This is a genomic window from Prauserella rugosa (assembly GCF_000719975.1).
GTDB lineage: Bacteria > Actinomycetota > Actinomycetes > Mycobacteriales > Pseudonocardiaceae > Prauserella > Prauserella rugosa.
This window is the reverse complement of the sequence record NZ_JOIJ01000021.1, coordinates 1-55,248: the sequence shown is the minus strand read 5'-3', so window position 1 is coordinate 55,248 and position 55,248 is coordinate 1. Positions and strand designations below refer to the sequence as shown.

Annotated in this window: 50 protein-coding genes and 3 pseudogenes; 38 read left to right on the top strand and 15 right to left on the bottom strand. The window is 72.4% G+C overall.

The features are described from left to right. From IF64_RS27995 to IF64_RS0121745, 4 genes and pseudogenes are all read left to right on the top strand, one after another. Nucleotides 1-128 (top strand): annotated as a pseudogene (locus IF64_RS27995) (methionine adenosyltransferase); the annotation flags it as partial. A 279-nt stretch (nt 129-407) separates the two neighbouring features. Further along, nucleotides 408-1,472 (top strand): acyltransferase family protein, encoded by a 1,065-nt coding sequence (locus IF64_RS0121755; protein ID WP_036877506.1) that lies wholly within the window; start codon nt 408-410, stop codon nt 1,470-1,472. Nucleotides 1,473-1,497: 25 nt separating this feature from the next. After that, nucleotides 1,498-3,645 carry a primosomal protein N' gene (locus tag IF64_RS0121750; RefSeq protein ID WP_030534020.1) on the top strand — a complete coding sequence of 716 codons (2,148 nt, stop codon included), beginning with the start codon at nt 1,498-1,500 and terminating at the stop codon, nt 3,643-3,645. 78 nt (nt 3,646-3,723) lie between these two features. Next, nucleotides 3,724-4,938 (top strand): winged helix-turn-helix domain-containing protein, encoded by a 1,215-nt coding sequence (locus IF64_RS0121745; protein ID WP_030534019.1) that lies wholly within the window; start codon nt 3,724-3,726, stop codon nt 4,936-4,938. Here the strand turns inward: IF64_RS0121745 and IF64_RS0121740 are convergent. Continuing rightward, entirely contained in the window at nt 4,919-5,842 is a 924-nt protein-coding gene (locus tag IF64_RS0121740) for a DUF4097 family beta strand repeat-containing protein (protein ID WP_030534018.1), read from the bottom strand. The genes IF64_RS0121745 and IF64_RS0121740 overlap by 20 nt on opposite strands. Further along, nucleotides 5,842-6,561, bottom strand: coding sequence for a toxin-antitoxin system HicB family antitoxin (locus IF64_RS0121735; protein WP_084706025.1), 720 nt, complete (start codon nt 6,559-6,561; stop codon nt 5,842-5,844). The genes IF64_RS0121740 and IF64_RS0121735 overlap by 1 nt, the downstream gene beginning before the upstream one ends. A 226-nt stretch (nt 6,562-6,787) precedes the next feature. Between IF64_RS0121735 and thyX the strand changes: the two genes are divergently transcribed. The 5 genes from thyX (at nt 6,788) to IF64_RS0121710 (ending at nt 12,484) form a co-directional block, all read left to right on the top strand. Further along, nucleotides 6,788-7,540, top strand: coding sequence for an FAD-dependent thymidylate synthase (thyX, locus tag IF64_RS0121730; RefSeq protein ID WP_030534016.1), 753 nt, complete (start codon nt 6,788-6,790; stop codon nt 7,538-7,540). A 5-nt stretch (nt 7,541-7,545) separates the two neighbouring features. Continuing rightward, nucleotides 7,546-7,947, top strand: a complete 402-nt coding sequence (locus tag IF64_RS0121725; protein WP_030534015.1) for an ACT domain-containing protein — start codon at nt 7,546-7,548, stop codon at nt 7,945-7,947. Between the two features lie 52 nt (nt 7,948-7,999). Beyond that, nucleotides 8,000-9,571, top strand: coding sequence for a serine/threonine-protein kinase (locus tag IF64_RS0121720; protein WP_030534014.1), 1,572 nt, complete (start codon nt 8,000-8,002; stop codon nt 9,569-9,571). A gap of 193 nt (nt 9,572-9,764) precedes the next feature. Next, on the top strand, nt 9,765-10,790 hold the full coding sequence (gene dapA, locus IF64_RS0121715) for a 4-hydroxy-tetrahydrodipicolinate synthase (protein ID WP_036877473.1): 1,026 nt from the start codon (nt 9,765-9,767) through the stop codon (nt 10,788-10,790). Further along, nucleotides 10,787-12,484 carry a ribonuclease J gene (locus IF64_RS0121710; RefSeq protein WP_030534012.1) on the top strand — a complete coding sequence of 566 codons (1,698 nt, stop codon included), beginning with the start codon at nt 10,787-10,789 and terminating at the stop codon, nt 12,482-12,484. The genes dapA and IF64_RS0121710 overlap by 4 nt, the downstream gene beginning before the upstream one ends. 91 nt (nt 12,485-12,575) lie before the next feature. On the opposite strand, the gene IF64_RS0121705 is transcribed toward IF64_RS0121710, so the two are convergent. Continuing rightward, nucleotides 12,576-13,571 (bottom strand): EamA family transporter, encoded by a 996-nt coding sequence (locus IF64_RS0121705; RefSeq protein WP_030534011.1) that lies wholly within the window; start codon nt 13,569-13,571, stop codon nt 12,576-12,578. A gap of 179 nt (nt 13,572-13,750) precedes the next feature. Here IF64_RS0121705 and IF64_RS0121700 point away from each other — a divergent pair, with 179 nt between their 5' ends. Next, complete coding sequence (locus IF64_RS0121700; protein WP_246134696.1) at nt 13,751-14,227, top strand: Lrp/AsnC family transcriptional regulator; 477 nt, start codon at nt 13,751-13,753, stop codon at nt 14,225-14,227. Nucleotides 14,228-14,230: 3 nt separating this feature from the next. Here the strand turns inward: IF64_RS0121700 and IF64_RS0121695 are convergent, their stop codons facing one another. After that, entirely contained in the window at nt 14,231-14,974 is a 744-nt protein-coding gene (locus IF64_RS0121695; protein WP_030534009.1) for a lysophospholipid acyltransferase family protein, read from the bottom strand. A 296-nt stretch (nt 14,975-15,270) separates the two neighbouring features. Between IF64_RS0121695 and IF64_RS0121690 the strand changes: the two genes are divergently transcribed. Beyond that, nucleotides 15,271-18,018, top strand: coding sequence for a DNA translocase FtsK (locus IF64_RS0121690; protein WP_036877469.1), 2,748 nt, complete (start codon nt 15,271-15,273; stop codon nt 18,016-18,018). Between the two features lie 146 nt (nt 18,019-18,164). Here IF64_RS0121690 and IF64_RS0121685 read toward each other — a convergent pair whose 3' ends face one another. After that, on the bottom strand, nt 18,165-18,662 hold the full coding sequence (locus tag IF64_RS0121685; RefSeq protein ID WP_030534007.1) for an amino-acid N-acetyltransferase: 498 nt from the start codon (nt 18,660-18,662) through the stop codon (nt 18,165-18,167). 64 nt (nt 18,663-18,726) lie between these two features. Between IF64_RS0121685 and rimO the strand changes: the two genes are divergently transcribed. The 7 genes from rimO to IF64_RS0121650 all read left to right on the top strand — a co-directional run bounded on the left by rimO (nt 18,727) and on the right by IF64_RS0121650 (nt 25,729). Next, nucleotides 18,727-20,220, top strand: a complete 1,494-nt coding sequence (gene rimO / locus IF64_RS0121680) for a 30S ribosomal protein S12 methylthiotransferase RimO (RefSeq protein ID WP_030534006.1) — start codon at nt 18,727-18,729, stop codon at nt 20,218-20,220. Between the two features lie 56 nt (nt 20,221-20,276). Continuing rightward, on the top strand, nt 20,277-20,906 hold the full coding sequence (pgsA, locus tag IF64_RS0121675; protein WP_030534005.1) for a CDP-diacylglycerol--glycerol-3-phosphate 3-phosphatidyltransferase: 630 nt from the start codon (nt 20,277-20,279) through the stop codon (nt 20,904-20,906). Next, nucleotides 20,903-21,379, top strand: a complete 477-nt coding sequence (locus IF64_RS0121670) for a CinA family protein (RefSeq protein WP_030534004.1) — start codon at nt 20,903-20,905, stop codon at nt 21,377-21,379. The genes pgsA and IF64_RS0121670 overlap by 4 nt, the downstream gene beginning before the upstream one ends. A gap of 138 nt (nt 21,380-21,517) precedes the next feature. After that, the gene (locus tag IF64_RS0121665; RefSeq protein WP_030534003.1) at nt 21,518-21,982 is read left to right on the top strand and encodes a helix-turn-helix domain-containing protein; all 465 of its coding nucleotides are present in this window, start codon (nt 21,518-21,520) and stop codon (nt 21,980-21,982) included. Between the two features lie 249 nt (nt 21,983-22,231). Next, nucleotides 22,232-23,095 carry a PspA/IM30 family protein gene (locus IF64_RS0121660; protein WP_030534002.1) on the top strand — a complete coding sequence of 288 codons (864 nt, stop codon included), beginning with the start codon at nt 22,232-22,234 and terminating at the stop codon, nt 23,093-23,095. A 44-nt stretch (nt 23,096-23,139) separates the two neighbouring features. Beyond that, entirely contained in the window at nt 23,140-24,177 is a 1,038-nt protein-coding gene (pspM, locus tag IF64_RS0121655; RefSeq protein WP_030534001.1) for a phage shock envelope stress response protein PspM, read from the top strand. Between the two features lie 202 nt (nt 24,178-24,379). Beyond that, nucleotides 24,380-25,729 (top strand): allophanate hydrolase-related protein, encoded by a 1,350-nt coding sequence (locus IF64_RS0121650; RefSeq protein WP_051758053.1) that lies wholly within the window; start codon nt 24,380-24,382, stop codon nt 25,727-25,729. Here IF64_RS0121650 and IF64_RS0121645 read toward each other — a convergent pair. From IF64_RS0121645 to IF64_RS0121635, 3 genes are all read right to left on the bottom strand, one after another. Beyond that, nucleotides 25,680-26,729 carry a quinone-dependent dihydroorotate dehydrogenase gene (locus tag IF64_RS0121645; protein ID WP_030533999.1) on the bottom strand — a complete coding sequence of 350 codons (1,050 nt, stop codon included), beginning with the start codon at nt 26,727-26,729 and terminating at the stop codon, nt 25,680-25,682. The two genes, IF64_RS0121650 and IF64_RS0121645, sit on opposite strands and share 50 nt — an antisense overlap. Before the next feature lie 436 nt (nt 26,730-27,165). Further along, entirely contained in the window at nt 27,166-27,999 is an 834-nt protein-coding gene (locus IF64_RS0121640; protein ID WP_030533998.1) for a DNA-formamidopyrimidine glycosylase family protein, read from the bottom strand. A gap of 3 nt (nt 28,000-28,002) precedes the next feature. Then, nucleotides 28,003-28,851, bottom strand: a complete 849-nt coding sequence (locus tag IF64_RS0121635) for a ParA family protein (RefSeq protein WP_030533997.1) — start codon at nt 28,849-28,851, stop codon at nt 28,003-28,005. Between the two features lie 158 nt (nt 28,852-29,009). Here IF64_RS0121635 and IF64_RS0121630 point away from each other — a divergent pair, with 158 nt between their 5' ends. From IF64_RS0121630 to IF64_RS0121620, 3 genes are all read left to right on the top strand, one after another. Beyond that, complete coding sequence (locus tag IF64_RS0121630; RefSeq protein ID WP_030533996.1) at nt 29,010-29,771, top strand: methyltransferase domain-containing protein; 762 nt, start codon at nt 29,010-29,012, stop codon at nt 29,769-29,771. Nucleotides 29,772-29,899: 128 nt separating this feature from the next. Continuing rightward, complete coding sequence (locus IF64_RS0121625; protein ID WP_030533995.1) at nt 29,900-31,174, top strand: DNA polymerase IV; 1,275 nt, start codon at nt 29,900-29,902, stop codon at nt 31,172-31,174. Nucleotides 31,175-31,380: 206 nt separating this feature from the next. Continuing rightward, a complete protein-coding gene (locus IF64_RS0121620; protein WP_030533994.1) occupies nt 31,381-31,794 on the top strand; it encodes a DUF3040 domain-containing protein in 414 nt (137 codons plus the stop codon). 170 nt (nt 31,795-31,964) lie between these two features. On the opposite strand, the gene IF64_RS0121615 is transcribed toward IF64_RS0121620, so the two are convergent. The 3 genes and pseudogenes from IF64_RS0121615 to IF64_RS0121605 all read right to left on the bottom strand — a co-directional run. Then, complete coding sequence (locus IF64_RS0121615) at nt 31,965-34,550, bottom strand: transglutaminase TgpA family protein (RefSeq protein ID WP_084706022.1); 2,586 nt, start codon at nt 34,548-34,550, stop codon at nt 31,965-31,967. After that, nucleotides 34,547-35,860: a DUF58 domain-containing protein gene (locus tag IF64_RS0121610; RefSeq protein ID WP_051758052.1), complete on the bottom strand. Its 1,314-nt coding sequence runs from the start codon at nt 35,858-35,860 to the stop codon at nt 34,547-34,549. The genes IF64_RS0121615 and IF64_RS0121610 overlap by 4 nt, the downstream gene beginning before the upstream one ends. A gap of 142 nt (nt 35,861-36,002) precedes the next feature. Then, nucleotides 36,003-36,968 (bottom strand): annotated as a pseudogene (locus tag IF64_RS0121605) (AAA family ATPase); the annotation flags it as partial. A 418-nt stretch (nt 36,969-37,386) separates the two neighbouring features. Here IF64_RS0121605 and IF64_RS0121600 point away from each other — a divergent pair. The 8 genes from IF64_RS0121600 to IF64_RS0121565 all read left to right on the top strand — a co-directional run bounded on the left by IF64_RS0121600 (nt 37,387) and on the right by IF64_RS0121565 (nt 44,853). After that, nucleotides 37,387-37,839, top strand: a complete 453-nt coding sequence (locus IF64_RS0121600) for a hypothetical protein (RefSeq protein WP_048807085.1) — start codon at nt 37,387-37,389, stop codon at nt 37,837-37,839. After that, nucleotides 37,836-38,477, top strand: coding sequence for a DUF3558 family protein (locus IF64_RS0121595; RefSeq protein ID WP_246134697.1), 642 nt, complete (start codon nt 37,836-37,838; stop codon nt 38,475-38,477). Before IF64_RS0121600 ends, IF64_RS0121595 begins: the two co-directional genes overlap by 4 nt. Further along, on the top strand, nt 38,467-39,036 hold the full coding sequence (locus IF64_RS0121590) for a PPE domain-containing protein (RefSeq protein ID WP_030533988.1): 570 nt from the start codon (nt 38,467-38,469) through the stop codon (nt 39,034-39,036). The genes IF64_RS0121595 and IF64_RS0121590 overlap by 11 nt, the downstream gene beginning before the upstream one ends. Then, nucleotides 39,033-39,932 carry an ESX secretion-associated protein EspG gene (locus IF64_RS0121585; RefSeq protein WP_084706020.1) on the top strand — a complete coding sequence of 300 codons (900 nt, stop codon included), beginning with the start codon at nt 39,033-39,035 and terminating at the stop codon, nt 39,930-39,932. The genes IF64_RS0121590 and IF64_RS0121585 overlap by 4 nt, the downstream gene beginning before the upstream one ends. 451 nt (nt 39,933-40,383) lie before the next feature. Continuing rightward, nucleotides 40,384-40,815 (top strand): division/cell wall cluster transcriptional repressor MraZ, encoded by a 432-nt coding sequence (mraZ, locus tag IF64_RS0121580; RefSeq protein WP_030533986.1) that lies wholly within the window; start codon nt 40,384-40,386, stop codon nt 40,813-40,815. Nucleotides 40,816-41,020: 205 nt separating this feature from the next. Next, entirely contained in the window at nt 41,021-41,980 is a 960-nt protein-coding gene (gene rsmH, locus IF64_RS0121575; RefSeq protein ID WP_030533985.1) for a 16S rRNA (cytosine(1402)-N(4))-methyltransferase RsmH, read from the top strand. Beyond that, a complete protein-coding gene (gene ftsL / locus IF64_RS28280; protein WP_048807082.1) occupies nt 41,977-42,849 on the top strand; it encodes a cell division protein FtsL in 873 nt (290 codons plus the stop codon). The genes rsmH and ftsL overlap by 4 nt, the downstream gene beginning before the upstream one ends. 54 nt (nt 42,850-42,903) lie before the next feature. After that, a complete protein-coding gene (locus IF64_RS0121565; protein ID WP_051758051.1) occupies nt 42,904-44,853 on the top strand; it encodes a peptidoglycan D,D-transpeptidase FtsI family protein in 1,950 nt (649 codons plus the stop codon). A gap of 336 nt (nt 44,854-45,189) precedes the next feature. Here IF64_RS0121565 and IF64_RS0121555 read toward each other — a convergent pair whose 3' ends face one another. Further along, nucleotides 45,190-46,983, bottom strand: a complete 1,794-nt coding sequence (locus IF64_RS0121555) for an AMP-dependent synthetase/ligase (RefSeq protein WP_030533981.1) — start codon at nt 46,981-46,983, stop codon at nt 45,190-45,192. 123 nt (nt 46,984-47,106) lie between these two features. On the opposite strand from IF64_RS0121555, the gene IF64_RS0121550 reads away from it, so the two are divergent. Genes IF64_RS0121550 through IF64_RS0121520 form a run of 7 tightly spaced genes read left to right on the top strand, consistent with a single transcriptional unit; the run spans nt 47,107 to nt 52,542 of the window. Next, nucleotides 47,107-47,514, top strand: coding sequence for a hypothetical protein (locus tag IF64_RS0121550; protein ID WP_030533980.1), 408 nt, complete (start codon nt 47,107-47,109; stop codon nt 47,512-47,514). A gap of 4 nt (nt 47,515-47,518) precedes the next feature. Further along, nucleotides 47,519-48,307, top strand: a complete 789-nt coding sequence (locus tag IF64_RS0121545) for a metallophosphoesterase family protein (RefSeq protein ID WP_030533979.1) — start codon at nt 47,519-47,521, stop codon at nt 48,305-48,307. A 27-nt stretch (nt 48,308-48,334) separates the two neighbouring features. After that, nucleotides 48,335-48,778 carry an SRPBCC family protein gene (locus IF64_RS0121540; protein ID WP_030533978.1) on the top strand — a complete coding sequence of 148 codons (444 nt, stop codon included), beginning with the start codon at nt 48,335-48,337 and terminating at the stop codon, nt 48,776-48,778. A 5-nt stretch (nt 48,779-48,783) separates the two neighbouring features. Continuing rightward, nucleotides 48,784-49,944, top strand: a complete 1,161-nt coding sequence (locus IF64_RS0121535) for an ArsA family ATPase (protein ID WP_030533977.1) — start codon at nt 48,784-48,786, stop codon at nt 49,942-49,944. Further along, nucleotides 49,941-50,564 carry a hypothetical protein gene (locus IF64_RS26735; protein ID WP_084706019.1) on the top strand — a complete coding sequence of 208 codons (624 nt, stop codon included), beginning with the start codon at nt 49,941-49,943 and terminating at the stop codon, nt 50,562-50,564. The genes IF64_RS0121535 and IF64_RS26735 overlap by 4 nt, the downstream gene beginning before the upstream one ends. A gap of 20 nt (nt 50,565-50,584) precedes the next feature. Next, on the top strand, nt 50,585-51,529 hold the full coding sequence (locus IF64_RS0121525; protein ID WP_030533975.1) for an ROK family protein: 945 nt from the start codon (nt 50,585-50,587) through the stop codon (nt 51,527-51,529). Nucleotides 51,530-51,576: 47 nt separating this feature from the next. Beyond that, the gene (locus tag IF64_RS0121520) at nt 51,577-52,542 is read left to right on the top strand and encodes an NUDIX hydrolase (protein ID WP_030533974.1); all 966 of its coding nucleotides are present in this window, start codon (nt 51,577-51,579) and stop codon (nt 52,540-52,542) included. 61 nt (nt 52,543-52,603) lie between these two features. Here IF64_RS0121520 and IF64_RS0121515 read toward each other — a convergent pair whose 3' ends face one another. After that, nucleotides 52,604-53,209 carry a hypothetical protein gene (locus IF64_RS0121515; protein WP_030533973.1) on the bottom strand — a complete coding sequence of 202 codons (606 nt, stop codon included), beginning with the start codon at nt 53,207-53,209 and terminating at the stop codon, nt 52,604-52,606. After that, complete coding sequence (locus IF64_RS28275) at nt 53,206-53,514, bottom strand: hypothetical protein (protein ID WP_030533972.1); 309 nt, start codon at nt 53,512-53,514, stop codon at nt 53,206-53,208. Before IF64_RS28275 ends, IF64_RS0121515 begins: the two co-directional genes overlap by 4 nt. Before the next feature lie 251 nt (nt 53,515-53,765). Between IF64_RS28275 and IF64_RS0121505 the strand changes: the two genes are divergently transcribed. Together IF64_RS0121505 and IF64_RS0121500 are read left to right on the top strand one after the other, a co-directional pair. Beyond that, nucleotides 53,766-54,521, top strand: coding sequence for a lysophospholipid acyltransferase family protein (locus tag IF64_RS0121505; protein ID WP_030533971.1), 756 nt, complete (start codon nt 53,766-53,768; stop codon nt 54,519-54,521). 58 nt (nt 54,522-54,579) lie between these two features. Next, a complete protein-coding gene (locus IF64_RS0121500) occupies nt 54,580-55,080 on the top strand; it encodes a polyadenylate-specific 3'-exoribonuclease AS (protein ID WP_030533970.1) in 501 nt (166 codons plus the stop codon). 34 nt (nt 55,081-55,114) lie between these two features. Here the strand turns inward: IF64_RS0121500 and IF64_RS27980 are convergent. Further along, a pseudogene (locus IF64_RS27980) lies at nt 55,115-55,248 on the bottom strand (3-deoxy-7-phosphoheptulonate synthase); the annotation flags it as partial.

The window sequence follows — 55,248 nt, the reverse complement described above, 5'->3', positions numbered from 1 at the left end:
ACATGGACCTGTTGCGGCCGATCTATGCCCAGACCGCGGCCTACGGGCACTTCGGTCGCCCGGACGCCAACCTGCCGTGGGAAAACACCAACCGCGCCGACGACCTCGTGCGCGCCACCGGCGCGTAGCGCCGCGCATCGCGCGCCGGCACGGCGGGCGTGACCGGAGAGTGCAAGGAGAACGGCCCCAGCACGGTCCCTGACCAGGGGCCGTTTTCCTTTCGGTGTGAATTCGAGACACACGGGTCACCTGCCGCCCGGACGGGTGATGCGGTGTCATACGCTTCGGAACTTGTGGTGGACACTCAGGGAACCGGCAGCCGCCCCGGCGGCGCGGACAGCGGTACGGGCGGTGTGACCGCGGCGGCGACAGGCTCGACGGAGTCCGCGGGCGCGCCCGCGGCGCCGGTGCGCAGCCCCCGGCACATCAGCTGGGACGCGGTACGCGTACTCGGCATTCTCGCGGTCCTGGCCTTCCACACCACGTTCCTCACCCCGCACACGCTGCCCGGCTACGACCTGCCGCCGGGACCGCTGCAGATGGACTTCCCGTTCGGCGCGTCCCTGCTGATCGTCATCTCCGGCTACTTCGCCGCGATGACGATCGGCAAGAAGCCGCCGCTGCGCTGGTGGCTGCGCCGGTTGGCGCGCCTGCTGCCCGCGTTCTTCGTGGCCGTCGTGGTGATCTTCGCCGCCAGCATCGCGTTGCACCCGGAGGGCTTCTACCGGCCGTCCTACACCGACCTCGTCGGCAACCTGGCGCTGATGCCCAACCTGCTCGACAGCGTGCAGTACATCGACCGCGCCCACTGGACCGTGCCGATCCAGGTCTGCGGGTTCACGGCGATCGCGCTGCTGGCCTGGAAGGGCAGGGTGCGCGGACGCGCGGCCTCGCTCGTGATGTGGGGCGTGCTGCTGTTCCCGCTGGCCCTGCGCTACCTGTTCATGGGCCCGGGCATGGTGCCGCCGGAGTGGGTCAGCATGTTCATGGACGGCACCGGCCTCAACCGGGCCCACCTGCTGATCGCGGGCGTGGCGATCTTCCGGTGGTCCAAGCAGCGCATGACGTTCACCGAGCTGCTGCTGATGCTCGTCGTCGTCCTCGTGGCGCACACCAAGCACCCGCCGCCCGGCGACTCGGTCGTCGCGTTCGCCGTCGCGCTCGTGCTCATCTGCGTGGCGGCCTACCAGCCGGTGTGGGATGCGCGGTTCCTGACGAACTTCGCCCGGCCCATCCGCTGGCTCGCCGGGATCTCGTACGGCGTGTACCTCATGCACTACGTCATGGGCTCGCTCGTGGCGCGCCACCTGGCCGATCTCGGTGTGCCGTGGTTCGGCTGGATCCCCGCCTACCTGGCCACGGCGGTGCTGCTCGGCTGGGCGCTCACCCGGTGGGTGGAGCAACCCGCGTTCACCCTGCTGAACAAGGGGATCGACGCCCTGCCGAGACGGACGGCCCGCACCGGGACGTGAGCGCCGCTCTGGTAAAGAAGACGGCGTGACCGGCCCCGAACCGACCCCGCTGTGGGATCTGGACGACCTTCCCACGCCGACGACGGCGAACTCGGGGAAGGCAGGGGACGCAGCGGACGCACGGGGCGCGAAGGCAGGCCGGAAAACCGCCGGGCGGCCGCGCGGCGGCAAGCGCAGCGACAAGGGCCGTAAGCAGCCCGCCGACCGCGACCCCATCGCCAGGGTCGCGGTCGACGTGCCGCTGCCGCATCTGGACCGGACGTTCGACTACCAGGTGCCCCGCGAGCTCGACGAACGTGCCGTCGCCGGCTGCCGCGTGCGGGTGCGGTTCGCGGGACAGCTGGTCGACGGGTTCCTCGTCGAACGCGCGACCACGACCGACCACCGCGGCCGGTTGGCCTTCCTCGAGCGCGTGGTCTCCAGCGAGGTCGTCCTCACGCCGCGCCTCGCGGCACTGTGCCGGGCCGTGGCCGAGCGCTACGGCGGCACGTTCATGGACGTGGCTCGTCTGGCGATCCCGCCGCGCCATGCCGCCGTCGAGGCGGAGGACACGGATACGGCGTCCGGGGCCGACACCACGCCGCAGGCAGCCCCGGACGCCGCGGCGTGGGAGCGGTACCGGTGGGGAGGCTCCTACGTGGCCGCGCTGGCCGCGGGCCGCGTGGCGAACGCGGTGTGGCAGGCGCTGCCGGGGGAGGACTGGCCCGCCCGACTCGCCGAACTGGCCGCCACCGTGGCCGCCCAGGGCCGCGGGGCGGTCCTGGTCATGCCCGACCACCGGGACGTGGCGCGCGTGACGGCGGCGTGCGCCGCGCTCGCCGGGTCCGCAACGGTGACGGCGCTGTCGGCGGACCTGGGCCCGGCGGAGCGGTACCGCCGCTGGCTCGCCGTCAAACGCGGCACTGCGCGGATCGTCGTGGGCACCCGCGCCGCGATGTTCGCCCCGGTCGCCGATCCGGCGCTGTACGTGGTGTGGGACGACGGCGACGACCTGCACGTCGACCCCCACATGCCGTACCCGCAGGTCCGCGACGTGCTCATGGTGCGCGCGCACGCCGACCGGGCGTCGCTGCTCGTGGCCGGGTTCGCCAGGACGGCCGAGGCGCAGCTGCTGCTCGAGTCCGGGTGGGCCCAGCCGTTGACCGCCACCAGGGAGCAGGTGCGGGCCGCGGCGCCACGCGTGACGCCCACCGGCGAGGACTTCGACGTCGCGCGGGACGAGGCGGCACGGGCGGCGCGGCTGCCCGCGGTGGCGTTCGAGGCCGCGCGCGCGAGCCTCCGGGCGGGCGCTCCGGTGCTGGTGCAGGTGCCGCGGCGTGGCTACGTCCCTGGCCTGGCGTGTGCGCAGTGCCGCACACGTGCGCGGTGCCGCCACTGTGCGGGCCCGCTGTCGTTGCCGAGCGGGGGAGAGGCCGGATCACCCCGGTGCCGGTGGTGCGGGGTCACCGACGCGGCCTTCCGGTGCAGCGCGTGCGGGTCGACGCGCCTGCGTGCCGTCGTGATCGGGTCCAAACGGACCGCCGAGGAGCTGGGACGGGCGTTCGCCGGGGTCGCCGTGCGGACCTCGGGCGGCGGCGAGGTGCTCTCCGAGGTGGCCTCGGCCCCGGCGCTGGTCGTGGCCACGCCGGGTGCGGAACCGGTCGCCGACGGCGGATACGGCGCCGCCCTGCTGCTGGACGGATGGGCGCTGCTGGGCAGGCAGGACCTGCGTGCCTCGGAGGAGGCGTTGCGCCGCTGGATGGCGGCCGCGGCGCTCGTGCGCCCCGCTTCGGACGGCGGCCGGGTCGTCGTCGGCGCCGAGGCGGCGATCCCCGTGGTGCAGGCGCTGGTGCGGTGGGACCCGGGCTGGTTGGCCGAATCCGAACTGGCCGAACGGCGCGAGCTCGGCTTCCCTCCCGCGGTGCGCATGGCGAGTCTCGACGCCGCACCGGACGCCCTGGCGGAGGCGCTCGACGAGATCGACCTGCCCGACAGCGCCGAGATCCTGGGCCCGGTGCCGCTGGGCGAGGTCGACGAGGAGGGGCGGTCGGACCGCGAACGCGCGCTCGTGCGGGTGCCGCGCGGGGACGGACGTGCCCTGGCCGCGGCGGCCCACACCCTGGCCGCCGTGCGGGGCGCGCGTAAGGAGGACAGCCCGGTGCGGATCCGCCTCGACCCGCTCGACCTCATCTAGGCCCCGGCAGTAGCGGCAGTAGCGGCAGTAGCGGCGGAGTGTCGGTGGCGCCTGCCACCATGGCGAACCGTGAGAACGATGAGCCTGTCCGTGGCCCGACGTACGGCGCTGGCGGCCCAGGGGTTCACCGACCCCCGGCCTGCGGGCGAGCCGACCCGGCGGCATCTCAACCGCGCCCTCGGCCGCACGAAGCTGTTGCAGCTCGACTCGGTGAACGTCGCCATGCGGGCGCACTACGCGCCGCTGCTGGCCCGGCTGGGGCCGTACGACCCGGCGCTCGTCGACGACGCGGCCTGGACCGACACCGCACGCAGGCCGCGGCTGCTCGTCGAGTGCTGGGCGCACGAGGCGAGCCTGATCCCCGTCGAGGACTGGCCGTTGTTGATGTCGGGCGCGAAACGGCGAGGCTGGTGGCGTGGCTACGAACGGCTCGTCGACGAGTCCACCGGCCTGGTCGAGGACGTGCTGGCGGTCGTCAAGGAGCTCGGCCCGGTCGGTGCGGGCACGATCGAACGGGAGCTGACCGGCGGTGAGCGGCGCACGCCGGGATCGTGGTGGGAACGCTCGGACGTCAAGAAGGTGTGCGAGTGGCTGTTCGGCATCGGCGAGCTGACCACGGGCACGCGGCGCGGGTTCGAACGGTGTTACGACCTGACCGAGCGGGTGCTGCCCGCGGCGGTCCGTGCGCGCCGGGTCGAACCGGCCGAGGCCGCGCGGGCACTGGTGGCACGGTCGGCCGAGGCGCTCGGGGTGGGCACCGAGACCGATCTGCGGGACTACTACCGGCTCGGCCCCGAGATCACCCGTGCGGCGATCGGCGAGCTCGTTGACGACGGGACACTCGAACCGGTGCGGGTGCAGGGCTGGCGGCCGCAGGCGTACCGCCATGTGGCCGCGACGACCCCGCGTACGGTCACCGGACGGGCGTTGCTGTGCCCGTTCGACCCGCTGATCTGGGAACGCGCCCGCACCGAGCGACTGTTCGGCTTCCGCTACCGCATCGAGATCTACGTGCCCGCCGCCCGGCGCGAGTACGGCTACTACGTGTTCCCGTTCCTGCTCGACGGGCGACTCGTGGGCCGGGTCGACCTGAAGGCGGACCGGACCGCCTCGGTGCTGCGGGTGCCCGGTGCCTTCGCCGAGGCCGACGTCGACCGTGGCCACGTCGCCGCCGAACTCGCCGCCCAGCTGCGGGAGACGGCCGACTGGCTGGAACTCGACGACGTGGTGGTCGGCGAGGCCGGCGACCTGGCGACCGAGCTCGCCGGGGAGGTCAGCGCGCGGCCGCGGTGAGCGCCGAGGTGACGATCGCATCGCCCACCCCGGTGCGGGCGCGCACCGACACGGGCACGTCGCGGTCGGGTGCCATGTCGGAGACGTCGAGCTCGCTCACGGCCCGGCCCGAGCCCGACGACAGGTCGATCTCCGCGGCCACGCCCGAGCCGATGCCGACTCGGATCGTGCCCGATCCCGTCGTGGCGTCGATCGCCCCCGACGCGACGTTCTCGACGGTGACGTGCCCGCTGCTGGTGCGCACCAGGACGTCCCCGGAGACCTCGCCGATCCGCACGTCACCGTCGCTCGTTGACACCGCCGACGGCGCAGCCAGCCCACCGACGGCGACCTCGCCCGTGCCGCGTAGTTGCAGCCCGCCGCGCAGGGTCCCGGCCGTGACGTCCCCGCCGCCCGCGCGGACGGTCACCGCACCGTCGGCGTCGCCCAGCCGCACCGCACCGGATCCGGTGCTCAGATCCGCGCCTCCGCACGTGCCGTCCACGGTGATGGGGCCCGCCGCGGCACGCACTCGTACCGAGCTGCCCTCCGGCGCGTGCACCGTGACGCCGAGCGGTACCGCGTGCAACGGCAGCGAGCCCGGACCGCGCACCACGATGCGCCCGCCGCCGGCCTCGATGCGGCACTGCGCCACCGCCTCCGCGGGTGTACCGGCCAGTTCGGCCGCGCCGAAGCGCTCGCCCACCCAGTTCAGCAGGCTCGTCACGCTGTCGGTCCACGGCAGGTGCGCCTGGGGGTCGTGGCGGACGGTCACCGAGAACGGCCCGTCGCCGAGCAGGAGCGTCACCGACCCGAACGGGATGTCGACGTCGACCTCCGCGGGTTCGCCGCCTGTCTCCAGCTCGACGGTCTCGACCCGGATCGGGTCCTCCGGCTGTCCGCTCGTGCCCGCGTGCTCGTTCATCAGCCTTCCACCCATCCGTGCAGGTGCGACCGGTCGGTGCCCGGGCGCTGCTCGTGGTCCCCGCGAGTCCCGCCGGCCTCGCGGTCCCTGTCGTGCTCGGCGTTGTTTCTGCCGTTGTTTCTGTCGTCGTTGCCGGCGTGGCCGGGGCCGTCGTGGCCGCGGCGCTGCTGCGGACCACGGCGGGGGCGCTCGTGGGTGCGAGCCCGCCGGTGGCCGGGGTGGCCGTGCTGGCCCTGCGCGCTCGCCCGCAATGCCTGCTGCACGGCCTGTGCGACGAACGAGTTCAGCGACAGCCCTTGCGCGGCGGCGGCCTGCTCGGCCTGTTCCTTGATCTGCTCGACGATGCGCAGCGTGATCCGGCTGATGTCCCCGGACGAGCCGGCGATGTCGCCGAACGAGAAGCCCCGTGCCGCGGCGTCGCCGTGGGACGCACCGTCGGCGCCGGGTCCGGCACCGGCGGCCTCGCCGCCGCCGGTGACCCCGCCGTCGACCACGACCCGGACGTCGCGGCCGTCGAGGCGGACGTCGACGGTGGGCCCGTCCAGTCGGGAGGTCACCTCCTCGGCCATGTCGGCCAGGGCGTTCATGAGCGTGAGCCGCGCAGCCGGTTCGAGTGCCGCCGACAGCACCCCCGCGGCCCGCTGCATGTCCTCGTCCCCCGCGGAGGCGCTCGTGGTGAGGTCCTCGCGAAGTCGGTCCAGATACGGAGTGAGGTCCATGACTTCATGGTGACGTCACGCATGACATCATGCAAGGAGAATGACGTCATCGATGATGTCATGTGCCGTTGGTGGCGGTGTCGTCGAGCAGCCCGAGGGGACAGCCGTCGCGGCTGCCGGGCCGGACGAGCAGCGGTTCGGCCCAGTACGCTGCGCGGTGCAGCACGCAGCGGGCCCCGGCGGCCGTGGCCGGGCCCGCCGGCTGGTCAGGAGAGGGGAGCAGTACGTGGTCGAAACGGTGTCGCCGCAGGTGCGGTTGATCGCGAAGACGGAGTTCCTCCCGCCCGAGGACGTCCCGTGGAGCACCGACGCCGACGGCGGACAGGCGCTCGCGGAGTTCGCGGGCCGGGCGTGCTACCAGTCGTGGCAGAAACCCAACCCGAGGACCGCGACCAACGCCGGCTACCTCGACCACATCATCGAGGTCGGGCACCTGTCAGTCCTCGAACACGGCTCGGTCACCTTCTACATCACGGGCATCTCGCGATCGGTGACCCACGAGCTGATCCGCCACCGGCACTTCTCCTACTCACAGCTCTCACAGCGGTACGTGCCCGAGACCGACGCCGCGTTCGTCGAGCCCGACGTCATCGCCGAGGACCCCGAGCTGCACGAGCGGTTCCTCGCCGCGACCCGGGCCAGCGTCGAGGCCTACACCGAGTTGCTCGCCGGCCTCGAACGAAAGTTCGCCGACGCACCGAACGCGACGCTGCGCCGCAAGCAGGCCAGGCAGGCGGCCCGCGCGGTGTTGCCCAACGCCACCGAGACCCGCATCGTCGTCACCGGCAACTACCGCGCATGGCGGCATTTCATCGCCATGCGTGCGACCGAGCACGCCGACGTGGAGATCCGCGCGCTGGCGGTCGCGTGCCTGCGCGAGCTGCAGAAGGCGGCCGAGAACGTCTTCGCCGACTTCACGATCTCGACCCTGCCCGACGGCACCGAGATCGCCACCAGTCCCCGTGTGGCCGAGGGCTGATCGCCGTGCGCAGACTCGCCATCGACGTCCGGCCGGGGGAGTACGCGGTCGCCCGCCTCGGCGCCGCCGCACCCGTGCCTGCCGGCCTGCTCGACCGGAGTGACGGTGCGTTCGTGTCCGTCACCCGCACCGGAGACGAACTCTCGGTCGTGTGCCCCGCCGACGCCGTCCCCGAGTCGGCGCAGGCCGAACGCGGATGGCGGCTGCTGACGGTGCGCGGACCGCTGGCGTTCACGCTCACCGGCATCGTGGCGGCGCTGTCGAGCGAACTCGCCGCAGCGGGCGTGGCACTGTTCGGCATGTCCACGTTCGACACCGACCACCTGCTGGTGAAGGAGGCGGACGTGGAGCGCGCCGTCGGTGCACTGCGATCCGGAGGGCACGAGGTCCACGTTTCCGACGTCTGACCGGGTGTGTGCGCCTACGATCGGCGCAGCCCGGGAGACGAAGTGAGGCCGCGTGACCGAGAACGCCCAGTACGACCAGGATTCCACCACCCACGCACACCGCCCTGCGCGGACCGTGGCCGGCCGCTACAGCCTGCTGCAGGAACTGGGCCGCGGCGGCATGGGCGTGGTCTGGCGGGGCGAGGACACCGTGATCGGACGTCAGGTCGCGGTCAAGGAACTCCGGATGCCCGACGGCGAGAGCGCGACCGTGTTCTCCGAGCGGGTCCTGCGCGAGGTGCGCACCGGCGGCAGGCTCAACGACCCGGCCGTGGTGACCGTGTTCGACGTGGTGACCGAGGGCGACGCGACGTTCATCGTGATGGAGCTGGTCGAGGCGCCGACGCTGTCGGACCTCGTCGCCGCCCGCGGTCCGATGCCCGCGCACGAGGTCGCCCGGATCGGCGAGCAGGTGCTCTCGGCGCTCGAGGCCGCACACCGGGCCGGCATCGTCCATCGCGACGTCAAACCGGGCAACATCATGGTCGCCCCGAACGGGCGCACCAAGCTCACCGACTTCGGCATCGCACAGGCCGTCGACGACCCGCGGATCACCACCAGCGGCATGCTCATCGGCTCGCCCGCGTTCATGTCCCCCGAGCGCGTCGCGGGCCAGGAGGCCGTCGCCGCCTCGGATCTCTGGTCGCTGGGGGTGACGCTGTACTTCGCGGCCGAAGGCGTCCTGCCCTTCGAACGGGCGACCACCGCGGCCACCCTGCACGCGATCATGCACGAGGTTCCGCAGCTCACGCGCGCTCACGGGCCACTGGCCACCGCCATCATGGGCATGCTCACGTCCGCTCCCGAGGCTCGGATCCCCGCCGGGCAGGCACGCGGTCTGCTCACCGCGGCCGCCCAGCCCGCCCTCGGCACCCCGCCCGGAGGGCAGCCCACCGCCGTCCACCCCGGCGGTCCTCCGACCCTGGCGGCCGGGACATCGGGGGCTCCGGGATATGCGGGGGCTCCGGGGTACGCGGGGGAGCCGGCCACAGCCGCAGCGGCCGGGCAGGCACGCCGCAGGCGGACGCTGCTGACGGCAGCCGGCGCGGTCGGCGGCGTCGCGCTCCTGGTCGGCGGGCTGCTGCTGGGCAAGGCGATCTGGTCGCCCGCCGCGGACGAGGCCATGGCGGAGACGTTGACCTACGGCCGTGGGGGCGACATCGCGAACTACACGGTCGACGGCAGCTCGTACTACTGCGTCAACACCCCGCTGGCCTCCGGCACCGCACTGTCGAACAGCAACTGGGTGGACTGCGACGACGAACCCCACGACGCGCAGCTCTTCGACAGCGCAGCGGTCACCCCCGCGGCGAGCATCACCGGCGACGGCGTCCCCGCGACCTACCCGGGCGAGGAGCACGTGCGGGCCTTCGCCGAGGCGAAGTGCGCCGCGGCCTTCCACAGCAACCGCATCCGGGACGAGGCCCGCGAGGGGCTGCACCACCTGGCGCTCGTGCCCACCGAGGGCGAATGGTCCCGGCCCGTCACCGACGACGGAGACGACCCGGTTCGCGAGGTGTTCTGCTTCGCCGTGCCGGCGGAGGGCGGGCGGCTCGAGAACTCGGTGACCCGCGACGTGCTCTGAGTACCGCGCTCTGCATGGGGTGCCCTGGGCGCCGCGCTCCGGGTGGACGGCCGATGCGGGGCCACGCAAGAACTTCCGGCGCTCGCGCCCGGCGACCGGGGATCCTCCGGCGGATCGACCGGCTCCGGAGCAGGGGCGTTCGCGAGCGTGGTCGGCGCGCTGTGACGTGGCCGTAAGAGGTACCGTCAGCGGCATGTCGACCGCACTGCCTACCGCGCCCACGGCGGCACCGGGCCGCCCGTTCGGCCGCGTGCTGACCGCCATGATCACCCCGTTCGACGCCGAGGGGCGGCTCGACGTCGACAAGGCGCAGGAGATCGCCGAGCACCTGGTGGAACTGGGGAACGACGGCCTCGTCGTGAACGGCACGACCGGCGAGAGCCCGACCACCACCGACGAGGAGAAGGCCCGTCTGGTGCGCGCGGTGTCCGAGGCGGTCGGGGACCGCGCGGCCGTGGTCGCCGGTGCGGGCACCTACGACACGCGGCACAGCGTCGAACTCGCCCAGCAGGCCGCGAAGGCCGGTGCGCACGGGCTGCTCGTCGTCACGCCGTACTACTCCCGGCCCACCCAGGCCGGCGTGCAGGCACACTTCACGGCCGTCGCCGACGCGACCGAGCTGCCGGTGATGCTCTACGACATCCCGCCGCGCTCGATCGTGCCCATCGAGGTCGACACGCTGCGGCGCCTGGCCGAGCACCCGCGGATCGTCGCCGTCAAGGACGCCAAGGGTGACCTGCTCGCGGGCAGCGAGGTCATCGCCAACACGCATCTGGCCTACTACTCGGGCGACGACGCACTGAACCTGCCGTGGCTGTCGGTGGGCGCGACCGGCGTGGTCAGCGTGATCGGCCACGTCGTGGCCGGGCGGATCCGCGCCATGATCGAGGCCTACGAGGACGGCGACACGTCGACCGCCCGTACCAACCACCGCGGCATGCTCGCCGTGTATCGTGCGTTCTCCCGCGTCGGCGGGGTCGTGTTCTCGAAGACCGCCCTGCGCCTGCGTGGCTACGACGTCGGCGGTCCGCGACTGCCCATCGTCCCGGCCACCGACGAGCAGGTCGAGGCGATCGCCGCGGACCTGACCCAGGCCGGCGTGCCGCTCGACGACTATCGAGCGGAAGACTGGGCGGGTTCTCGGGTCGCGCGTGCGGACGAGGCCGCCGCCTACGTCACGCCCACCACCCACACCAGCGTTGGGACACTGCATCAGTGAGTGAACTCTCGGTCGGCCCGGGGCCGACCTCCGCACCACCCGCCCTGCCGGACGGCGCGCTGCGCACCGTCGCACTCGGCGGCATCAGCGAGGTCGGCCGCAACATGACGGTCTTCGAGTACGGCGGCAGGCTGCTGATCGTCGACTGCGGGGTGTTGTTCCCGGAGGACCCGCATCCGGGCGTGGATCTCATCCTGCCGGACTTCCGTGCCATCGAGGACCGGCTCGACGATATCGACGGGCTGGTGCTCACCCACGGCCACGAGGACCACATCGGTGCGGTCCCGTTCCTGCTGCGCCTGCGGCCCGATCTGCCGGTGTACGGATCGACGTTCACCCTGGCCCTGCTCGCCGCGAAATGCCGGGAGCACAAGCAGAAGCCGGTGCTGATCGAGGTCTCCGAGGGCGAGCGGCGTGACGTCGGTGCCTTCGACGTCGAGTTCTTCGCCGTGAACCACTCGATCCCCGATGCGCTCGCGGTCGCGATCCGCACCCCGGCCGGCGTCGTCCTGCACACCGGGGACATCAAACTCGACCAGCTGCCCCTCGACGGGCGGCTCACCGACCTGGCCGGGTTCTCGCGGCTCGGCGACGAGGGCGTCGACCTGCTGTGCGTGGATTCGACCAACGCCGAGGTCCCCGGGTTCGTGACCCCGGAACGGGAGATCGGTCCCGTCCTCGACGACGTCATCGGCAAGGTCAACCAGCGGGTGATCGTGGCCTGCTTCGCCAGCCACGTGCACCGCGTGCAGCAGGTACTGGACGCGGCGGTGAAGCACGGCAGGCGGGTCGCCCTGGTCGGCCGGTCGATGGTGCGCAACATGAACATCGCCGCCGAACTCGGGCTCCTCGACGTGCCCGAGGGGCTGCTCATCGACCTCGACGAGGCGGTGAACCTGCCCGAGACGAAGGTGCTGTTCGTCTCGACCGGCTCGCAGGGCGAACCGCTGTCGGCGCTGTCGCGCATGGCTCGCGGCGAGCACCGCCAGATCTCCATCCGGGCCGGCGACACGGTGGTGCTGGCCAGTTCGCTGATCCCCGGCAACGAGAACGCCGTCTTCGGCGTGATCAACGGTCTGGTGCGGCTCGGTGCCGAGGTGGTGCACCAGAGCAACGCCAAGGTCCACGTGTCCGGGCACGCCTCGGCGGGCGAACTGCTGTTCCTCTACAACGCGATCCGCCCGAGCAACGTCATGCCGGTGCACGGCGAGTGGCGGCACCTGCGCGCCAACGGCGAGCTCGCGGTGCGCACGGGCGTGGCGCCGGAGAACGTGGTGCTCGCGGAGAACGGCGTCGTGGTCGACCTCGTCGACGGCAAGGCATCGGCGACCGGGCGCATCGAGATCGGCGAGGTGTACGTCGACGGGTTGTCCGTCGGCGACGTGGGCGAGTCCACCCTGTCCGACCGGCTGATCCTGGGCGAGGGTGGCTTCATCGCGATCACCGTGGTGGTCGACTCGGCGACCGGCAGGGCGATGAGCCAGCCGACCGTGTCGGGACGTGGCTTCTCCGACGACCCGAAGGCCCTCGATGCCGCCGCGTCGCTCGTGGAGATGGAACTCTCCCGCACCGAGGCCGAGGGCATCACCGACACGCATCGCATCGCGCAGGCGGTGCGCCGCGCGGTCGGCCGGTGGGTCGCCGAGACCTACCGCCGCCGCCCGATGATCGTCCCGACGGTCATCCCCGTCTGACCCGGCGCCGAACGCCCGGCGCGAGCGAGAATCACCCCGTCACGCCGGGCGGACGACCCCTGGCCGCGGTGCCGGTCGCGGGAACGGCGGGTCAGTCGGTCACCGGCAGCGGTTCGCCGACCGGCTGCTTCCTGGGGGACGTCAGCTGCACCAGGAGCGCTCCTCCGAGCAGCACCCCGGCGCCGAGCACCTGCGACCACGTCAGCGCCTCGCCGAGCAGCAGCCATGCCGCACCGGTCGCGATGAGCGGTTCGACGAGGGCGAGCACGCTCGCCGCGGCCACCGGAAGATGGCGCAACGAGGCGGTTCCCGTCGCGTAGGCCAGCACCGTGGACAGCAGTGCCACGGCGATCAACAACGTCCACACGGGCGGATGCCACGGTCCGAGTTCCGCCGGCGCGGTCACCACTTCGGCAGGCCACGTCCACGGGGGCGCGACGACGCACATCGCGACGGCACCGACCGTCATGCCCCACGTGACCATGCCGAGGGGATGGTGGTCGGCCACGCCGCGTTCGCCGAGCAGGAAGTAGGCGGCCGAGCACACGGCGGCACCCGCCCCGGCGAGCAGTCCGATCACGTCCAGCGTCAGGCCGGTGCCCACCTGGGCGACCATCGCGAGTCCGGTCAGGGCCAACGCGATGCCCAGCCACATCGGCCACGGCAGTCGGACCCGGCGTACGAACCGCACCCACAGCGCCACCAGCACCGGGGACGTGAACTCCAGCAGGATCGCGACGCCGACGGGAATGCGGGACGCGGCCACGAAGTACAGCAACTGCACCCCCGCGACCCCGAGCAGGCCGTACGCGACCAGCAACCGCCACTGGCCCCTGCTCACCCGCAGCAGCCGGGGTGCGGTGAGGGACACGCACACCAGCAGCACCAGGGCGGCGAGGCCGATCCGGGCGGCGGCGACCTGCTCCGGGGAGAGCCCCGCGGTCATGGCGGGTTTGCCGATGACCCCGGAGCTGCCGAAGCACACCGACGCCACGAGCAACAGCAGCACACCACGTGCCGGGTGGGGGCGGAACGGGATGGGTGCGGACTCTCGGCCGGCAGGCGTCGTGGGCCGCGTGGTCGTCATGGGGCGTTCCTCGAGATCGAGAGGTGACAGGGCGAGCTGAGAGAGGGCGTTGAGAGAGGGCGCTGGCGGGGATCTGGCGGGGATCTGGCAGGGACGTGGCGGAAGGGCCGTCTGCGACGGTAGCGGTCCGCGCGGTGGGGCCGATTGAAAGTTGTCCCGCGCTGACGCAACATCATTGCGTGAGCGATCTGGTGCTGGACGACCTCGACCACGTGCTGCTCGACGCGCTGCAACGGGACGCCTCCCGCACGTTGCGGGACCTGGGCGAGGTGGTCGGGCTGTCGCCGAGCGCGGTGCTGCGGCGGGTGCAGCGTTACCGCGCGGGCGGACTGCTCAGCCACAACGTCGCGGTGCTGGACCCGCGCCACGTGCCGGAGGTCATCCTGGCCGTGTGTCTGGTGACCATCGAGGACGACACCCCCGAGGAGGGACGCCGGTACCGGGCCAGACTGCTCGACACCCCGGAGGTGCAGCAGGCCTACGAGGTCTCGGGCGACTACGACTACGTCGTCGTGCTGGCCTGCGTCGGCATGCGGCACAAGAACGAGGTCGCCAAACGCCTGTTCCAGGAGGATCCGAACGTCAAGCGGTACACGACGCTGTTCGTGCTCGACCCCGTGCGCACCGGCACGGTGCTGCCCACCCGGCGGCCGTGACCGTCAGGGGCGCCACGGGCTGACCGAGTCGGTCGGCCTGGTCGGATCGCGGAACCGCGGGACGTCGGGTTCGTCGCGGCGCAGCGGCACCAGCCCGGCGGTGATCGTCCGCATGATCTTCGCGTGGGCCTTGACCGCGTGGCCCGGGGTGCCGGCGTCGAACTCGCCGAGATCGACCGGATCGCCGAAGTGCACGCGGAAGGTCGGCCTGCGCAGGGGAGAGGTGAATCCGGACCGAGCCAACGGCACCAGGTCGCCGAGGCCGTTGACGGTCTGGGTGCCCCAGTAGACCGCTTCGTGCGCGCCCCACTGGCTGACGGGCACGACCGGCACCCCCGAACCCAGGGCGAGCCGGGCGAGCCCGGTCTTGCCCCGTTCGGGCCACAGGCCCGGATCGTGGCTGATCCGCCCCTCGGGGTAGACGATGATCGGCACCTGCGTCGAGCGCAGTTCCTCCACGGCCTCGGCGAACTGCTGGACCGCGGAGGCCGAACCGCGGTCGACGCGCAGGTGCCCGCTCGCCTTCAGTGCCGTGCCCAGGATGGGGGCGTCGAGCAGTCCGCCGGCGAGCATGAACCGCGGCGCCAGCCCGATCCTGCGGCAGGCCGCCATGAGCACGAACGGGTCGAAGTTGCCGATGTGGTTGGCGGCGATGAGCAGCGGGCGTCCGCGCAGCTCGCGCGGCACCGACCCGCTGACTCGCAGGCGCCCCGCGAGCCGGACCAGGTTGTGATCGGCGGCCAGCATCGCGCGCCAGATCGCCGGGGTACCTCCGCCCGGCGTCGCGGAGGGTGCGCCGCCGGTGGGGCCGGAGGATGTGAGGCCGGGCGGTGTGGGGCCGGAAGGTGCGGCGCCGGAACGCTCGGCCCCGGTTCCGGGATCGTCGCCCGGAAGGTCGTCACTGTCGGTGGTCCTGCTCGCCATGCGGAGCAGGATGTCACGCGCACGGATGAGGGTCACCGATGGGATGTGACGTGAGTCCGGGACGGGCGTGCCGCGTGTGGCGGCTGGGACGCAGGTGGTCAGCCGGTTACCGTGGGGACATGGCGAGTGGGTCGGTGACGAAGGGACGTGGCGGCGCGGCCGGCAGGTCCGGGTCCGCGAAGTCGGGCGGGTCCGGCAAGGGCGCGAAGTCCGGCAGCACGCGTGCGCGGAGCGGTTCCGGCGCGGGTGGGGCCAAGCGCGCCTCGTCGTCGCGGACCCGTGCAGCCTCGTCGTCGCGGACCCGTGCAGCGTCGTCGTCGCGCACCCCGCCGCGCAAGTCCACGGGGTCGGCGCAGTCCGCCCGTCGTGGCGGGAAGGGCTCCGGCGCCGCCGGCTCGGCCGTTCGCGGTGGGTGGAACCTTGCGGCCAAAGGCGTCGGCGGGCTGGCCAGGGCCGTCGGCAGGACCCGGGACCTGGAGCCCGAGCACCGCAGGGACGGCCTCGCGCTGGGGCTGATCGCCCTGGCGCTGATCACGGCCGTGGGCGTGCTGTGGGAGAGCGCGGGCCCGGTGGGCGACGTCGTGACCATCGGTATGCGCAGCGTGTTCGGGGCCGGTTCGGTCGCCGTGCCGCTCGTGTTGCTCGTCGTGGCGGTCGCACTCATGCGCTCGGAGGCCAATCCCGACACGCGGCCGCGGCGCGTGATCGGCACGATGCTGATGAGCCTGTCCGTGCTCGGCCTGCTGCACCTGCTCAACGCGCGGCCCCAGGCCCACGAGGGGCAGATGTACGCGGGAGGCTGGCTCGGCTGGTTCTCCGGCGACCTGTTGGCGCGCGGCGTGACGGTGTGGGTGGCGACGCCGTTGCTGGTGCTGGCGCTGTTGTTCGGTGTCCTCGTGTTCACCGGGACACCGGTGCGCGACATCCCGCGCAGGCTCAGCGAATGGGGCGCCGAGCCGTACGACGACGCCGACCGCGCCGACGCCGACGGCGACGGTGTCGACACGGCCGACTACGACGCGCCGCGCGGCAGGCGGAGCGGTGCCGACCCCGTGGCCGAGGGCGACCCGTCGGCGGTGCGGCTGCGCAAGCCGTCCCGCAGGCGCCAGTCCACCTCGGGCGGACAGGGCACCGAGTCCACCCTCGACGACATGCTCGAACCCGCCGATGCAGGGGCCTCCTCGGAGTCCTCAGTGACGTCGGCGGCCGGTGCCGCCGCGAAGGCCACACCTGCGGCGAAGCCGAGTGCCGCCGCCAAGGCGGCCCCGAAGGGCTCGGGGTCCTCCGGCTCCTCCGGGGACGGTGCCGAGACGCGCTCGGAACCGGCCCTGTCGATCACGCGGACCGTGGAGGGCGACTACCAGCTGCCCTCCCCGGACCTGCTGACCCTGGGTGATCCGCCGAAGGCCCGCAGCAAGGCCAACGACGCCATGATCGAGTCGATCACCGGTGTGCTGGAGCAGTTCAACATCGACGCGCAGGTCACCGGGTTCGTGCGCGGCCCGACGGTGACCCGCTACGAGGTCGAACTCGGCCCCGGCGTGAAGGTCGAGAAGATCACGGCGCTGACCAAGAACATCGCCTACGCGGTGGCCACCGACAACGTGCGCCTGCTGGCGCCGATCCCCGGCAAGTCGGCGGTCGGTATCGAGGTCCCCAACTCCGACCGCGAGATGGTGCGCCTCGGGGACGTGTTGCGATCGCCGAAGGCGGCCAAGGACCCGCACCCGATGGTGATCGGCCTCGGCAAGGACATCGAGGGCGACTTCGTCACGGCGAACCTGACGAAGATGCCCCACCTGCTCGTCGCCGGGTCCACCGGTTCCGGTAAATCGAGCTTCGTCAACTCCATGCTGGTGTCGTTGCTGGCCCGCGCGACGCCGGACGAGTGCCGCATGATCCTCATCGACCCGAAGATGGTCGAGTTGACGCCGTACGAGGGCATCCCGCACCTGATCACGCCCATCATCACGCAGCCGAAGAAGGCGGCGGCCGCGCTGGCCTGGCTCGTGGAGGAGATGGAGCAGCGCTACCAGGACATGCAGGCCAACCGGGTCCGGCACATCGACGACTTCAACAAGAAGGTCCGCAATGGCGAGATCACCGCCCCGCCCGGCAGTGAACGCGAGTACCGGCCGTACCCGTACATCCTCGCGATCGTCGACGAGCTGGCCGACCTGATGATGACGGCGCCCCGCGACGTCGAGGACGCGATCGTGCGCATCACGCAGAAGGCGCGTGCCGCCGGGATCCACCTCGTGCTGGCGACCCAGCGTCCGTCGGTCGACGTGGTCACCGGCCTGATCAAGACGAACGTGCCGTCCCGGCTGGCGTTCGCGACGTCCTCGCTCACCGACTCGCGCGTCATCCTCGACCAGCCGGGGGCCGAGAAGCTCATCGGCATGGGCGACGGGCTGTACCTGCCCATGGGTGCGGGCAAAACCATCCGCATCCAGGGTTCGTTCATCGGCGACGACGAGATCCAGGCGATCGTCGACTTCACCAAGCAACAGGCCGAGCCCGACTACACCGAGGGCGTCACCCAGGCCAAGGCCGACGAGAAGAAGCAGATCGACGAGGACATCGGCGACGACCTCGACGTGCTGCTGCAGGCCGCGGAACTGATCGTGACCTCGCAGTTCGGGTCCACCTCGATGCTGCAGCGCAAGCTCCGCGTCGGCTTTGCCAAGGCCGGACGGCTGATGGACCTGCTCGAGAGCAGGGGAGTGGTCGGGCCGTCGGAGGGCTCGAAGGCGCGCGACGTGCTGGTCAAACCCGAGGACCTGCCCGCCACCCTGGCGTTCATCCGTGGTGAGGACCCGCCCGGCGACGCCGACGACGAGGCCGACGACCCGGCCACCCCCTGACCCCGGTGCTCCCGAGGGCCCCATAGTCGCGTTGAACGCGACTATTGTTCCCATCGCACCCCCAGCTCCGGGGAGCGGCGCGAAGGGAACATCAGTTGCGTTGAACGCAACCAAAGGGCCCTCGGGGGCTGTGAAACTGCGGGTGGTCACAGCTCCAGGAGCATGCGGGTGTTGCCCAGCGTGTTCGGCTTGACGAACGGAAGGTCGAGGAACTCGGCGACGCCCGTGTCGGGGGAGCGGCGCATCTCCTCGTAGACCTCCTCCGGCACCGGCGCCCCGTCGATGGCGCGGAATCCGTGCCTGCCGAAGAACTCCGTCTCGAAGGTCAGCACGAAGATGCGCGGCAGGCCGAGCCTGCGGGCCAGGTCGATCAACGCCGACACCAGGGCGTGGCCGACGCCCTGGCCGCGGACCGCGCGGTCGACGGCCACCGTGCGGATCTCCGCGAGGTCCTCCCACAACACGTGCAGCGCCCCGCATCCGACGACCGCGCCGTCGCGCTCGGCCACCCAGAACTCCTGCACGGCCTCGTAGAGCGTGACGAGGTCCTTCTCCAGGAGCACCTTGCCGGCGTCGGCATCGACGAGACGTTTGATCGCAGGGACATCGGCGATGCGAGCGCGGCGAATGATCGGTGACTCCACCGCTCAAACGCTAGCTGGCGGGTTGCGGCGACATGCCGATGGCCTGGTCGTTACTCTTGTCGGGATGTCTTCCGCAGATTCCGCTCCCGCTCGCAGGGTCTCCCTGCTGACGCTTGGCTGTTCCCGCAACGAGGTCGACTCCGAGGAACTGGCGGGGCGGCTCGCCGCGGGAGGCTGGGAGCTGGCCGGCGACCCCGGCGAGAGCGACGTCGTGGTGGTCAACACGTGCGGCTTCGTCGAATCGGCGAAGAAGGACTCCGTCGACACGCTGCTGGCCGCCTCGGACACCGGTGCCAAGGTCGTCGCCGTCGGCTGCATGGCCGAGCGCTACGGCAAGGAACTGGCGGAGAACCTGCCCGAGGCCGACGCGGTGCTCGGCTTCGACCACTACCCGCAGCTGGCCGAGCGGCTCGACGACATCGCCGCGGGGCGCACGGTCGCCTCGCACACGCCGTCCGACCGTCGCAAGCTGCTGCCCATCAGCCCTGTCGAACGTCCCGCCGCGGCCTCGGACGTCGAGGTCCCCGGGCACGCCGGATGGGGCCCGCGCGTGCTGCGCTCACGCCTGGACGACTCTCCGGTGGCGGCGCTGAAGATCGCCTCGGGTTGCGACCGCCGGTGCTCGTTCTGCGCGATCCCGTCGTTCCGCGGTTCGTTCGTCTCCCGCCACCCGGACGAGGTGGTCGCGGAGGCGCAGTGGCTGGCGACGCAGGGCGCCCGCGAGCTGTTCCTGGTCAGCGAGAACTCGACGTCCTACGGCAAGGACCTGGGCCGGGAACTCGGCGGCACGCGCGCCCTCGAGGCGCTGTTGCCGCGGCTGGCCGGCATCGACGGCATCGAGCGGGTGCGGGTGTCGTACCTGCAACCGGCCGAGACCCGCCCCGACCTGGTCCGGGCGATCGCCACGACCCCCGGGGTCGCCGACTACTTCGACCTGTCGTTCCAGCATTCGAGCGAGTCGGTGCTGCGCCGCATGCGCCGCTTCGGATCCACCGACTCGTTCCTGGCTCTCGTGGACCAGATCCGGGAGTACGCGCCCGAGGCGGGTATCCGCACGAACGTGATCGTGGGATTCCCCGGCGAGACCGAGGACGACGTCGCCGAGCTCGAACGGTTCCTCACCGGCGCGCGGCTCGACGCCGTGGGCGTGTTCGGCTACTCCGACGAGGACGGCACCGAGGCCGAGGGCTACGACGGCAAGCTCGACGCGGGCGTGATCGCCGAGCGGGTCGCCCGTGTCTCCGCGCTCGTGGAGGAGCTCACCGCGCAGCGTGCGGAGGAGCGGATCGGCACCGTCGTCGACGTGCTCGTCGAGCAGGCCCCCGGCAGCAACTCCGCCGACTCCGCGGACGGCGCGGACGGCACCGACTCCACGGACGGCACCGACGACGTGGAGGTCACGGGCCGCGCCGCACACCAGGCGCCCGAGGTCGACGGCGAGTGCGTCGTGCTCGACGCGGGCAGCGTGAAGGTGGGCGAACTCGTCCGGTGCGAGGTCGTCGACAGTGCGGGCGTGGATCTGGTGGTGTGCCCCGTCGGGACGGACGCGGCGCCGTGACCGCCGAAGCCGGACGCAACGACGCATCTGGCCTTCCCCACGGGTCCGAGGGCTCGGTGCCGAAGAGTGCCGAATCCGCGGATCCGGCAGGCAGCCCGGCTCGCCCGGCCGTGCCGTCGACGTGGAACGTGGCGAACCTGCTCACCATCTCGCGGCTGGTGCTGGTGCCGCTGTTCGTGATCGCCCTGTTCGCGGCGGGCGCGGACGACGGCCTCGCCGGGCAGGTGTGGCGGTACGTGGCCGCGGGCCTGTTCGCCGTGGCGGCGTTGACCGACCGCATCGACGGGTGGGTCGCCCGCAAGTACGACCTCATCACCGACTTCGGCAAGATCGCCGACCCCATCGCCGACAAGGCCCTGATCGGGGCGGCGCTGGTCGGGCTGAGCATCCTGGGCGAACTGCCCTGGTGGATCACCATCGTGATCGCGGTGCGCGAGCTCGGCGTGACGCTGCTGCGCTTCTGGGTGATCCGGTACGGCGTGATCCCGGCCAGCCGCGGCGGCAAGGCGAAGACCCTCGCCCAGGTCGTGGCCATCGGGCTGGTGTTGCTGCCACTGCCTGCGTTCCTCGACGTGGTCACGTGGACCGTTATGGGGGTGGCGCTGGTGCTGACCGTGGCCACGGGCGTCGACTACGTCGTGCGTGCCCTGCGGCTGCGGGCGAGCGCGAGGCAGGCCGTGTCGTGAGTGAACCCGGTGCGCTGCCCCGGCGGGTGGTTCACCGCCTCACCGAGGTGGGACAGACCGTCGCCGCTGCCGAATCGCTGACCGCGGGGCTGGTGTGTGCCACGTTGGCGGAGGTGCCCGGCTCCAGCGCCGTGCTGCGGGGCGGCCTCGTCGTCTACGCGACCGATCTCAAACACGTCCTGGCGGGCGTGTCGCAGGACCTGCTCGACGAGCACGGCCCCGTGCATCCCGATGTGGCGGCCCAGCTGGCCGACGGCGCCCGTCTCCGGTGCGAGACCGACTGGGGTCTCGGCCTGACCGGCGTGGCCGGACCGGCCTCCCAGGACGGGGTGCGGCCGGGCATCGTCCATGTCGCCGTGTGCGGGCCCACCGGTGCTCACCCACGTACGCTGGACATATCGGGTGACCGGGACGCGGTGCGGACCGGGGCCGTGCGCGGGGTGCTCGAGCTGCTTGCGGAACAACTCGGCTGACCGCGGCGTTGATCCGAACGGATGCCCTGCGGAATCGCTCCGCGGCGGGTGTTCGCCGATGGCGGACGGGCCGTGCGAATGACTGTGCGGTGTCGGTCGCGGTCGGTACCGTGGGCGCTAGTCGAAGGGAGGCGCGTGATGACCGTGCTGCTGCGTGAGGCGATCGGTGACCGGCTCCGGCATGCCCGCACCACGAGGCATCGGACGCTGCGGGACATCTCGCGCGCCGCGAGGGTGAGTCTGGGTTACCTGTCCGAGGTGGAGCGGGGGCAGAAGGAGGCGTCGAGCGAACTGCTCGCGTCGATCTGCGAGGCGCTCGACCTGCCGCTGTCCGACCTGCTGATCAGTGTCGCCGCCGACGTGTCCGCACTCGACTCGGTCGAGGCGGTGGCCACCGACGGTGCCCGCGCCGGAGCGGAGACCGCCGACGAGCGCACGCCGGACCGCGCGACGGCCGACGCCGCACGCGATGGCGAGGGATTCGAGGGTGGCTCGCTCGTCGCCGGCACGATCGTCGGCAACGACCTGGGCGAGTTCTCGTTGTCGCCGGTCCTGCGGACCACGATTCACCAGCCGGACGCCAAGGCCGTACTCGTCGCCTGAGCGCGTCCGCACGCCGCCGTGGACACGGCGCGGGAACGGGCGGACGTCGAAGGCGGCCGGAAGATCGTCCGGGTCGCTCACCTCGGGTCGGTGGAAACCCTGAAATCCTCCGGGGTCTTGTGGAAGGACCGCCGTCGACCTGACACGATGGAACCCGATACCGGGGGTCGCACGTTGCCAGGTCGACGGCACGCGGTGACAGCACCGGACCAGTAAGCCCGTGGGACGTGGAGAAGGCAGGCGGACGAGATGGCCAACCCTTTCGTGAAGGCGTGGAAGTACCTGATGGCGGCGTTTTCGGCGAAGGTCGACGAGAACGCGGACCCGAAGGTGCAGATCCAGCAGGCCATCGAGGAGGCGCAGCGTAACCACCAGGCGTTGTCGCAGCAGGCCGCGTCGGTGATCGGCAACCAGCGTCAGCTGGAGATGAAGCTCAACCGCCAGCTCGGCGAGGTCGAGAAGCTGCAGTCGTCCACCCGGCAGGCGCTGGTGCTGGCCGAGGAGGCGCGGGCGAAGGGCGACGAGGCCAAGGCCCAGGAGTACGAGACGGCCGCCGAGGGCTTCGCCGCGCAGCTGGTGACCGCCGAGCAGAGCATCGAGGACCTCAAGACCCTCCACGACCAGGCGCTGCAGGCCGCCGAGCAGGCGAAGCAGGCCGTCGAGCGGAACGCCAGCATGCTTCAGCAGAAGCTGGCCGAGCGCACGAAGCTGCTCTCGCAGCTGGAGCAGGCCAAGATGCAGGAGCAGGTCTCGGCGTCGCTGAACCAGATGACGCAGCTGGCCGCGCCCGACAACACGCCGTCGCTCGAGGACGTGCGGGACAAGATCGAGAAGCGCTACACCACCGCCGTGGGCTCGGCCGAGCTCGCGCAGAACTCGGTGCAGGGCCGGATGCTCGAGGTGCAGCACTCGACCACGCAGCTCGCGGGCCACAGCCGTCTCGAGCAGATCCGCGCGTCGATGAACAGCGGTTCGTCCGCCGCGCAGGTGACCGACGGCGCCGCCGCGTCGTCCGGTGCGTCGGCGGGTGCCACCCAGCCCACCGCCAGCGCGGACGTCCAGAACGAGATCCAGCAGCGCGTGCAGGCCGAGCAGCAGAAGAACCAGGCGTGAGGTCCTGAACCGGCGCGGTTCACGACTCGCGGAGAGGTGCGGTGATGGCGGGTAAGTCGGGCAAGCGGGATTTCACGGAGCTGACGGCCAAGCTCGAGAAGCACATCCAGCGGCTGCCCGACTATGCCGAGAAGGCGCAGCAGACGGTGCAGAAGTACCTGCCCGAGGACAAGCGCCGGCCCGCCCCCGACACCACCGACGCCCCCGACACCACCGACGCCCCCGACACCACCCGCGCCGGTACCGGCGCGGGTGGCATCGAGGCGAGCGGCACCGGATCGGCCGAGACGCGGGACGCCGCCGACTCGCCGCGGCCGGTGCCCGCGGCGCGGCCCAAGGTCGATCTGACGGTCGTGACCGACGTGCGCGACAAGATCGTCCGCTGGAACTCGCCCGAGGCCAAGCATCTGCGCAGGGTGCGGTGGACGCGGCGGATGTTGACGTTCTGGACCGTCCTGACACTGCTGTGCGTGCTCTGGGCCGTCGGCGGCTACTTCGGCTTCGCCGGGCCCTACGAGGGCATCGAGGGCGCGGTGAGCGGTGCGATGGGCACGGTCGTGTTCGGTGCGCTCGCTGTGTCGTCCGGCGCGAAGATGCGGCGGCTCAAGCGCGTCGACCCGCCGCGGCCCGACCCGGCCTCCATCCTGCCGCCCACCGGATCGGCGGCGCGTGCACCGATGGAGAAACTGGCGCGCAGCGAGCGCACGCTCACGGACCTGCTCGATCAGCTGGCCCGCCCGCAGCACGGCGCGCCCTCCGGTGCGAACGGCTTCGACGTCGAGGACGCCCGGGCGACCGCGATCGACGCCTCCGCGGCGCTGCGGGGCCTCGCCGCGCGCCTGGAATCGATCGAGCGGGCCCGGGACGCGGCGCCCGCACGCGAACGTGACGGCCTCGATTCGGCCGTGACCACCCTCCGCGGACAGCTCGAGGAGGGTATCGAGGGTTACGGGACGCTCGTGGCCGCCGCGGGGCGTGCCGTGGCCGCCAGCAGCGACGGTGCCGCGCCCGCGAAGGAGGCGCTCACCGACGCCACCGACCGGCTCGCCGGCCTCGCCGTCGCCCTGCGCGAACTCTCCTGACCCCCGACCCCACACCCGGCCGGGAGTCCTCGGTCCACGTAACCGTCCGACACCGGTGGTTAACGCCCGTGCGCCGTCGCCGGAAACGCCGCCGCGGCGGTCTCGACGGGGAACGGTTCGCGCGGACACCCCGATTCGTCGCCGAGACGGCGGGGTATCCGGCGCCTGCTCAGGGCACTGTCACGGGTGAAAGGGCGACGGCGTGCATCCATTCCCGGTCCAGACCGAATCCCTCGTCGTTCCTCCGGTCAGCATCCACCAACGCGCCGTGGCCGCCTACGACGGGATGACCCGCGGTGTCGGGCGTCCGGACTGGATACGGCTGCGCGAACGCGAGGACGTGCTCGTCGATGCCAAGCACGTCGACGAACGGATCCAGAGCGGGGAACATCCGCCTCTGGCCGGGGCGACCGTCGCGACCGCGGAGACGGGCGAGCACGTGAGCCGGCTCGTGCAGGCCGGGGCGATCGTCCTCGGATACGTCGACGCCGCGGGCGCGGACCGGCTGGCACAGGACCCGATGTTGGGCGCGCTCGACGCCGTGTGGACCCCCGGTTGGCCCCAGCGGTGCGGGACGCACGTGGTCTTCCGGCCCACGGCCGGTCTCGTGCCGGGACGGTCGGGCTCGCAGGTGATCGCGCGGGACGTTGCGATCGCCCAGCGGACCGCGGCGGCACTGGCCGGGCCCGGATCGGCCGGCGCCGGTGCGCGCACGTGGCCGGAGGGTGTGCGGTTCGGGGCGGGCGAACATCCGCGCATCGCCGTCCCGGATCTCGACCGTGCGGAGCACCCGGCGTTCGCGGCCACCGTGGACACGCTGCGCGCGACCGGAGCGTCGGTGTCGGCCATCGACCTGCCGGCGAGTCTGCGCCGCTGGACCAGACGCGGCGCGCGGCCACTGGACGGCGTCGACGCCGTGGTGACCCCGATGTCCGGGCTCGAGCCCACCGCCGCGACCCTCGTCGGCACGCTGGATGTGGCGGCGACCGCGGTGGCCGACCGCGGCGTCGCCGAACTGGCCGTGCTCACCGCGGCCTTCGACGACCAGATCGCCCTCGACGTCGTCGCCCAGCTCACGGGAGTGGCCGCCGACGAGCCGTTCCCCGACACCGGGGTCGAACTCGTGGTGTTCGGTGCGTACCTGCGTGGGCAACCCCTCAACGACCGGTTGATCTCGATCGGGGCGCGGTTCGCCGGGGTCGCCGAGACCGCGCCGCACTACCGGATGGTCGTGCTGCCGGGACGGCCTGCCCAGCCGGGCGTGGTGCGCACGGCCGCAGGCGGAGGCTCGCTGGTGGGGGAACGGTGGATCGTCTCGGAGGCGGGGTTGGGCCGATTCCTCGCCGGGCTGGCCGAGCCGATGGCCCTCGGCGGCATCGACCTGGCCGAGGGCAGGACCGCGACGGGGCTGCTGTGCGACCCCGTCGCCGCGTCGGCGGGCCGGGACATCACCGACTACCGGTGCTGGCGTGCCTACCTGCGCCAGCTGAGCACCCGCACGGTCAGAAGACCGACGGCCAACGGCCCGATTCGGCGGCCAGGGTGCGGTTGATCCGGCGCACGAGGCCGGGTCCGTGCAGCGCGAACGCGGTGTAGACCTGCACGAGCGCGGCTCCGGCGTCGAGCATGGCCTCGGCGTCGGCTGGCCCGCCGATCCCGCCCACTCCGATGATCGGCAGCGCACCACCGGTCTGCCGATGCACGAAGCGGACCACCTCGCGGGCGCGCCGGGTCAGCGGCCGCCCGGACAGGCCACCCGTTTCGGTTGCGGTCGCCGTGTCGGCGGGGGCGAGCCCGTCCCGGCGCAACGTCGTGTTCGTGGCGATGACGCCCGCGACGCCGTGGTCGACGCACACCTGCAACAGCTCGCCGAGTGCGTCGTCGGTGAGGTCGGGGGCGACCTTGACCAGCAGCGGCGTGCGCGGTGCCGCGTCCCGCAGCGCGGCGAGGATCTCGGCCAGCGAATCGCGGTCCTGCAGCGTGCGCAGGCCGGGCGTGTTGGGGGAACTGACGTTGATGGCGACGTAGTCGGCGTACGGGCGCAGCGCCTGCAGCGACGTGCGGTAGTCGGTGACAGCGTCCTCCAGCGGCGTCACCTTGGACTTGCCGATACTGATGCCGAGCGGCACCTCGGGCCTGCCGTGGCGCTCGAGCCGGGCGGCCAGCGCGTCGGCGCCGGCGTTGTTGAAGCCCATCCGGTTGATGACGGCGTCACTGGCCGGGAGCGCGAACAGGCGCGGCCGCGGATTGCCCGGTTGTGCGTGCCGGGTGACGGTGCCGATCTCCACGAATCCGAAACCCAGCGCGGGCCAGGCGTGCAGTGCCCGCCCATCCTTGTCCATGCCCGCGGCCAGGCCGACGCGGCCGGGGAACCGCACGCCGAACACCGTGACCTGCTCGTCGGCGGCGGTGAGTCTGCGGAGGGCCGACCGCGCGGCGCGCGGCGCCACACTCAGCGTGCCCAGCGCGCGGACGGTGCGTTCGTGGACCCGTTCCGGGTCGTCACCGTGCAGGCGGTACAGCGCGGGGCGGACGAAGGAATCGAAGAGCACGAGTGTCGATGGTGCCCTATGCGGCGCGGCATCGTGCGCGGGCCCGCGGCAGTGCTGGGGGAGACAGCGTGCTGGAGAGACAGCGTGCTGGCGGAGGAAGAGGGAAACCCCCGACGCGACTCCCGGACGTCGTCAGCCGTCCGGGCCCGTGGTGGACCGGTCCTCGGGAGCGTCGGGGGCCGGTGACTGCCTGGTATTCGCCGGGCAGCACGCGGTGGTCCGCATACCGTCCTAGCGGACAGCCACCTCACGAGTCCTATAGCTGTTCACTGTCGGACCACCTCCTTTCTCGTGTACCACCACGCTAGGCGCGTCCGGCACGGCGCAGCAACGTGTTTTCGAGCTCGTGTGTCATCGCCCTCGTACGTCACGCCCTCGTGTGTCGCCTCGTGTGTTGTCGCCCTCGTGTGTTGGCGGGGCGTACCGGAAAGGGACGTCACTCGGCGGGGACCGGGCCCTGTTGGCACCGGGGGCAGAACCACGCGGGACGGTGGTCGGTGCCGGTTCCGTGGGTGGCCACACGAACGGGTCCGCCGCACCGGAAACAACCGACGCGGGAGCGTTCGTAGACCCAGGTTCGCCGTCCGCGCGTGAGTTCGCCCGTGGTGCTCTGCTCCCAGCGGCGGGCGTTGGCGCGCAGGAGCTTGCGCGCCAACGACACGGCCCGCGCGGAATCCACATCGGACACCGGGGTCCACGGGGTGACCCCGAGCAGGAAGCACAGCTCCAGCGCGTACAGATTGCCGATCCCGGCCACCACGCGTTGGTCCAGCAGGGCCGCCGCGATCTCCCGCGTGGGTTCGGATTTCAGGCCTGCCACGGCACGTGCGGCGTGCTCGTCCGTCCATTCCGGATCGAGCAGGTCGGGTCCGAGGTGGCCGACGAAGCGGTGTTCCTCGGCCACGGGCACCAGTGCGACGTCGTGCACCCGGACGCCGATCACCTCGGCGTCCCCGCCGGTGAGCACGACCCGCACGTGGTGGCCAGGGGCGCTCCACCGCGCGCCGCGACGCAGGGCCCGCCATTCGCCGTCCATGCGCAGGTGGCTGTGCAGGCTCAGCGCGGGCCGGGCCGATGCATCCGTCGTCCGGCCGTCGGTGAAGCGGAAGAACAGGTGTTTGCCGACGGTGCGGACGTCGGTGAGCACCCGGCCCGTGAGGTCCGTGGTCGCCAGGGACGGCAGCCGGAAGTCGCTGCGCGTGATGGCCGAGCCGGCCAGCGCGCGTGCCACGACGCGCCCGGTGAGAAAGACCGTGTCGCCCTCGGGCACGGGCTAGGCCGAATCCGGCTGGGCCTGGGAGTCGGCGTCGGGCTCGCCGGGGAGGCGGTGCCGTCCCGCGCGGCTCGACCGCAGGATCTTCGCGAGCACCATGTTGAACGTGAGGGCGATCTCGTGCGCGCCCGGCGAGCGCCATTCGTGGATCGGCATGCACGCGCCCTGCGCCTGCTGGATGGCGAGCCGGTCGGGGATGGCCGTCGGCATGACCGCCCTGCCGAAGGTCTCGCGCAGCTCCTCCACGCGGTAGTGGTGCTCGTACGAGCGCGGGCGGAGGCGGTTGACCAGGACGCCCGCCGACCGGAGCCGCGGGTTGGGGCCACGGCGCACCGCTTCGATCGCCTCGAACGCCCGCTCGGCCCCGGAGACCGCGTACATGGTCGGCTCGGTGACCAGCAGCGCCGTGTCCGCGGCGAGCAGGGCCGACCGGGTGAGCCTGCCGAGCGAGGGCGGGCAGTCCAGGATCGCGATCTCGTAGGGCCGATCACCGCGCGGACGGGTGCGCAGCACGTCGAGCGCCCTGGCGAGGTTGTCCATGCGCCGGGCGTCCGGTCCCGGCTCGTTGAGCAGCTCGAGGTCCTCGGAGCTGACGAACACGTCGAGCTCGGGGCTCCACCCGCTCGGGGCCAAGGCCCGGTCGATCACCGCTTCGCGCGGGGTGTCGAGCACGGCGGTGAGCGTGGCCTCGGTCATCGGGGGATTCAGTGTCGCGGTGGCGTTGCCCTGGGGATCCAGGTCGGCGACGAGGGCGCGGGCGCCCCTGCGCAGCGCCGCGGAGGCGAGGCCGAGGGCGACCGTCGTCTTGCCCACGCCTCCCTTGAGACTCAGTACCGCGACCGTATGCACGCCCCGAAGCGTATCGGCTCGCGCAGCGTCACGGCGCGGTCCCGTGATCGCAGGCGAGATCCCTCACGTGGGTGGGCGTGTGACCCGCACCGTCACCCGCGGCGTGTCCGGTGCACAGGATGCGCGGTCGCCGACGGGCGTGACTACGCTGGGCGCCCATGCGAACGGAGTACGCGGCCGGCCACGGATCCCCGGCCGTACGGCGACTGCTGGAAGCGGAGCTGGCGCAGGCGCGCGAGCGGCGGTCGGGCAGGCCGCGGGTGGTCGACGTCGGCGGCGGCAGTGGTGGCTGGGCCGTGCCCCTGGCGGGCCACGACTGTGAGGTGACCGTCGTGGAACCGAACCCGGACGCGCGGGCGACGCTGCGCCGCCGTGCCCGGGAGGTCGGTGTCGACGAGCTGATCACCGTCGTGGCCGACGACTCCGACGCGCTGGCGGCGGCCGTGCCCGAGTCGTCCGCCGACCTGGTGCTCGCGCACGGCCTGCTCGAGGTGGTCGACGATCCGGCCGCCGCCGTACGGGCGTTCGCGGCGGTCACGGCGCCGGGTGGGGCCGTGTCGGTGCTGGCGGCCAACCGGCACGCGGCCGTGCTGCAGCGCGCGCTCGCCGGCAGGCTCACCGAGGCCACCGCGCTGCTGACCGCGCCCGACGGTGTGCTCTCCGGCGACTCGGAGACGGTGCTGCGCCGGTTCGACACCTCGGGCCTGGAGATGCTGCTCGGCGGGGCGGGCCTGACCGTCACGCACATGCAGGGTGACGGCGTCGTGGCCGACGTGGTGCATCAGCTCGACGCCGAACCGGACGGGGCCGACGCGACGTGGGAACGCGACGTGACCGAGTTCGAGGACAGGGCGGCGGTCACGCCTCCGCTGCGCGACATCGCGAGCAGACTGCACGTGCTGGCGCGCAGGCCCGAATGAGCCACCCGAACCACCCAGGCCGGACCACCCACCCCGGATCACCCAGCCCGAGTGAGTCACACGGTCTCCTGGTCGTGAGCGGGGCCGGGTGACCCGGGACTGTCAGGGCCCGCGGCTACTCTGACGCCGTGGGACGTAACGCGCAGCTGCCCGGCGGGCACGAGCGCTTCGTGGTGCGCACCGGCACGCCGCGTGCCGAGTATCCGGACGACACCGGGTGCGGCATCCTGCACGTCGACATGGACGCGTTCTACGCGGCCGTCGAACTGCGTGAGCGCCCCGAGCTCGTGGAGCGTCCGGTGATCGTGGCCGGGGCCGGTCCGCGGTCGGTGGTGCTCTCGGCCAACTACCCGGCCCGGCGGTACGGCGTGCGGTCCGCGATGCCCGCGGGCGCCGCGCGCAGACTGTGCCCGGACGCGGTGTGGATCCCTCCGAGCAGGCACGCCTACCGCGAGGTCTCCGACGGCGTCATGGCGATCTTCCGGGAACTGACGCCGCTGGTCGAGCCGCTCAGTCTCGACGAGGCGTTTCTCGACGTCAGCGGCGCGCTGCGCAGGCTCGGTGCCACGCCGGCCGACCTCGGCGCCCGGATCCGCGAGCGCGTGGCGGCCGACCACGGCATCACGTGCTCGGTCGGGGTCGGCAGGGCCAAGTTCATCGCCAAACTCGCCTCGGGCATGGCCAAACCGGACGGCATGGTCGTCGTGCCGGTGGCCCGCACGCTGGAGTTCCTGCACCCGCTGCCGGTCTCCGCGCTGTGGGGCGTGGGAAAACGCACCGAGGAGACACTGCGCAGCCACGGGTTCACGACGATCGCCGACGTGGCCGCGGCCCCCGTCGAACGGCTGCGCCGCAGCGTGGGCACCGCGGCGGGCGAGCACCTGCACGCGCTCGCCCATGGACGGGACGACCGTCCGGTGGTGCCGGAGTCGGACGAGAAGTCCCTCGGCGCCGAGCACACGTTCGACACCGACGTCCGCGACCGTGGCGTGCTCGACCGGGAACTGCTGCGGTTGTCCGAACGCGTCGCCGCGTCGCTGCGTGCCAAGGAGCTGCGCGGGCGCACGGTGTCGATCAAGGTGCGGTTCGCCGACTTCCGGACGATCACCAGGGCGCGCACGCTCGGCTCGGCCACCGACGTGGCCCGTGAGGTCCACGCCACCGCCGCCGAACTGTTCCGGGAGGCCACGTCCGGCGACGGCTCGGTCGCCGTGCGTCTGGTCGGGGTACGGGTCGAAGGCCTGTCCGACGGGGACGTGGCGGAACAGTTGAGTTTCGACACCCCCTCGCTGACCGCGGAACCACGATGGCGGGATGCGGAACGGGCCGCGGATGACGCGCGGTCGAGATTCGGCTCCGCAGCGGTGCGTCCGGCCTCGCTGTTGTCACCCGATGAGAGGTGATGTTGATCGCGTTCCGTGCGGCGCGTGCTCTGCTGTGTCGTCGTCGCAGGAAAGAGTCCTGCTGGAAGGTGAGATCGGGTAGTCGGCGGCGCGCAGTGCTCGTATCCTGGAGGGTGACACCCCGACCCTGGGGCTGTCAGGGTCCACGATGAAATGCGGTCCGGTGCGCGAGAGGCACCGGAAAGCGCTGTGCCGGAGGAGGAAAGATGCCACTCTCCGAGCATGAGCAGCGGCTGCTCGACCAGATCGAGCGCGAGCTCTATGCCGAGGACCCCAAGTTCGCATCGTCGGTACGGGGCGCCAAGGTGCGCCGCCCGAGGCGCGGTCGGCGCCTGCAGGGCGGGGCGCTGTTCGTGCTGGGCATCGGCCTGCTGGTGCTCGGCGTCGTCGTGCCGGTGCGGGTGGCCGAGATCCCGCTGATCAGCGTGTTCGGCTTCCTGGTGATGTTCTTGGGGGTGGTGCTCGTCGTCACTGCCATGCGAGCAGGTGGGGAGCCGGAGGACGCCGGCAGCGGTTCTGGGGACTCCGGCGGCGGCTCGTCCGGCGCCGCTCAGGCCAAACGCAGCTCCTTCGCGCAGAAGATGGAGGATCGGCTGCGCCATCGGTTCGACGATCGATAACGAACGCCGCGCCCGCGATCGGGCGTGACATCCGCATACGGACTTCGAGCAGGGCACCGCGGGCCGGTGCCCTGCTCGAGTCGTGTCGGCCCACCTGACCCGCCTGCGCTCACCCGGGTTGCGTTCGCCGGGACGCCGGCAGGTGCCGGTGCGGGCCCGGCGCGGAGACGTCAGCCGCGCCGGAGGAGCGAGCGGGGCAGGATCCGGCCACGCCACGGCACGGGCACCTGCCGGTCCAGACTGGCCCGCAGCCCGGCCACGGCCCGGCCCAGCCCGGCCGGGCCGGACACCGGCGACGCCGCCCCCGAGTCGACTGCGCCCGAATCCACCGCTGAGTCGCCCGGGCCCGAGGGCACCGCGCCGGAGGTCGCGGTCGTCCCGGCGCCCGCCGGGCTGTACCACGACCGCTCCACGGCGTGCACGATCTCCCAGAGGTGAGCGCGGCCCTCGTCGTCGAGGCCGAACCGGTCGTCGATCGTGCCGGCGGCCTGGCGCAACGTATCGGTGGGCGGGAGATCGAGTCCCCGGTCGGCGCATTCGGCCAGCACCTCCCGCCATGCCGCGTCGGCGGACTCGGGGGTGCCGTGCGCGACCTCGGCGAGCCTGCGATGCCGGACCCACTCGCGGACGGCGGCCGGACCCAGCAGCGCGGCGACGGCGACGAACACGACCACGGGAACCGCCCAGTGCACCAGCCACGCCGCCAGGACCAACGACACGCCCCAGGTAGCAGCCACCGCCGCCGCGGTCGCCCCGCGCACCGATGCGGCCGGTCGCGTGACGAACCGTCGCCCGATCACGAGCACGGCCGCGGTCGTTGCGGCCAGGAATCCGCCCGCCAGCCAGCCGGGCCACTGCGCGGGCGGGCCGGACCGCGGGTCCTGTTGAGCCTGCGCGTCCTGCTCGGCGTCCGGGGCCGGCGCGGGCGTCTCCGAACTCGGCGTGGCACTGTCCGGTTCGGACTCCGTCTCGGAGGGGTCGTCGGGCAGCGGATCGTCGGGGGTGTCGAGGTAGTCGGGCGTGTAGCCGCGGCCGTTGCTGAGCGGGGTCGGGTCGAACGTGACCCATCCCAGGTCGTCGAAGTACACCTCGACCCAGGCGTGCGCGTCCTGTGAGGTGATGACCCGCGAGCCCTCGCCGTTCTGATAGCCCCGTGTGAACCCGACGGCGACCCGGGAGGGCACGTCGATCGAGCGCAGCATCACCGCCATCGCCGAGGCGTACTGCTCGCAGAACCCGCGTTTGCCGTTGAGGACGAAGTCGGCCAGCGCGTCCGGGTCCGACGCGGGCGCGGTCCGGGTGTCGTAGACGAAACCGTTGGACGGATCGGTGAAGTACCGCCACACCGCTCTGGCCTTGTCGAACGTCGTGTCCTGGTTCCGGGTGAGGCGCTCGGCGAGCCCGTGCACCCGCGGATCGACGTCGTCGGCCTCCAGGTACTGCGGCGCCGCACCGGTGACGGTGCCCTCGGCGCGCAGCTGCGCGGTCGTCGGCTCGTCCAGCGACGTCGTCATCGTGTACGCACGCGGCCGGCGCCGGTCCTCGCTGTAGACCGAACCGCTGCCGGGGTCGTAGTACCAGCCCTCCGACGGGGGGTCGATGCTGCGGACCCTGCCGTAGGTCGGCAGCCACACGTCGAGCCAGTTGATCGGGGTGACGCGGACGGTGCGGGCGTCCCCGGAGACGGTGTCGCCCGGCGCGCGGGGCAGCGGGCCGTCCGCGGGCTGGCCCGCGGGCATCCGCCTGCCCTCGGGCAGTTCCCAGCCTTCGCCGGGGACGTAGCGGGACAGTGTGAACGCGCGCATCAGTGCGGCGTTGTCGCCGAGCCCGTCGACCTCGAACATCCGGGCCGCCGAACGGTCGCCCAGCATGCCGCGCAGCGATGTGAACGGCGAGACGCCCAGCCCGCCCGGTGCGTCGCGTTCGTCGGAGCCGCTGCCGGGGAGACTGCCCTCGGTGCCGACGACCGTGATGGTGGCGCCCGCGACCAGACCGGCGACGACGGCGGCGGTGACGACCGCCAGCGGGGCCGACACCGACCCGGCGCTCACCCCCGCGCCGCGGACCGGCGTGCGGTTGCGCCACACCCGGTGGCGGTGACTGCCGTCGACGGCGAGCAGTCCCGCGAACGCCACGACGCCCAGCGTGAACGTCCACCAGGGCAGCATCTCCGCCGTGAGTGCCGACGGCACCGCGTAGACGCACAGCAGCATCAGGCCCGTGGCGGCCGGTGCCGCGGCGGTGACCGCCAGCACGTCGACCACCAGCGCGACGAGCCCGAGCGTGATCATGATCAGGCAGCGGATCCCGTGGCTCGCCTCCACGGGCGGCAGTCCGGTGCGGATGTCCTCGAATCCGCTGAGCAGCACGCGGTGCAGCTCGCCGAACGCCTCGGGACCCGGCAGGACGCCGAGCACCCCGGTGGTGGTGAACGAGCCCGTGACCACCATCAGCAGCACGAGCAGTTGGGCCGCCCCGACGAGGAACGGGTGCAGGCGTACCGCCCTGGTGCCGATGCCGGTCGCCGCGATCAGCAACGTGGCGACCAGGACATCGCCGAACCACGCCCACCCCTGGACCACACCGCTGAGTGCCGTGGCCGCGGCGATCACCGCGAGCGCGGCCGCGAGCGGGGCGACGACGCCGTGCACCGTCAGGACGGGTCCGCGGCGGGACCCGGAGCCCGGGCCCGGCGACGGCGTGGACGGTGGGGCGGACGGCGGCGGTGCCGGGGGAGTGGGGGTTCCGACGCTCACCACACACCTCCCGTCTGCACGGGACCGCGGGCAGGCAGCGCGCACAGCTGGGTCCACGCCTCGTCGATCCGTGTGTGCCGGTCCGCCACGACCACGCCCCATCCCGCGGCCCGCAGCAGGGTCGCGGCGTCGTGGACCGGCGGCCCCGCACCACGTCCGGGACCCTGCCACGAGGGGGCCTGCCAGGACGAGGTGTCGACCAGCACGGCCAGGCTCCGGACCCCGCGGGTGCGTGCGCGGGTCAACTCGGCGACACCCTGCGGTCCGACGGTGCCCAGGACCGCGATGAGTTCCTGCCCGTGGCCCGGGTCGGCGCCCGTGGCGAGTTCGCGTTCGTGGGTGGGCGTCAGCGCGGCGAGCGCGTCGAGCACGACGCCGTCGGCCTGGGGCCCGGCCTGCTGGGGCGGATCGACGATCGGTGTGCCGTGTCCGCTGACCAGCCGCACCGGGGTGCCCGCGCGGCCGAGGTGCAGGCACGCGCTCGCGGCGAACTCGATCGCCCACTCCAGGCTGCCGTCCGGGGATCCGACGCCGTGGTGTGCTGCGGCGCGGTGGTCGAGCAGCACCGTCGTCCCGCCGCGCCACGGGCGTTCCTCGACTCGCACCATGACCTCGTCGCGGCGTGCGGTGGAGCGCCAGTGGACCTTCCGCATGTCGTCGCCGGTGCGGTACTGGCGCACCATGACGTCGGGTTCGCCCTGTCCCGCGTGCAGGCGGACGCTGCCTGCCTCGCCGCCCGCCGCGCCTGCGCCTCCCGGTAGACCGTGCAACGGGGTCACCCGCGGGACGACCACGATGCGCGACGGGGGCGCCAGGTCACGGTCGAACTCGCACAGCCCGAACGGATCGGTGACGGTCGCGCGCAACGATCCGATGCGGTGCACCCCGCGCAGCCCCGGGCGGATCGGATAGCGCAGCGACACGGGCCGGTGGGGAAGGCGCTCGACGACGAACCGCGGACGCATGCCCAGTACCTGCGGCACGCGGTCCTCGACCAGGATCTCGCCCGCCGGAAGCCGCCCGGTGCGCCACAGGTCGAGCCGCACCTCGCCGTCACCGCCGACGGGGACGCGTTCGCTGGCGATCACCCTGCGGGCGCCGATGCGCACCCGGGACGCCGAGGCCAGCACCACCGTCAGCAGGGGCAGCGCGACGACGAACACCGCGATGCGCAGCAGGCCGCGTTCGTTGAGCACCGCGGCGCAGACGGCCGCGGCCACGCCCGCGGCCAACAGGCAGCGTCCCCGGGTGGTGAGCCCGGACAGTGCGCGCAGGAACGCGGGTTTCGGCCGTCCCGCGGAGGTGGTCATGATCGTGCCCGGGTCAGCGTCCGATGTGGTCGCCCGCCGACCCGCCCGGACGTCCCGGCGCGGGCGCGGCGTGCTGCGGCCGGTGACCGTTACCGGAGACGCCACTGCCGGACACGCCACTGCCGGAAGCGCCGGGCACGGTGCCACGTTGCGGTACGGGCAGGCGCTGCAGCACCGACCGCACGACGTCGGCGGGGGAGCGGCGGGCGGCCTGCGCCTCCGTGGTGAGCACGAGCCGGTGCGCCAGCACGGGAACGGCCACGGCGTGCAGGTCGTCGGGTACGACGAAGTCGCGGCCGGACAGTGCGGCCTGAGCACGCGCCGCGCGCACGAACTGGAGCGTGGCACGCGGCGAGGCGCCGAGGCGCAGTTCGGGCAGCTGCCGGGTCGCCGCCACGATGTCCACGGCGTACTGGCGGACCTCCGGCGCGACGTGGAGTTGTTGGACGGTGCGCGCGAGCCGGTGCACGGTCGCCCCGTCGGAGACCGGCGTGAGCTCGTCGAGCGGGTTGTGGCCCGCGTGCTCGTCGACCATGGCGAGCTCGGCCTGCGGATCCGGGTAACCGACCGACACCCGTGCCGTGAACCGGTCGCGCTGGGCCTCGGGAAGGGCGTAGGTGCCTTCCATCTCCACCGGGTTCTGGGTGGCGATGACCATGAACGGCGACTCGAGGGGATAGGTCGTGGTGTCGACCGTGACCTGCCGCTCCTCCATGCATTCGAGCAGGGCCGACTGTGTCTTCGGGGACGCGCGGTTGATCTCGTCCCCGACGACGATGTTGGCGAACACCGGGCCGGGGCGGAACTCGAACTCGGAGCGTTGCCGGTTGTAGATCGACACGCCGGTCACGTCGCTGGGCAACAGGTCGGGCGTGAACTGGATGCGGCTCACGCTGCAGTCGATCGACCGGCCGAGTGCCTTGGCCAACGAGGTCTTGCCGACCCCGGGCACGTCCTCCACCAGCAGATGGCCCTCGGCGAGCAGGGTCACGAGCGCGATGCGGACCACGTCGGGCTTGCCGACCAGGACCCGTTCCACGTTCGCCGCGATCCTGCGGGCGGTCTCGTGCAGATCGCCCAGGCCACCGGGTCCCCCGGGTCCGCCGATCCCGTCGCCGCCCTGCGTGTGCTCGGGGGCGGCTTGCGCGGGGGTGGACTGCGCGGCGTGGTCACCGAACGTGTCGGCGGTAGCGGCTGAATGCCCTCTCGACGTCACACGACCTCCACGTTCCCATGTCCGCGCCCGTATTCAGGTTCCCATGAAGTGTGTCAAACAGACGCGAATTCGAGACATTCACCCCGAGTGCCGCAGTCGGTGACATCGTGGGAACCGGCCCGCCGCCGACGCCTGCGGTCCAGAGCCGTGGCAGCGGCTGCACAGCGGCTGCGCGCCGTGAGGTTCGCAGGCCGTGTGGCCGCGCTCGCACGCGGGGTTTACATCTGCGGGCAGACCTCTAGGATTGCCGACTGGAATCGCATGGTTACGGAGAGCCACGACGACTGCTCGTGCGGGAACGGGAGGCGTGATGACCGGCGGAACGCCCGCGCCCGTGACCGGACCCGTCGACATCCCGGCCGGTGCGTTCACCGTCTCGCCGGAGCTGGCGGAGGACTCGCTGCGCAAGATCACCGACCTGCAGGACGAGGTCGCCCGCATGGTGCGCGAGGCCAAGGTGCTGGCGCGTTCGGTGCCCCTCGGCGGGGGCTATGCGGCGGAGCTGGGCGAGTTCATGGCGCGCTACGGCCTCGATCCTGCGGGGGACTCGGGTGGTGACCCCGCGGCCGGCGTGGAGCCCGTGTCGGACGCGGCGGCGGGCAACGGCGCGGCGTCGGCGAGGGCGGCCGTGCCCGCACTCGTGGCGTTCGGCAGACAGCTGGCGGACCTGCGCGGGCAGATCGAGGCCGCCCTCGAGCGCTACCGCGCCCAGGACGAGCAGGCCGCGGGCGACATGGGCGGCGTCGATTGCGAGGGCGGATGAATCCGGCCGCCCGCGACCGCACCCGGGCCCTCGGCACGCGGCTGCGCGGGATGCCGGGGCTGGCCGGGCTGGTGACGGTGGCCGTGCTCACCGCGGCGACGGTGGGCTGCGGCCACGTCGGGGGTGGGCCGGAATCGCGCGCCCAGCAGGACGCCGGGCCGGTCGTGACCTCGGCCGCCGAGTCGAGCACGGCGGCCGAGGACGCGGCCGGCGGCTCGGGCTCGGAGGCGGTGGACCCCTGCGCCTGGCTCGACCCGGCCGACCGGTCCACCGCCGGGCTCACGGAGGAGGGGCAGCGCAGGGACGTCGCCGGTGCACCGTCTTGCGATTACACCGAATCCGGGACCGGCGGCGTGACGATCACCGTCGACGACACCTCCGGACTGGACGCCCTGCGCACCGCCGGGGAAGGCGAGGCCGAACGGATGCGCATCGGCGGCCGGGACGCGATGCGGGTCGCCGACCTGGCGGCCGACGACGGCACCTGCGCCGTCCTGCTCGCGACGGGACCGTCGTCGTCGGTCCACGTCGACGTGTCCTCTGTGGACTTCACGGACACGGAATCCTCCTGTGTCAGGGCGAGGACCGTGGCCGAGCTCATCGCACCCGACCTTCCGGGAGGACCGAATGACGGGTGATCGCGGAACGCCCGAGCCGGACGTGCGCTACGAGTCGTACAGCCACGAGCAGCTCAAGGCCGAGGTCGATGCCGGCAACGACCCGGAGTCGGCCGGCGAGATCGCGCGCGGATGGGCCGGGCTCGGACAGCGGCTGCAGGACGCGGTCGACGCGCTCACCGCTGCGAGTTCCGGGTCCGAGGAAGCGTGGCAGGGGCAGGGCGGTGAGGCGCTGCGCGCCGCGTTCGCCCGGGCAGGGCAGTGGGCGCAGCACGCCGCCGAGACCGCATCGGAGGTCGGCGGCGGCGTGGCCGCGCAGGCCGGCGCGGCGGCCCGCGCACGCGCGGCGATGCCCGAGCCGGTCGCCTACGACCCCGCGGCGACGATCCGCGACGCCGTCGGCGGCGGCGACCTCGCCGCCCTCGTGGGACTCACCGACGCGCTGGCCGAGCGCAGGGAGCAGGCCGAACGCGCCCGGCGGCAGGCGATCGACGTGCTGTACGCCCGCGATCGTGCGTTGCGGGACGCGGTGCCCGCCGGGTCGTTCACCGCACCGCCGTCGCTGAGCAGCCGGGCATGATCCGCGTCTCGGCGTCCGCGTTCGACATCCTGTGGGCCGACCTGTGCGCCGGCCCGCCGCCCGGCGTGCTCGACGTGCCGAGCGGTGGCCGCACCGGCGCCGAACGCGCGCGGATCCGGGAGGACGTCTACGCCAACCTTGCCGAGCGCGGCCTCGTCCCGGACGGCAGGCTCGATCCGGCGCTCACCGAGCGCCTCGCGGTGCTGGCCTCGGCGCCGGTGACCGTCGAGGGCGAGTTCCTGTTCGACCTCGACGATCCGCATCCCCTGCGCGCCGTCGTCGCCGCGCGCACCACCGGACGCGGCGTGCTGGCGGTGCAGCCCCAGCGCACCATCGGACTCGCCGCGGTCGGGGAGGGCCGGGAGTTCGCCGAGGCGGCCGCGGTGCTGCCCGATGTCGAAGCAGGACCGGGCAACGGTGTCAGCCTGCCCTCGACCGCGCTCGCCGCCGCCGACGACCCGGTGTTCGGCGAGGTGTCGGGATCCCGTGCCCACGAACGGCAGCTGCGTGAGGTGCTCGCGATCCAGGCCCGTCCGGTCCTGGCCGCGGGACAGTTCTCCGTGTACCGACTGGGGGCGGGGTCCGGGAGGCGCAACCGGGTCGGCGGGCTGACCTGGTTCCTGACCGATGTCGGTGCCTACACCGGAGTGACCGCGCCGGGCGCCGACGGTCTGCCCTGGACGACCGTCGCCCCCGCCGACCGGGAACGCGTCGCCGCACGACTCGCCGACCTCGCCCGGACCGCGGACACCGCCGGATCCGACCACCCAGCCTCCGCCGCCGAACGTGGGCAGGCAGCCGGCGGTGCGGCAACGGGCCGCCCGGACGCGCCCGGCGTGGCAGCGGATCGGACCACGGATTCCGGCATCGCGGTTCGCCCGACCTCCCGCGGCTGACCCCCACGCGCCACCCGTCGCCGCACCCGGGCGAGGGTGACCGCCCGCCGGATCCTTTCCCACCGCCGACCAGCTCATGCCGGTTGCCCGTCGTAGCCGTGTCCCCACGACCTCCCACCGGCGTCCCCACTACCTCCCACCGGACTCCCCACATCCCGCCACCCCGGCGCCCCACGCACGCGAAACCGGTGGAAAACGGACCGTTCGGGCGACGGAAGACGGCCGATCATCCCCCGGGGCGGCGATGTTCCCCCACGGCTCCCCACCTACCAACCGCCGCCATGACCTGGGAATACCGCGCAGATCTTCGATCGAGGGACGCGTTTCGCCGTTGACTGTGGTGCGAAGTGGGGTACGGTGGTGATCAGTGGGGCGGAAGGGAGCTCCGTGGCCGGTGCCGGTGGGTCCGACAGGACGGCCCGCACGGAATCGGTAGGGGAGGTGGAGGCCGATGTTCCTCGGCACTCACACCCCGAAGCTGGACGACAAAGGGCGGCTGACACTGCCCGCGAAGTTCCGGGAAGCGTTGGCGGGGGGCCTGATGATCACCAAAGGTCAGGACCACTGCCTCTACGTCTTCCCGCGAGCGGAGTTCGAGCAGATGGCCAGGAAGGTCGCCGAAGCACCGTTCACCAACGAATCGGTGCGGGCGTATCAGCGGTACCTGTTCGCAGGCACCGACGAGCAGCGACCGGACGGCCAGGGGCGCATCGCGATCGCGTCCGAGCTGCGGCGCTACGCCGGGCTCAACAAGGAGTGCGTGGTGATCGGTGCGATCACCAGGCTGGAGATCTGGGACGCCGAGGCATGGCAGTCCTATCTGGACGAGAACGAGGACAACTACGCAAAGGCGCAGGAGGAAATCCTGCCCGGCGTCTTCTGAGTCACGGACTCGGAACGCCGGCGGCGGTCCGGAGTCGGCGGGGGACCCGGAACGCACGCGAGAACACGTGGCGCGGATGCCCTCAGGCTGCGGCCCTGATGCACCTTCCCCGGTATCAGGCCCGCAACCTGAAGGCATCCGCCCACGAACATCCGCTCACGGCGGAATCGGATCCCAGTGGGGCGGGAGTGAAAGGGGGCGCGCAGTGACCGACGATGCCGCGCACCTGCCCGTCCTTCTCGACCGGGTCGTCGAGCTCCTCACTCCGGCCCTGGCTGACCGCGACGCGATCCTCGTGGACACGACCCTCGGACTCGGCGGGCACGCCGACGCCCTCCTGGCCGCGCATCCGCGGCTCCGGCTCATCGGTCTCGACCGTGATCCCAACGCACTCGAGCGTTCCCGCCGGCGCCTGGCGCCGCACGGGGACCGGGTCGAGTTCGTCCACGCCGTCTACGACGAACTCCCCGACGTCCTCGAGCGACTCGGTCTGTCCGCAGTGGACGGTGTGCTGATGGACCTCGGGGTGTCGTCGATGCAGTTGGACGTCGCCGACCGCGGTTTCGCCTACGCCCAGGATGCACCGCTGGACATGCGCATGGACCCCACACGCGGTCCGAGCGCGGCCGACGTGCTCAACACCTACTCCGTCGCCGACCTCACCCGCATCCTGCGCGAGTACGGCGAGGAGCGCTTCGCCCAGCGGATCGCGAAGGCGGTCGTGGCCGAGCGGGAGAAGGAACCGTTCACCCGCAGCGAGCGTCTCGTGCGGCTGCTGTACGACGCCGTGCCCGCCGCGAGCAGGCGCACCGGGGGACATCCGGCCAAGCGGACCTTCCAGGCGTTGCGCATCGAGGTCAACCGCGAGCTCGACGTGTTGCGCGCAGCGGTGCCTGCGGCACTGGACGCGCTCGTCGACGGCGGCCGGATCGTCGTCGAAGCTTACCACTCGCTCGAGGACCGCATCGTCAAACGTGCGTTCGCCGAGCGGTCCACCTCACGGACCCCCGAGGGTCTGCCCGTCGAACTTCCCGGGCACGGCCCCGAATTCCGCCTGCTGACCCGCGGCGCCGAGAAGGCAGGCGAGCGGGAGATCGAGCACAACCCGCGTGCGGCCTCCGTACGACTGCGCGCGGCCGAACGGATTGGAGCGGCTGCCTCATGACCGCACCCGCACGTCCTCGCCCCCAGCCGGCCGAACGCCGACGGCAGAGCCCGCGGCGGGCACCGAGGCAGGCACCGGCCGCCGCTCCCGACGTCGTCGGCTCGCCGAAACGGCGCAGCTCCGCAGCCGAACGCGCCTACGCCCGCAGGGCGCAGCGCGCAGACGCGTTGCGGCGACAGGCACAGCAGCGGGAACAGCCCGAGCCGACACGGCTCCGGCTGCGCCTGCGGTGGCCGCGTTCGCGTGCCTCGTTCGTGCTCATGCTCATGGCGCTGATGGCCGTGGGCGTCGCCACCACCCTCTGGCTGTCGACCCAGGCGATCTCGGACTCCTACCGGCTCGAGGAGCTGCGGCAGTCGAACGCCGACTTGGCCGAGCGCTCGGAGGAACTGCAGCGCGCCGTCGCGACGGCCGAGGCACCGGGACAACTCGCCGAACGTGCCGAGAAACTCGGCATGGTGCCGGGCGGTAACCCCGCACGGCTCGTGGTCGGCGACGACGGCAAGGTCCGCGTGGTCGGTGAGCCGGAAGCGGCGCACAAGCCCGCTCCGCCCGCCCCGCCGGCCGACCAGTCCGGCGACCGCACCGAGGGCGATGTCACGCAAGCTGCCGGGGAACGGGGCGGCAACAACGCCGGCAACAACAACGACAACAACGACAACAACGCCGAAAACGCCGGCAACAGGGGCGACTCGGGCAACTCCGGCGACTCGGACCAGCGTCCCGGCGGGCAGCGTGACGGAGGCGACCCTGATGCCGGCGGGGCGGGCAACGGTGACGGCGCGCAGAACCGCCAGGCCGGGGCCGACACGCGCGGCGACCACGCGGACGACCGCAACAGCGGTCCCGCGGAGGAGACTGTGGACTGAGAGACGGGCACGCCGTGACGGCGGCGGCCCGGGGGAGTGATCCGGAGGGGACCGATGCGACCGAAGCGACCGGCAGGTCCGGCGGGGTCGAGACACTCGGCATCGTCGTCACCGCAGGGACGCGGGGGAGCGGGACGTACCTACTCGGCGAAGGCCCGCCGCGCGGGCCGAGCGTCCACAGCGGACGGTGGAACGCGCAGCCGGTTCGTCATCGGGCGCATCGCACTCGCGGTGATCCTCGCCGCGACCGGTATCAAGCTCGTCCATGTGCAGGGCTTCCAGGCAGAGGCGCTGTCGGCGCGCGCCGAGCAGCAGCGCACCTCGACCATCGACATCCCGGCCCAGCGCGGTGACATCCTCGACCGCAACGGCGCGCAGCTGGCGTTCAGCGTCGAGACCCGCACGCTGTGGGCCAACCTGCGGCTGATGCGCAAGGAATGGGCCGAGTTCGCCAAGAAGAACCCGGACTCGGACGAGAACTACGACTCGCACGTCGCCGAGATCGCGAAGTACATCGCGAAGAAGGTGCCCGGCAAGACGACCGAGGAGGACCTGCTCGAGGAACTGCGCGACCGCAAATCCTCGTTCACCTACCTCGTGGACGACGTCCAGCCGTCCGTGGCCGACGAGATCCAGTCCGAGTACCCGGAGATCGGGTACGAGAAGCGCGCGAAGCGGGAGTACCCGGCCGGGAACGTCGGCTCGAACATCGTGGGCTACGCGAACTGGCGGATGGAGGACCCGGACCAGTCGAAGCACAACATCGAGGGCCTGGCCGGGCTGGAGAGCGCGCGCAACGACGTGCTCACCGGCAAGCCGGGCAGGCAGGTCGCCGACACCGCCCAGGGCACCGACGTCGTCATCCCCGGCACCGAACGTGACCTCCAGCCCGCCACGGCGGGCTCGGACCTGCAACTGACGATCGACTCCGACGTGCAGTACAACGTCCAGCGGATGCTCAAGGACTACGTCGAGAAGTCGCACGCCGACGGCGGCAGCGCGGTGGTGCTCGACGCCAAGACCGGCGAGATCTACGGTCTCGCCAGCGACAAGACCCTCGACCCCGGCAACCTCGACCCGGATCTGCTCACCGACAAGGCGGTGACCGAACCGTTCGAGCCCGGCTCGGTCAACAAGGTCATCACCGCGGCAGGCGCCATCGAGGCGGGCATCACCAAGCCCGACGACGTGCACCGGGTGCCGGGGTCGATGAAGGTCGCCGACCACACGGTGCACGACGCGTGGGAGCACGGCACCCAGCCGTTCACCACGACCGGCATCTTCGCCAAGTCCTCCAACGTGGGCACGCTGATGCTCGCGCAGGAACTGGGACCGGACCGCTACCTGGACATGCTGAAGAAGTTCGGCCTCGGCCAGCGCACCGGTGCCGGGCTGCCGGGCGAGAGTCCGGGATACATCCCGCCGCGCAACCAGTGGTCGGGCACGACGTTCGGCAACCTGCCGATCGGTCAGGGTCTGTCGATGACGGTGCTGCAGATGGCCAGCATGTACCAGGCCATCGCCAACGACGGCGTGCGCGTCGAACCACGGGTGGTCTCGGCGACGCGGACCCCGGACGGGCGGCGTGTGGCCGAGCCGAAGCCGGACGAGACGCGGGTGGTCAGCACCCACACGGCGCGGCAGGTCCGCGACATGCTGCGTGCGACGGTGCAGGACGGCGACACCTACGAGGCAGGCACGGCGCCGCAGGCGGCCATCGAGGGGTACCAGGTCGCCGGCAAGACCGGTACGGGTCAGCAGATCAACCCGGAGACGGGTGCCTACAGCGACGACCTGTACAACATCACCTTCGCCGGCATCCTGCCCGCCGACGACCCGCGGTTCGTGGTGGGCATCCGCCTGGACGCTCCGGACACGACCCTGCCGGAGGGCAGTTCCGCCGCGCCGCTGTTCAAGGAGATGGCCTCCTACCTCGCCCAGCGCTACGAGATTCCCCTGTCGGAGAAGAAGTCGCCGGTGGTCCCGCTGATCCGCCGCCAGTGACGCCACGCCCGTGTTGCGCTCCCAGGGCCCCGTGTTGCGGCCCCAGGGGCGCGTGTTGCGGATCCAGGGACTCGTGTTGCGGATCCAGGAGCCCGTGTTGGGCTTTCGGGAACCGGTGTTGGGCTTTCGGGAACCGGTGTTGTCGTTCCGCGTAGCCGTGGAGTCGGTGGTGCTCGTCGACGAACCGCCGGCGGGACGCTGCCACGACGCCGCGAACACCGCCCACGGCCCGCGACCCGGCGCCGCGTGGATGCTGACACGACACAGGGCTGACACGACACAGGGGACGGCGCCCGCATCGTGCGAGCACCGCCCCCTGTGTGGCGCCGAGTGGGTCTACTTCGCGTACAGCGAGTCGATGTCGCCCGCGTAGTTCTTGCTCACCACGTTGCGCTTGAGCTTCATGCTGGGCGTGACCTCACCGCCTGCCTCGGTGAAATCCTTCGGCAGCACGGTGAACTTCTTGATCGACTCGGCGTGCGAGACCAGCTTGTTGGCCTCGTCGACGGCCGACTGCACGTCCGCCCGCAGCTGCTCGTCGTCGGCGAGGTCGGCGACCGTCGCGTCGGCCGGCTTGCCGTTCTGTTCCTTCCACGTCGGGAAGAACTCCTCGTCGATCGTCACGAGCGCGGCGATGAACGGACGCTGGTCGCCGACCACCATCGCCTGGCTGATCAGCGGGTGCGCCTTGAGGGTGTCCTCCATCGTCGACGGTGCGACGTTCTTGCCGCCGGCCGTCACGATGATCTCCTTCTTGCGGCCGGTGATCTTGAGGAAGCCCTCGTCGTCGATCTCGCCGAGGTCGCCGGTGTGGAACCAGCCGTCCTCGAGCGACTCGGCGGTCGCCTCCTCGTTGCGCCAGTACTCGCCGAACACGACGCCGCCGGACAGGAGCACCTCGCCGTCCTCGGCGATGCGCGCCGACGTGCCCTTGACCGGCCTGCCGACCGTGCCGACCTTGAACGCCTCGCGCGTGTTGACCGCGGCGGCGGCGGTCGTCTCGGTGAGGCCGTAGCCCTCGAACACGGGAACCCCGATGCCACGGAAGAAGTGCGCCAGGCGCGTGCCGAGCGGGGCGCCACCGGACACGGCGGCGATGCAGCGGCTGCCGAGGGCCGCGTGCAGCTTGCTGTAGACCAGCTTGGCGAACACGGCGTGCTTGAGCTTGAGTCCGAGGCCGACTTTGCCGGCGTCGGTGGCCTGGCTGTACTCGATGGCCGTGGCCTCGGCGGCGTCGAAGATCTTGCCCTTGCCGCTCGCGTGCGCCTTGAGCTTGGCCGAGTTGTACACCTTCTCGAACACGCGCGGCACCGCCACGACGAACGTCGGGCGGAAGGCACCCAGGTCGGCGACCAGGTCGGAGGTGTCGGTGTGGCCGAGCGTGACCCGCGAGGCGAACGCCGTCAGGGCGATGGCCCGCGCCAGGATGTGCGCCAGCGGGAGGAACAGCAGCAGCGAGTTGCCCGACTCCATCAGGTCGGGGAACGCGTCGATGTCGGCGCGCACCTCGGACAGGAGGTTGCGGTGTGTCAGCGTGACGCCCTTCGGCCTGCCCGTCGTGCCCGAGGTGTAGCAGATCGTCGCGACGTCGTCGGCCTTGACCGCGCGCCTGCGGGCGTGCAGCTCGTCGTCGGTGCGGTCGCCGCCGGTCGAGGACAGCGTGTCCACCGCCGGGCTGTCGCCCTCGATCTGCCAGGTGTGGGCGAGTTCGGGCAGGCGCTCGGTGACCTCGTCGAGTGTCGCCCGGTGCTCGGCCGTCTCCACGACGATGCCCTTGGCGCCGGAGTTCGACAGGATCCAGTGGATCTGCTCGGCCGAGGACGTTTCGTAGATGGGAACGGTGACGCCGCCCGCGGCCCAGATGGCGAAGTCGAGCAGCGTCCACTCGTAGCGGGTCTTCGACATCAGGCCGATGCGGTCACCCTGTTCGATGCCCGCCGCGAGCAGCCCCTTGGCCACGGCGGTGACCTCGGCCGCGAACTCGCGTGCGGTCACGTCGTGCCACGAGCCGTCGACCCGCCTGCGGAAACTCACGGTGTCGCCGAAGCGTTCGGCGTTCGCCCAGACGACGTCGGAGGCGTTCTCGTCGTCGGCGATGGGCCGTAGTGCTGGGGCGCTGTACTCGCGCACGTCAACCTCCGAACTGGGGAAACCTCAACAACGTTGTTACTCGCCGGTCAACTTAGCCCGTGTCCGTCCGTTTCACCATGGGTGGGTGGGCGCCTGTTGCGAGGCGCATACCATTCCGCAACCGTGACCGGTTCCGTTTCCGAGCCCGCGCTCGACATCGTCGACGAGACCTTCCTGACCGTGCCTCCCGGTACGGTGGCCGCCGTGTTCGCCGACCCCGCCGCGTGGCGGAGGTACTGGCCCGATCTGGTGCTCGAAGTCTATACCGACCGTGGTGACCAGGGCCTTCGCTGGACGGTGCGGGGCGCGCTGATCGGCACGATGGAGGTGTGGCTCGAACCGGTGCTCGACGGCACCGTGCTGCACTACTTCCTGCGCGCGACGCCCGCGGGTCAGCCCTTGACGCCGGCACGGCTGCGCCGCGAGTTCGACCGCAGGGCGCGCGCCGCGAAGGCCATCGCCCTCGATCTGAAGACGACTCTGGAGGACGGTCGCGCCGCGGGGGAGCCTCCGCGGTCCTCGGTACAGTGATCACGTGCGGGTTCATGTGGTCTCCGACGTGCACGGCAACGCCGAGGCGCTCGCGCGGGCGGGCGACGGCGCGGACGCGCTCGTCGTGCTCGGCGACCTGATCGACTTCGTGGACTACCACGAGCACGGCGGCGGCATCCTGGGCGCGTTGTTCGGTGCGGACAACGTCGCGACGTTCGCGACGCTGCGCCGTGAGGGCCGCCGGCAGGAGATGGTGGAGCTGTCGAAGCGGCTGTGGGGCGGGCTCGACGATCCGCGCGGGGCCCTCGACGAGGCCGTGCGCGAGCAGTACGCCCGGCTGTTCGCCGCACTGCCGGCGCCCACGTACGCGATCCCCGGCAACGTCGACGCGCCCGCGCTGTGGCCCGAGTTCGAGGCGCCGGGACTGCATTTCGTGGACGGGCAGGTCTGCGACATCGGAGGGCTGCGGTTCGCGTTCATCGGCGGTGCCGTCCTGCCCGACGGCGTCACCCCGCGCACCGACCAGGCCTGGCGGCCGTACCTGCGCACCCGCGAGGAGTACGACAAGGCCGCCGCGGCACTGAGTGGATTCGACGTGCTGTGCAGTCACATCCCGCCCGCGCTGCCCGAGCTGACCTACGACGTGGTCGCCAGGCGCGGCGAGCTGGGGTCGTCGGCGCTGACCGAGTTGATCGTCGGTGAGCAGCCGCGATGGTCGCTGTTCGGGCACGTGCACCAGCCGCTGACCCACGCGTTGCGGGTCGGGGTGACCGAATGCCGCAACGTCGGACATTTTCAGAAGACGGCACGCCCCTACGTGCTGCGATGGTGAACGGCGTGACCGCTACGCTCTAGCGCCATGGCCGACCAGTCCACGCAGTCCATCGAGGTCGATGCCGCTCCCGAGCGGATCATGGCCGTCATCGCCGATCTGCCCGCGTATCCGGAATGGGCGAAGGCGGTGCAGGAGACCGAGGTGCTCGAGACCGACGAGCGGGGCCGCGCGTCCCAGGTGCGCTTCACGCTCGACTCGGGGCCGGTCAAGGACGTCTACACGCTCGAGTACGACTGGGCCGACGACGGGCTGTCGGTGAGCTGGCACCTCGTCAAGGGCCAGATGCAGAAGGCGCAGAACGGCCGGTACGCCCTCGAACCGCTGGACGGCGAGCGTACGCGCGTGACGTACACGCTGTCGGTGGAGCTGGCCCTGCCGATGATCGGGATGCTGCGGCGCAAGGCCGAGAAGATGATCATGGACACGGCTCTGAAGGAGCTCAAGAAGCGCGTCGAGGCCAAGGGCTGAGGCGCGTGCGGCTGCTGCTGCTGACGGGGAAAGGCGGCGTCGGCAAGACCACGCTGGCCGCCGCGACCGGCGCCGCGCTCGCGGCTCGGGGCAGCAGGACGCTCGTCGTGTCCACCGATCCGGCGCATTCGCTGGCCGATGCGGTGGCGATGTCGCTGGGGCACGCACCGACCGAGGTGACCGCAGGTTTGCACGGTGCGCAGCTCGACGTGCGGGCACTGGCCGACGACAGCTGGGACGGCGTCCGGGCGCAGCTGCGGGCCGCGCTGGTGCGGGGCGCCGGTCTCGACGGGCTCGAGGCCGAGGAACTCACCGTGATTCCGGGCGTGGACGAGCTCCTGGCCCTGTCCGAGGTGCAGCGCCTGGCCGGTGACGGGCGGTGGGACACGGTGGTCGTCGACTGCGGGCCGACCGCCGAGACCCTGCGCCTGCTCGCGCTGCCCGACGCCGTCTCCGCCTACGTCCGGCGCATGGCGGGTCCGCTGGGGAAACGGTCCGGTCTGGCGCGTTCGCTGGAGGCGCTGGCCGATCGCACCGGGTCGTTGCGGGACCTGCTCACCGACCCGGCGCGCACCGCCGTGCGGCTCGTGTTCACGCCCGAACGCGTCGTCGTGGCCGAGACCCGCCGGACGCTGACGGCGCTGGCCTTGCGCGGTATCCGCGTCGACGGCATGATCGCCAACCGCGTGATGCCCGCGCCCGGCTGGTGGCGCGGCGCCGCCGCGTCGTGGGTTCGCACGCGGCGCGCCCAGCAGGACGAGGTGCTGGCCGAGCTCGGCCGGTCCGGATTCGGCACCGCCGCCGAGCGCCTCCGCACCGTCGAACACCGCGCGGCCGAACCGGTGGGCCTCGACGCGCTGCGGGCCATCGCCGAGGAGCTGTACGGTTCCTCGGATCCGCTCGGCGATGCCGCAGGCGACGGCGGAACCGATCTCGCGCCGCTGTTGCGGATGACCGCCACCGATGCCGGGTACCAGCTCCGGGTGGCGGTGCCGCTCGCCCGGGACAGCGTCGTCGACCTCGCGCGGGTCGACGACGACCTCGCGATCACGGTCGACGGCGTCCGCAGGCTGATCGCGCTGCCCGAACCACTGCGCGCCTGCCGGATCACGGATGCCGAATCCGATTCCCGCGGCGTGCTCGTGCACCTGGAGGGAACCGAATGAGCGGCACGGAGGGGGCCGGCACCGACGGTCCGTACGCCGGGGCGGCAGGCCCCGGCGCCGACAGCGCGCGGCTCGCCGAGGAGATCCGGTTGCTGGTCGACCTGGTGACCGAACGCGCAGAGCCGTGGCTGCGGGCCGTGTTCGCCGCGGGCCACGGTGCGGGCGATCCGGCGTCCTGTTCCGCCGGTGCGGCCGCTGGGTCCGAGAACGGAGCCGGGAACGGAGCAGACAGCGGTGCCGATTCCCCGAAGGCCGCAGGTACCGGCGCCCGGGACGGTGCCGACACGGCGTGGACGTCGTGCTCGTGGTGTCCACTGTGTGCGGTCGTCTCCGTGGTGCGCGGCGAGGCGCCGGAGATCGCCGCGCGGGTGCTGGACCAGGCGGCGCAGCTCATCGCGCTGTTGCGGGCGGTCCTGGCCGACCGGTGGCAGCCCGAGGAGGGCGTGCACATGCCGGGATACCGACCGGCGTCCCGGCCTGGCCCACCGCCCGACCCGTCCCACGCGTCCGGCGCGGGGGCGCGGACAGGTGCAGCGGCGGGGGCGGACGCCGGCGGCGCGGGGCGTCGCGTGCACAAGGTCACCGTGCGTCCGCGCAGGAACTGGGACGCGGGGGAGTAGCGACGGTGGCGGCGATCGGCATCGACGTCGGCGGCACGAGCGTGCGGGCCGGCGTCGTGGACGCGAGTGGCGGTCTGCTGGACACCGCGCGGACCGCCACCGCACGCGGGGAAGCGGCCCTGGAGGAGGCGATCGCGGGTGTCGTGGGCGAGCTGCGCACACGGCACGACGTCGAGGCGGTCGGCCTGGCCGTCGCCGGGTTCGTCGGCGACGACCGCCGCACCGTGATGTTCGCCCCGCACCTGCCGTGGCGGGACGCCGACGTGGCCGACCGGATCGCCGACCGGGTCGGCCTGCCCGTGACCCTCGAACACGATGCGAACGCCGCGACGTTCGCCGAGCACCGGTTCGGTGCCGCGCGCGGCTGCCGGGTCGGGGTGTTCGTGGCACTGGGCACGGGCATCGGCGCCGGTCTGCTCCTGAACGGTGAGCTGTTCCGCGGGGCCCACGGCGTGGCACCCGAGCTCGGGCACCTGTGCCTGGTGCCGGGTGGGCGGACGTGCCCGTGCGGCAAGGCCGGGTGCTGGGAGCGCTACTGCAGCGGTACCGCGCTCGCGGCGACGGCGGTCGAACTGCTCGCCACCCGCCCCGGTCGTTCGACGGTGCTGGCGAGGGAGGACCCGGACGCGGTGACCGGCAGGCGGGTCGCCGGCGCCGCGCGCGACGGCGACCCGATCGCCCGGATGGCGATGGCCGAGCTGGCCCGCTGGCTCGGGGAGGGGCTCGCGCTCGTCGCCGACGTCTACGACCCCGAGATCGTCGTGATCGGGGGCGGGGTGTCCGAATCGGCGCCCCTGTTCCTCGACGAGGCCCGCGAGGTGTACATGCGGTCGGTCACCGGAGGCAAACGACGGCCGTTGGCGCGCATCCGCACCGCGCAACTCGGCGACGAGGCCGCGATCGTGGGTGCCGCGACGCTGGCGGCCGAGGGGCCGTCGCCGACGAAGGGCGGTGCGCTCCGATGATCACCGAACCCTGGGAATCCGCGGGCGTAAGAGGCTAGATTCGAACGATGCTTGTCGGGGACGGCGACGGGTTCGTCACGTGCGCATGCGGTCAGCGCCACTGGGGACTGTTCGGTGCGGCCGGCCTGCTGCTCAGCGACCCGCGCCAGGGGGTGCTGCTTCAGCACCGCGCCGGATGGACGCACCAGGGCGGGTCGTGGGCGCTGCCCGGCGGCGCCGTGCAGTCCGACGAGACCTCGGCGCAGGCTGCGGCGCGGGAGACGGAGGAGGAGACCGCCGTCCCGTGCGAGGCCTTCCGCGTACTCGCCCAGCGAGCCGACGACCACGGCAGGTGGCGCTACACGACCGTGCTGGCCACGGCGGTCGGCCAGGTCCCCGAGCCCCGCGTGACCAACGCGGAGAGCACGGCCCTGCGCTGGGTTCCGCCCGCGGAGGTGGACGACTACCCGCTGCACGCCGGCTTCGCCGCAGCCTGGCCCGGCCTGCGCGATCAGCTCGACCGGGAACTGGTCGTCCTCGTCGACGCGGCGAACGTCATCGGGGCGAGGCCGGACGGCTGGTGGCGCGACCGTGCCGCGGCGGTCGCCCGCCTGCGGGACCGCCTCGCCGGACTCGCGCGGGTCGGCGTGCGCGCCCCGGACATCGGCCTGGGCTGGCTGCCCGAGGCGGAGCACTGGACGTGGTGGCCGCGCGTGGTGCTCGTCGTCGAGGGCGCGGCGAACGGGGTCGAGCAGCTCGACGGCGGGGCGGACGTCGAGATCGTCCGCGCCGGGCAGGAGACACCCGAGCACGGGCACCCCACGCACGGCGGGGACGTTCGACACGGGCAGGAGGGGCCCGGGGACGGGGACGCCGCCCTCGTCGCGGCGGCTCGCGCGCTCCGCGCCGCACGGCCACGCGATCACCTCGTCGTGGTGACGGCCGACCGGCAGCTACGTGGCCGGGTGGCCCCGGACGCGGACACGGTGCTCGGCCCGGCGGCGTTGTGGCACACCCTCGAGTCCTATCCCTGAGGGCCGGTGGCTGAGCGGTCCCGGTGGGCGTTCGGGGTGACGGCGAGGACGTCCGGGCGGGTCAGACCTGGGCGCCGTTGGTCGGGTCGGCGCCCGGCGGTGGGCCCTGGCGTACGCGCAGGAGGAGCAACGCGAGCCCGGCCGCGAGCGAGAGCATGCCGACCGGGGTCGCGATCGAGGCCGCCATGCCGATCAGCGACGGCGCGATCAACAACACCAGGCCGAGTACGAACAGCAGCAGGATCACCAGCGCGCCCTTGCGCGGCTTGGGCAGCGGCGGGGGCTCGGGTGGAACGAAGTGGTCGTCGGGGTCGTCCGGATCGCCCGGTGCCGGGCCGAACATCGTCTCGTCCCAGGCGATCGGGCTGTCCCGCCACCCCGGTTCGGTCGGCGCGGGCTCGTCGGAGGGCCTGCGGAGCTCGTCGACGCCGCCACCGCGGTCGGTGTCGTCGCCCCGGTCGGTCCGATCGCGCCGGTCGCCGGGGTCACCGAACTCGCCGAGGTCGGCACCGTCCCCGGTGTCGCCGTCGCGGCCTCGGCCAGGGCGCCGGTCGAGGTCGGCGTCATCGAAGGCGGGTTCGTCGAATCCCTGTGCTCGGAGGTCGGCGACGATCTCCTCGAACGTCGCGTCGACGTTGTCCGGTCCGTCGGAGCCTGGTCTGCTCACTTGGTCCCCACCTGCCTGACCGCACGTACGAACTCGACGCTGCGTTCGAAGATGACCGGCGCGTCGCTCTCGAGGGTGGCGACGTGGACGCTGCTCTGCAAGACGGGGTGGGAGTCCGTCGACGGATCGGTACCGATGCCGCCGATGCCGGCCTGCGGCTCCCACGTCGCGCAGCCGTTCCGGTCCGCCTGCTCGCCCCGCGGGCGCATACTCGCGGGCCTTCCCGTGAATCCGTCGCACAGCAGCACGCCGGTGCCACTCGTCCCGGAGCGGGGCAGCGGCTCGGCGCCGGCGAGCACGGGCATACCGCGGGGCCTTTCGTGGTCTGCGTGGCGGGTGTCGGGTGATCGTGTCCATGGTCGCACGACCGAGTGGCGCACGGGGCCGGAACTCCGGCAGGCGGCGGGGACCCGCCGCCCGCGCCCGCTGTGGGAACGAGCTGTGAGAAAGAACGGGCGGGCCGACCGCTGTTGTCCGGCTGCCCGCCGTGTTCGTTAGTGTGATCTGCCTGATCGAGTGAGGCCGATCGGCCGAGAACGTGAGGAGGCGTGGCCCGGTGGTGTATCGGCTGCTGAAGTACGTGTTGCTCGGACCGCTGCTGCGCCTGTTCTGGCCGACGAAGGTGACGGGGCTGGAGAACATCCCCGCCAGCGGCGGCGCGATCATCGCGAGTAACCACCTGGCGGTGGCCGACTCGTTCTTCATGCCGCTGTACGTGCCGCGCCGGGTGACCTTTCCCGCCAAACGGGAGTACTTCACCTCGCCGGGGCTCAAGGGGCTGCTGAAGAAGTGGTTCTTCACCGCCTCCGGCCAGTTCCCGATCGACCGTTCCGGCGCGTCGGCCGCACAGGCCGCGCTCGACACCGGCGCCCGGTTGCTCGCAGAGGGGCGCCTTCTGGGGATCTACCCCGAGGGCACGCGGTCGCCCGACGGCCGCCTGTACAAGGGCAAGACGGGCGTGGCGCGCATCGCGCTCGAGGCCCAGGTGCCGGTCATCCCGGTCGCGATGATCGGCACCGACAAGGTCAACCCCATCGGCTCGAAGATGTGGTGGCCGCGCCGACTGGAGATCCGGTTCGGCGCGCCGTTGGACTTCTCCCGTTACGAGGGACTCGCGGGCGACCGCTTCGTCGAACGCTCCATCACCGACGAGATCATGTACGCCCTGATGGAGCTGTCCGGTCAGGAGTACGTCGACGTCTACGCGGCGAAGGCGAAGGAGGAACTCGCCGGTGCGGTGAGCCTGTCCACGCCCGCCGAGGGGCCGGGTGCGGGCGACGTCGCACGCATGCCGGAGACGCGCGCGGGCTGACCGCGCAGGCCGGCCCCACCCGTGTCGGCCGCCGGCAGGGCACCGATACGGTGCTGCGGTGCGATTCTTCTACGACACCGAATTCATCGAGGACGGCGTGACCATCGACCTGGTGTCGATCGGTGTCGTGGACGAGACCGGCCGCAGCTTCTACGCGGTGTCCACCGAGTTCGACCCGGGCAAGGCGGGCAAGTGGGTGCGTGAGCACGTGCTCGACAAGCTGCCCAAACCCGCCGACCCGGCCTGGCGCAGCAGACAGCGGATCCGCGACGACCTGCTGGAGTTCTTCGGCAAGCCGTCCGACGGTATCGAGTTGTGGGCCTGGTACGCCGCGTACGACCACGTCGCGCTGGCCCAGCTGTGGGGTCCGATGCCGAAGCTGCCGCGCCAGCTGCCCCGCTTCACGCGCGACCTGCGTCAGCGGTGGGAGGACGTGGGCAAACCCACGCTGCCGAAGGCGCCCGCCGACGCGCACGACGCACTCGCCGACGCCCGCCACAACCTGGCGCGGTGGAAGGTCATCGACGAGGTGCGCCGCCGCGCCGGCTTCGCGGACTGAACGGCCGCGGGGCACCGGGGCCGTTTCCGGCCGGTCAGCCGCGGCGGGCGCGCACTCCGGCGGCGAGTCGGTCGAGCAGTTCGGCGGTGGTGTCCCAGTCGAGGCAGGCATCGGTGATGCTGCGGCCGTAGTCGAGGTCGGCGGACCTGCCGAGGGTGAGGTCCTGTC

What these genes read in the sequence shown, in the direction of transcription:
- IF64_RS0121745 (WP_030534019.1), top strand. Translation starts at nt 3,724, where the DNA reads ATGAGCCTGTCCGTGGCCCGACGTACGGCGCTGGCGGCCCAGGGGTTC.
- IF64_RS0121740 (WP_030534018.1), bottom strand. Translation starts at nt 5,842, where the DNA reads ATGAACGAGCACGCGGGCACGAGCGGACAGCCGGAGGACCCGATCCGG.
- IF64_RS0121735 (WP_084706025.1), bottom strand. Translation starts at nt 6,561, where the DNA reads ATGGACCTCACTCCGTATCTGGACCGACTTCGCGAGGACCTCACCACG.
- dapA (WP_036877473.1), top strand. Translation starts at nt 9,765, where the DNA reads ATGTCGACCGCACTGCCTACCGCGCCCACGGCGGCACCGGGCCGCCCG.
- IF64_RS0121705 (WP_030534011.1), bottom strand. Translation starts at nt 13,571, where the DNA reads ATGACGACCACGCGGCCCACGACGCCTGCCGGCCGAGAGTCCGCACCC.
- IF64_RS0121695 (WP_030534009.1), bottom strand. Translation starts at nt 14,974, where the DNA reads ATGCTGGCCGCCGATCACAACCTGGTCCGGCTCGCGGGGCGCCTGCGA.
- IF64_RS0121690 (WP_036877469.1), top strand. Translation starts at nt 15,271, where the DNA reads ATGGCGAGTGGGTCGGTGACGAAGGGACGTGGCGGCGCGGCCGGCAGG.
- rimO (WP_030534006.1), top strand. Translation starts at nt 18,727, where the DNA reads ATGTCTTCCGCAGATTCCGCTCCCGCTCGCAGGGTCTCCCTGCTGACG.
- IF64_RS0121665 (WP_030534003.1), top strand. Translation starts at nt 21,518, where the DNA reads ATGACCGTGCTGCTGCGTGAGGCGATCGGTGACCGGCTCCGGCATGCC.
- IF64_RS0121660 (WP_030534002.1), top strand. Translation starts at nt 22,232, where the DNA reads ATGGCCAACCCTTTCGTGAAGGCGTGGAAGTACCTGATGGCGGCGTTT.
- pspM (WP_030534001.1), top strand. Translation starts at nt 23,140, where the DNA reads ATGGCGGGTAAGTCGGGCAAGCGGGATTTCACGGAGCTGACGGCCAAG.
- IF64_RS0121630 (WP_030533996.1), top strand. Translation starts at nt 29,010, where the DNA reads ATGCGAACGGAGTACGCGGCCGGCCACGGATCCCCGGCCGTACGGCGA.
- IF64_RS0121620 (WP_030533994.1), top strand. Translation starts at nt 31,381, where the DNA reads ATGCCACTCTCCGAGCATGAGCAGCGGCTGCTCGACCAGATCGAGCGC.
- IF64_RS0121610 (WP_051758052.1), bottom strand. Translation starts at nt 35,860, where the DNA reads ATGACCACCTCCGCGGGACGGCCGAAACCCGCGTTCCTGCGCGCACTG.
- IF64_RS0121600 (WP_048807085.1), top strand. Translation starts at nt 37,387, where the DNA reads ATGACCGGCGGAACGCCCGCGCCCGTGACCGGACCCGTCGACATCCCG.
- IF64_RS0121595 (WP_246134697.1), top strand. Translation starts at nt 37,836, where the DNA reads ATGAATCCGGCCGCCCGCGACCGCACCCGGGCCCTCGGCACGCGGCTG.
- IF64_RS0121590 (WP_030533988.1), top strand. Translation starts at nt 38,467, where the DNA reads ATGACGGGTGATCGCGGAACGCCCGAGCCGGACGTGCGCTACGAGTCG.
- IF64_RS0121585 (WP_084706020.1), top strand. Translation starts at nt 39,033, where the DNA reads ATGATCCGCGTCTCGGCGTCCGCGTTCGACATCCTGTGGGCCGACCTG.
- mraZ (WP_030533986.1), top strand. Translation starts at nt 40,384, where the DNA reads ATGTTCCTCGGCACTCACACCCCGAAGCTGGACGACAAAGGGCGGCTG.
- ftsL (WP_048807082.1), top strand. Translation starts at nt 41,977, where the DNA reads ATGACCGCACCCGCACGTCCTCGCCCCCAGCCGGCCGAACGCCGACGG.
- IF64_RS0121565 (WP_051758051.1), top strand. Translation starts at nt 42,904, where the DNA reads ATGCGACCGAAGCGACCGGCAGGTCCGGCGGGGTCGAGACACTCGGCA.
- IF64_RS0121540 (WP_030533978.1), top strand. Translation starts at nt 48,335, where the DNA reads ATGGCCGACCAGTCCACGCAGTCCATCGAGGTCGATGCCGCTCCCGAG.
- IF64_RS26735 (WP_084706019.1), top strand. Translation starts at nt 49,941, where the DNA reads ATGAGCGGCACGGAGGGGGCCGGCACCGACGGTCCGTACGCCGGGGCG.
- IF64_RS0121520 (WP_030533974.1), top strand. Translation starts at nt 51,577, where the DNA reads ATGCTTGTCGGGGACGGCGACGGGTTCGTCACGTGCGCATGCGGTCAG.
- IF64_RS28275 (WP_030533972.1), bottom strand. Translation starts at nt 53,514, where the DNA reads ATGCCCGTGCTCGCCGGCGCCGAGCCGCTGCCCCGCTCCGGGACGAGT.